General features: G+C 71.9%; 50 protein-coding genes, 1 tRNA gene and 1 pseudogene (1 of these 52 only partly in view). 31 read left to right on the top strand and 21 right to left on the bottom strand.

All coding sequences use genetic code 11. The annotated features are described in order from the left end of the window. Positions 1–109 precede the first annotated feature (109 nt). On the top strand, positions 110–2677 hold the full coding sequence (gene pepN / locus EIY87_RS38705; protein WP_125315049.1) for an aminopeptidase N: 2568 nt from the start codon (positions 110–112) through the stop codon (positions 2675–2677). 63 nt (positions 2678–2740) lie between these two features. On the opposite strand, the gene EIY87_RS38710 is transcribed toward pepN, so the two are convergent. Both EIY87_RS38710 and ctaJ read right to left on the bottom strand, forming a co-directional pair. After that, positions 2741–3229, bottom strand: a complete 489-nt coding sequence (locus tag EIY87_RS38710; RefSeq protein ID WP_125314876.1) for a DUF5130 family protein — start codon at positions 3227–3229, stop codon at positions 2741–2743. Then, positions 3216–3470 carry an aa3-type cytochrome oxidase subunit CtaJ gene (gene ctaJ, locus EIY87_RS38715; RefSeq protein WP_125314877.1) on the bottom strand — a complete coding sequence of 85 codons (255 nt, stop codon included), beginning with the start codon at positions 3468–3470 and terminating at the stop codon, positions 3216–3218. The genes EIY87_RS38710 and ctaJ overlap by 14 nt, the downstream gene beginning before the upstream one ends. 278 nt (positions 3471–3748) lie before the next feature. On the opposite strand from ctaJ, the gene EIY87_RS38720 reads away from it, so the two are divergent. Next, positions 3749–4120 (top strand): hypothetical protein, encoded by a 372-nt coding sequence (locus EIY87_RS38720; protein ID WP_125314878.1) that lies wholly within the window; start codon positions 3749–3751, stop codon positions 4118–4120. 93 nt (positions 4121–4213) lie between these two features. On the opposite strand, the gene EIY87_RS38725 is transcribed toward EIY87_RS38720, so the two are convergent. After that, entirely contained in the window at positions 4214–4711 is a 498-nt protein-coding gene (locus EIY87_RS38725; protein ID WP_125314879.1) for an HNH endonuclease, read from the bottom strand. 358 nt (positions 4712–5069) lie between these two features. On the opposite strand from EIY87_RS38725, the gene EIY87_RS38730 reads away from it, so the two are divergent. From EIY87_RS38730 to EIY87_RS38745, 4 genes and pseudogenes are all read left to right on the top strand, one after another. Next, on the top strand, positions 5070–6056 hold the full coding sequence (locus EIY87_RS38730) for a mechanosensitive ion channel family protein (RefSeq protein ID WP_191984420.1): 987 nt from the start codon (positions 5070–5072) through the stop codon (positions 6054–6056). A gap of 100 nt (positions 6057–6156) precedes the next feature. Next, on the top strand, positions 6157–6540 hold the full coding sequence (locus EIY87_RS38735) for a globin (protein ID WP_086862933.1): 384 nt from the start codon (positions 6157–6159) through the stop codon (positions 6538–6540). Further along, entirely contained in the window at positions 6537–8087 is a 1551-nt protein-coding gene (locus EIY87_RS38740; RefSeq protein WP_125314880.1) for a glycoside hydrolase family 13 protein, read from the top strand. Before EIY87_RS38735 ends, EIY87_RS38740 begins: the two co-directional genes overlap by 4 nt. Before the next feature lie 10 nt (positions 8088–8097). Beyond that, positions 8098–8660 (top strand): annotated as a pseudogene (locus EIY87_RS38745) (dihydrofolate reductase family protein). A 128-nt stretch (positions 8661–8788) separates the two neighbouring features. Here the strand turns inward: EIY87_RS38745 and EIY87_RS38750 are convergent. From EIY87_RS38750 to EIY87_RS38780, 7 genes are all read right to left on the bottom strand, one after another. Then, positions 8789–9034 carry a hypothetical protein gene (locus EIY87_RS38750; protein WP_125314881.1) on the bottom strand — a complete coding sequence of 82 codons (246 nt, stop codon included), beginning with the start codon at positions 9032–9034 and terminating at the stop codon, positions 8789–8791. A 52-nt stretch (positions 9035–9086) separates the two neighbouring features. After that, entirely contained in the window at positions 9087–9722 is a 636-nt protein-coding gene (locus EIY87_RS38755; RefSeq protein ID WP_125314882.1) for a hypothetical protein, read from the bottom strand. Continuing rightward, entirely contained in the window at positions 9715–10134 is a 420-nt protein-coding gene (locus EIY87_RS38760; RefSeq protein WP_125314883.1) for an acyl-CoA thioesterase, read from the bottom strand. The genes EIY87_RS38755 and EIY87_RS38760 overlap by 8 nt, the downstream gene beginning before the upstream one ends. After that, positions 10131–15116 carry an NAD-glutamate dehydrogenase gene (locus EIY87_RS38765; RefSeq protein WP_125314884.1) on the bottom strand — a complete coding sequence of 1662 codons (4986 nt, stop codon included), beginning with the start codon at positions 15114–15116 and terminating at the stop codon, positions 10131–10133. The genes EIY87_RS38760 and EIY87_RS38765 overlap by 4 nt, the downstream gene beginning before the upstream one ends. 588 nt (positions 15117–15704) lie before the next feature. Then, positions 15705–18392, bottom strand: a complete 2688-nt coding sequence (locus tag EIY87_RS38770; RefSeq protein WP_125314885.1) for a hypothetical protein — start codon at positions 18390–18392, stop codon at positions 15705–15707. A gap of 16 nt (positions 18393–18408) precedes the next feature. After that, a complete protein-coding gene (gene ettA, locus EIY87_RS38775) occupies positions 18409–20085 on the bottom strand; it encodes an energy-dependent translational throttle protein EttA (protein WP_125314886.1) in 1677 nt (558 codons plus the stop codon). Positions 20086–20203: 118 nt separating this feature from the next. Next, positions 20204–22231 (bottom strand): cytochrome c oxidase assembly protein, encoded by a 2028-nt coding sequence (locus EIY87_RS38780; protein ID WP_225440314.1) that lies wholly within the window; start codon positions 22229–22231, stop codon positions 20204–20206. Positions 22232–22286: 55 nt separating this feature from the next. Here EIY87_RS38780 and EIY87_RS38785 point away from each other — a divergent pair, with 55 nt between their 5' ends. Beyond that, complete coding sequence (locus EIY87_RS38785; RefSeq protein WP_125314887.1) at positions 22287–22925, top strand: phosphoglycerate mutase family protein; 639 nt, start codon at positions 22287–22289, stop codon at positions 22923–22925. Here the strand turns inward: EIY87_RS38785 and EIY87_RS38790 are convergent. Continuing rightward, positions 22899–24062, bottom strand: a complete 1164-nt coding sequence (locus EIY87_RS38790; RefSeq protein WP_191984435.1) for a sensor histidine kinase — start codon at positions 24060–24062, stop codon at positions 22899–22901. The genes EIY87_RS38785 and EIY87_RS38790 overlap by 27 nt on opposite strands. A gap of 451 nt (positions 24063–24513) precedes the next feature. Here EIY87_RS38790 and EIY87_RS38795 point away from each other — a divergent pair, with 451 nt between their 5' ends. Genes EIY87_RS38795 through EIY87_RS38800 form a run of 3 tightly spaced genes read left to right on the top strand, consistent with a single transcriptional unit; the run spans position 24514 to position 27256 of the window. Then, positions 24514–25782 (top strand): MDR family MFS transporter, encoded by a 1269-nt coding sequence (locus EIY87_RS38795; RefSeq protein ID WP_125314888.1) that lies wholly within the window; start codon positions 24514–24516, stop codon positions 25780–25782. Further along, the gene (locus EIY87_RS47890; RefSeq protein ID WP_158641441.1) at positions 25779–25925 is read left to right on the top strand and encodes a hypothetical protein; all 147 of its coding nucleotides are present in this window, start codon (positions 25779–25781) and stop codon (positions 25923–25925) included. The genes EIY87_RS38795 and EIY87_RS47890 overlap by 4 nt, the downstream gene beginning before the upstream one ends. Continuing rightward, complete coding sequence (locus EIY87_RS38800; protein WP_125314889.1) at positions 25925–27256, top strand: YcaO-like family protein; 1332 nt, start codon at positions 25925–25927, stop codon at positions 27254–27256. Before EIY87_RS47890 ends, EIY87_RS38800 begins: the two co-directional genes overlap by 1 nt. Here EIY87_RS38800 and EIY87_RS38805 read toward each other — a convergent pair. Next, on the bottom strand, positions 27228–28424 hold the full coding sequence (locus EIY87_RS38805; RefSeq protein WP_125314890.1) for an MFS transporter: 1197 nt from the start codon (positions 28422–28424) through the stop codon (positions 27228–27230). The genes EIY87_RS38800 and EIY87_RS38805 overlap by 29 nt on opposite strands. A 217-nt stretch (positions 28425–28641) precedes the next feature. On the opposite strand from EIY87_RS38805, the gene EIY87_RS38810 reads away from it, so the two are divergent. The 7 genes from EIY87_RS38810 (at position 28642) to EIY87_RS38840 (ending at position 33510) form a co-directional block, all read left to right on the top strand. Then, positions 28642–29025, top strand: coding sequence for a peptidase inhibitor family I36 protein (locus tag EIY87_RS38810; RefSeq protein ID WP_125314891.1), 384 nt, complete (start codon positions 28642–28644; stop codon positions 29023–29025). A gap of 354 nt (positions 29026–29379) precedes the next feature. Then, positions 29380–29456, top strand: a tRNA-Arg gene (locus EIY87_RS38815). Positions 29457–29762: 306 nt separating this feature from the next. Beyond that, on the top strand, positions 29763–29999 hold the full coding sequence (locus EIY87_RS38820; protein ID WP_125314892.1) for a hypothetical protein: 237 nt from the start codon (positions 29763–29765) through the stop codon (positions 29997–29999). A gap of 97 nt (positions 30000–30096) precedes the next feature. Next, the gene (locus tag EIY87_RS38825; RefSeq protein WP_125314893.1) at positions 30097–30714 is read left to right on the top strand and encodes a TIGR03086 family metal-binding protein; all 618 of its coding nucleotides are present in this window, start codon (positions 30097–30099) and stop codon (positions 30712–30714) included. After that, positions 30714–31157, top strand: a complete 444-nt coding sequence (locus EIY87_RS38830; protein WP_125314894.1) for a VOC family protein — start codon at positions 30714–30716, stop codon at positions 31155–31157. Before EIY87_RS38825 ends, EIY87_RS38830 begins: the two co-directional genes overlap by 1 nt. 87 nt (positions 31158–31244) lie before the next feature. Then, complete coding sequence (locus tag EIY87_RS38835; RefSeq protein ID WP_125314895.1) at positions 31245–31838, top strand: dihydrofolate reductase family protein; 594 nt, start codon at positions 31245–31247, stop codon at positions 31836–31838. A 142-nt stretch (positions 31839–31980) separates the two neighbouring features. After that, on the top strand, positions 31981–33510 hold the full coding sequence (locus EIY87_RS38840; RefSeq protein ID WP_125314896.1) for an alpha-amylase family glycosyl hydrolase: 1530 nt from the start codon (positions 31981–31983) through the stop codon (positions 33508–33510). Positions 33511–33611: 101 nt separating this feature from the next. Here EIY87_RS38840 and EIY87_RS38845 read toward each other — a convergent pair whose 3' ends face one another. After that, positions 33612–34565, bottom strand: a complete 954-nt coding sequence (locus EIY87_RS38845) for an NAD-dependent epimerase/dehydratase family protein (protein WP_125314897.1) — start codon at positions 34563–34565, stop codon at positions 33612–33614. 177 nt (positions 34566–34742) lie between these two features. On the opposite strand from EIY87_RS38845, the gene EIY87_RS38850 reads away from it, so the two are divergent. Beyond that, positions 34743–35345, top strand: coding sequence for a sugar O-acetyltransferase (locus tag EIY87_RS38850; RefSeq protein WP_125314898.1), 603 nt, complete (start codon positions 34743–34745; stop codon positions 35343–35345). 60 nt (positions 35346–35405) lie between these two features. Here the strand turns inward: EIY87_RS38850 and EIY87_RS38855 are convergent, their stop codons facing one another. Then, positions 35406–36971, bottom strand: a complete 1566-nt coding sequence (locus EIY87_RS38855) for an FAD-binding oxidoreductase (RefSeq protein ID WP_225440316.1) — start codon at positions 36969–36971, stop codon at positions 35406–35408. 266 nt (positions 36972–37237) lie between these two features. Next, positions 37238–38170: an LLM class F420-dependent oxidoreductase gene (locus EIY87_RS38860; RefSeq protein WP_125314900.1), complete on the bottom strand. Its 933-nt coding sequence runs from the start codon at positions 38168–38170 to the stop codon at positions 37238–37240. Between the two features lie 238 nt (positions 38171–38408). On the opposite strand from EIY87_RS38860, the gene aroB reads away from it, so the two are divergent. The 9 genes from aroB to EIY87_RS38905 are packed head-to-tail and all read left to right on the top strand — an operon-like array spanning position 38409 to position 46531. Further along, positions 38409–39599, top strand: coding sequence for a 3-dehydroquinate synthase (aroB, locus tag EIY87_RS38865; protein ID WP_125314901.1), 1191 nt, complete (start codon positions 38409–38411; stop codon positions 39597–39599). Next, a complete protein-coding gene (locus EIY87_RS38870; RefSeq protein ID WP_125314902.1) occupies positions 39596–40267 on the top strand; it encodes an HAD-IA family hydrolase in 672 nt (223 codons plus the stop codon). The genes aroB and EIY87_RS38870 overlap by 4 nt, the downstream gene beginning before the upstream one ends. After that, on the top strand, positions 40260–41159 hold the full coding sequence (locus EIY87_RS38875) for an SDR family oxidoreductase (protein WP_125314903.1): 900 nt from the start codon (positions 40260–40262) through the stop codon (positions 41157–41159). Before EIY87_RS38870 ends, EIY87_RS38875 begins: the two co-directional genes overlap by 8 nt. Next, positions 41159–42169, top strand: coding sequence for a BadF/BadG/BcrA/BcrD ATPase family protein (locus EIY87_RS38880; RefSeq protein WP_125314904.1), 1011 nt, complete (start codon positions 41159–41161; stop codon positions 42167–42169). Before EIY87_RS38875 ends, EIY87_RS38880 begins: the two co-directional genes overlap by 1 nt. Then, the gene (locus tag EIY87_RS38885; protein WP_125314905.1) at positions 42135–43091 is read left to right on the top strand and encodes a sugar phosphate isomerase/epimerase family protein; all 957 of its coding nucleotides are present in this window, start codon (positions 42135–42137) and stop codon (positions 43089–43091) included. The genes EIY87_RS38880 and EIY87_RS38885 overlap by 35 nt, the downstream gene beginning before the upstream one ends. Further along, entirely contained in the window at positions 43085–44356 is a 1272-nt protein-coding gene (locus tag EIY87_RS38890) for a glycosyltransferase (protein ID WP_148106222.1), read from the top strand. The genes EIY87_RS38885 and EIY87_RS38890 overlap by 7 nt, the downstream gene beginning before the upstream one ends. Continuing rightward, complete coding sequence (locus tag EIY87_RS38895) at positions 44353–45078, top strand: SDR family NAD(P)-dependent oxidoreductase (RefSeq protein WP_125314907.1); 726 nt, start codon at positions 44353–44355, stop codon at positions 45076–45078. The genes EIY87_RS38890 and EIY87_RS38895 overlap by 4 nt, the downstream gene beginning before the upstream one ends. Next, the gene (mca, locus tag EIY87_RS38900; protein ID WP_225440317.1) at positions 45075–45908 is read left to right on the top strand and encodes a mycothiol conjugate amidase Mca; all 834 of its coding nucleotides are present in this window, start codon (positions 45075–45077) and stop codon (positions 45906–45908) included. Before EIY87_RS38895 ends, mca begins: the two co-directional genes overlap by 4 nt. Positions 45909–45910: 2 nt before the next feature. After that, positions 45911–46531, top strand: a complete 621-nt coding sequence (locus EIY87_RS38905) for a mycothiol-dependent nitroreductase Rv2466c family protein (RefSeq protein WP_125314908.1) — start codon at positions 45911–45913, stop codon at positions 46529–46531. A 99-nt stretch (positions 46532–46630) separates the two neighbouring features. Here the strand turns inward: EIY87_RS38905 and EIY87_RS38910 are convergent, their stop codons facing one another. From EIY87_RS38910 to EIY87_RS38930, 5 genes are all read right to left on the bottom strand, one after another. After that, positions 46631–47824 carry an amidohydrolase family protein gene (locus EIY87_RS38910; RefSeq protein ID WP_125314909.1) on the bottom strand — a complete coding sequence of 398 codons (1194 nt, stop codon included), beginning with the start codon at positions 47822–47824 and terminating at the stop codon, positions 46631–46633. Further along, positions 47821–49041 carry a MalY/PatB family protein gene (locus EIY87_RS38915; protein ID WP_125314910.1) on the bottom strand — a complete coding sequence of 407 codons (1221 nt, stop codon included), beginning with the start codon at positions 49039–49041 and terminating at the stop codon, positions 47821–47823. The genes EIY87_RS38910 and EIY87_RS38915 overlap by 4 nt, the downstream gene beginning before the upstream one ends. A 176-nt stretch (positions 49042–49217) precedes the next feature. Continuing rightward, positions 49218–49667, bottom strand: a complete 450-nt coding sequence (locus EIY87_RS38920; RefSeq protein WP_125314911.1) for an NUDIX domain-containing protein — start codon at positions 49665–49667, stop codon at positions 49218–49220. A 26-nt stretch (positions 49668–49693) separates the two neighbouring features. After that, positions 49694–51046 (bottom strand): FAD-binding oxidoreductase, encoded by a 1353-nt coding sequence (locus EIY87_RS38925; protein ID WP_125314912.1) that lies wholly within the window; start codon positions 51044–51046, stop codon positions 49694–49696. 21 nt (positions 51047–51067) lie between these two features. After that, entirely contained in the window at positions 51068–52357 is a 1290-nt protein-coding gene (locus EIY87_RS38930; protein ID WP_158641442.1) for an MFS transporter, read from the bottom strand. Positions 52358–52518: 161 nt separating this feature from the next. Here EIY87_RS38930 and EIY87_RS38935 point away from each other — a divergent pair, with 161 nt between their 5' ends. The 3 genes from EIY87_RS38935 (at position 52519) to EIY87_RS38945 (ending at position 55509) form a co-directional block, all read left to right on the top strand. After that, a complete protein-coding gene (locus EIY87_RS38935; RefSeq protein ID WP_125314914.1) occupies positions 52519–53154 on the top strand; it encodes a sigma-70 family RNA polymerase sigma factor in 636 nt (211 codons plus the stop codon). Positions 53155–53205: 51 nt separating this feature from the next. Further along, entirely contained in the window at positions 53206–54201 is a 996-nt protein-coding gene (gene rfbB / locus EIY87_RS38940) for a dTDP-glucose 4,6-dehydratase (protein ID WP_125314915.1), read from the top strand. Positions 54202–54288: 87 nt separating this feature from the next. Beyond that, positions 54289–55509: a class I SAM-dependent methyltransferase gene (locus EIY87_RS38945; protein ID WP_125314916.1), complete on the top strand. Its 1221-nt coding sequence runs from the start codon at positions 54289–54291 to the stop codon at positions 55507–55509. A gap of 145 nt (positions 55510–55654) precedes the next feature. On the opposite strand, the gene EIY87_RS38950 is transcribed toward EIY87_RS38945, so the two are convergent. Continuing rightward, complete coding sequence (locus tag EIY87_RS38950) at positions 55655–56764, bottom strand: acyltransferase family protein (protein WP_263855654.1); 1110 nt, start codon at positions 56762–56764, stop codon at positions 55655–55657. A 243-nt stretch (positions 56765–57007) separates the two neighbouring features. Here EIY87_RS38950 and EIY87_RS38955 point away from each other — a divergent pair, with 243 nt between their 5' ends. Beyond that, positions 57008–57671, top strand: partial view of a cytochrome P450 gene (locus tag EIY87_RS38955; RefSeq protein ID WP_125314918.1) — the 5' portion only. It continues 590 nt past the right edge of the window; only the first 664 of its 1254 coding nucleotides appear in the window; its start codon is at positions 57008–57010; its stop codon lies beyond the right edge, outside the window.

Consider the following 57671-nt stretch of genomic DNA (forward strand, 5'->3'; position numbering starts at 1 on the left):
CGACGGGCCAACACCGGCGCACCCGAGCTTGTTCCCTTGTCGCCGGGCACCCCGTCGCCATGATTGGATGCGGGGACTTGAAAACCGATACCAACGACCAGAGGTGCCTGTGCCCGCCCCCAACCTGACCCGCGACCAAGCCAAGCTGCGCGCGGATCTGCTCGACGTCACCGCCTACGACATCGAGCTGGATCTGACCGACGGCCACGGTGGTCCCGGGGAGAAGACCTTCGCGTCGACGACGACCGTCCGGTTCTCCAGCGCCCGGGCCGGCGAGGGCACGTGGATCGACATCGTCGCCGACCGCGTGCACTCGGCCACCCTGAACGGCGCGGACGTCGACGTCAGCGCCTACGTCGAGGACAAGGGCATCGCGCTCGCCGGGCTGGCCGAGGCGAACGAGCTCACGGTGTCCGCCGACTGCCGGTACATGAACACCGGCGAGGGCCTGCACCGGTTCGTCGACCCGGTCGACGACGGCGTCTACCTGTACACGCAGTTCGAGACGGCCGACGCCAAGCGGATGTTCGCCTGCTTCGACCAGCCGGACCTGAAGTCGGTCTACCGGCTCACGGTCATCGCGCCGCGGGACTGGAAGGTCGTCTCGAACACGATGGCCGAGTCCACCGAGGAGACGCCGGAAGGCGCCGTCCGGACGGTGTTCAAGGAGTCCGAGCGGCTCTCGACGTACCTGGTCGCGCTGATCGCCGGCCCGTACGCGGAGTGGCGCGACGAGTACACCGACGCCCACAAGACCATCCCGCTCGGCGTCTACTGCCGCGCGTCGCTGGCCGAGCACATGGACGCCGACCGCCTGTTCACCGAGACCAAGCAGGGTTTCGGCTTCTACCACGAGAAGTTCGGCACGCCCTACCCGTTCTCCAAGTACGACCAGCTGTTCGTGCCGGAGTTCAACGCGGGCGCGATGGAGAACGCCGGCGCGGTGACCTTCCTGGAGGACTACGTCTTCCGCAGCCGCGTCACCCGCTACGCCTACGAGCGGCGCGCCGAGACGCTGCTGCACGAGATGGCGCACATGTGGTTCGGCGACCTGGTCACCATGCGCTGGTGGGACGACCTGTGGCTGAACGAGTCGTTCGCGACCTTCGCCAGCGTCCTGGCCCAGGCCGAAGCGACCGAGTACAAGAACGCGTGGACCAGCTTCGCGAACATCGAGAAGTCGTGGGCCTACCGGCAGGACCAGCTGCCCTCGACGCACCCGATCGCGGCCGACATCGTCGACCTGCACGCGGTCGAGGTCAACTTCGACGGCATCACGTACGCCAAGGGCGCGAGCGTGCTGAAGCAGCTCGTCGCCTACGTCGGGCTGGACCACTTCCTCGACGGCCTGAAGGTGTACTTCGGCAAGCACGCCTGGGGCAACGCGACCCTGGCCGACCTGCTGGGCGCGCTGGAGGAGGCGTCCGGGCGCGACCTGTCGTGGTGGAGCGCGCAGTGGCTGGAGACCACCGGGCTCAACTCGCTGAGCCCGCGCTACGAGGTCGGCGCGGACGGGACGTTCACCTCGTTCGCCGTCGTGCAGTCCGGCGCCAAGCCGGGTGCCGGTGAGCTGCGCACGCACCGCGTCGCCGTGGGCGTGTACGACGAGGACGCCTCGGGCAAGATCGTCCGCACGCACCGCGTGGAGCTGGACGTCGACGGTGAGCGCACCGAGGTGCCGGACCTGGTCGGCCTGCCCGCGGGCAAGCTGGTGCTGGTCAACGACGACGACCTGACGTACTGCACGATGCGCCTCGACCCGACGTCGCTCACGACGCTGATCGACCGCGTCGCCGACATCACCGAGTCGCTCCCGCGCACCCTGTGCTGGTCGGCGGCGTGGGAGATGACCCGCGAGGCCGAGCTGAAGGCCCGCGACTTCGTCACGCTGGTCCAGCGCGGCATCCACACCGAGACCGAGGTCGGCGTCGTCCAGCGGCTGCTGCTGCAGGCCCAGACCGCGCTGAACTCGTACGCGGAGCAGGAGTGGGCGGCCTCGACCGGCTGGCCGGCGTTCACCGGGCGGCTGCTGGAGCTGGTCCGCGCCGCGGAGCCGGGTTCGGACCACCAGCTGGCGTTCGTGAACTCGCTGGCGGGCTCGGTCCTGGACGAGGCGACGCTGTCGGTGGTGGCCGGCTGGCTCCACGGTTCCGCGCCGCTCGACGGCCTGACGGTGGACACCGACCTGCGCTGGCGCCTGCTGCACGCGCTGGTGGCCCACGGCAAGGCCGACGCGGCGGAGATCGACGCGGAACTGTCCCGCGACAACACGGCCACCGGCCGCCGCCAGGCGGAGCGCGCCCGCGCCCTGCGCCCGACGGCCGAGGCCAAGTCGGACGCGTGGCAGCGCGCGGTGTACGACGACGAGCTGCCGAACGCGGTCAGCGACTCGCTCATCTCGGGCTTCTCGCACCCGGGCCAGAAAGCGCTGCTGGGCTCGTACGTGGCCAAGTACTTCGAGGTGATCGACGAGGTCTGGCAGCGGCGGTCCAGCGAGCGCGCGCAGCCGATCGCGATCGGGCTGTACCCGTCGTGGGCTGTGGACCAGGAGACGGTCACGGCGTCGGACGAGTGGCTGGCGGGCGACCACTCGCAGGCCCTGCGCCGGCTGGTTTCGGAGGGCCGGGCGGGCATCGTGCGCGCGCTGGCGGCGCGGGACTTCGACGCGCAGTCCTGAGTTTCGAGCCCCGGACGTAGAAGAGCCCCGCACCTCACCGAGGTGCGGGGCTCTGGCGCGAAATCAGCGGGGCGCGGGCCCAGCCTGGTCGGACAGCATGCGCAGTGCGTTCACCAGGCCGTTGACCAGCCCGCGAACGAGGTCGCCCTCCTTGAAGGACGCCACCATGCTCGCCACCGCCAGCTTGGCGCCGCGGTCCGGGAGGCGGGTGTACGCCGTCTTGCCCGTGACGATCTCGATCTTGCGCTCGCCCGGGGAGACCGCGATCAGGACCGCGTTGGCCGGGTCCGCCGTCGTCGAGTGCAGCTTCTCCGCGGACGCGCGGCTGTCCTCGCCCAGTTCGCCGAGGTACAGGCTGAAGTCGAGGCCGGTCTCCCGGCTCGCGAACGTCAGCGCCTCGTCCAGGCGGGCCAGCTGGCGGGTGTCGAACGGGCCCGTCGGCGCGGCCGGCTCGTACATCTTCGCGGCCGACACGCGGCCGCTCGACGTCAGGGCCTCGCCGTACGCCAGCTCGGACTCGTCGACGCGCTTGGTCAGCTCACCAGTTGCCACGAGCGCCTCCCGCCGCGGTCGCGGCGCCCGAAGGCGCCTTGCTTTCGGCGCCGGCGTGCCGGTGCCCCTCGCCGACCCCTTCGGGGTTGGCGCTCCACCACATGGCCGGGTACTCCCAAGCCTGGCCGGACCGGTACCGCGGGGCGCCGCCGGACCTGCGCCGGAGCGTCAGGAGCCCGGCGAGACCGTAGATGGCCAGCGGGATCACGGCGAAGACCACGATCGTCTCGACAACGTTCACGCCGCTGAGGGTATCGGATGACCTCCGCGCCCACCGCGCGCGCCGCACTCGACCGTTCGTCGTAAGCCGGGTGCCGTCCGCCGCTTGGCTCGCGGCCACTGGAACGTTGGGGCGAAGACCGTCGGGCCGAAAGGTTGCAACTCAACGTACAGGCGGCCGCACCCGCCGCTGTCGTCTTGTCGCAGCCTTGAAATCCTCGTAGCTTTTTCACCTGTACGGGCCTTGCGCCCCGCTCCCCAGCCCCAGCAGGTAACGCACCGGTCCCAGGAGGCCTTGCCATGAACAGCGTCCAGACCCCCGCACAGGCGATCACCGAGACCTTCTCGTCACCGAGCGACATCGAATTCGCGCCCGGAACACGTGTGACGGCGGGCACAAGGGTTACCCGGGGTACACGCGTCACTCGCGGTACACGCGTGACGGCCGGAACCCGCGTCACCATGGGCACCCGGGTGACGGCGGGCACGCGCGTCACGCGGGGTACGCGAGTCACCCGGGGCACGCGCGTCACGATGGGCACCCGTGTGACGGCCGGCACGCGAGTCACCTGCGGCACCCGTGTCACGCGGGGCACGCGAGTCACCCGCGGCACGCGCGTCACCATGGGCACCCGCGTGACCTGCCAGAGCGACTACGCGCTCGCTGCCTGACCCGTACTCCAGGGACGCACGCACTACCTGAACACGCGCAAGCACCCCGGCTCGCCCCGGCCGCCGTCAAGGCAGCCGGGGCGCCGGCATGTTTCAGGCAGCCGAGCCCAGATAGGGCTGCCAGAGCGGGTCGGCCTCTTTGGAATGGGCGAGCAGCCGCCAGTGCGGGCCGTGGGGCGCCCGCGGGACGACGCGCAGCCGCCAGCCGATCTCCGAGAGCAGCCGGTCCGCTTTGCGGTGGTTGCACTTGGCGCAGCAGGCGACGCAGTTCGTCCAGCTGTGCGGGCCGCCGCGGCTGCGCGGCTGGACGTGGTCGATCGTTTCGGCCCGTCCCCCGCAGTACGCGCAGCGGTACCGGTCGCGGTGCATCAGCCCGGCGCGGGTGAGCGGCACCTGCGCCCGGTACGGCACCCGCACGTACGTGCTGAGCCGGATCACCGAGGGCACCGGCAGCGACACCTTCGCCGAATGCAGCTCGATGCCGCCGGGGTCGCCGTGCACCACTTCCGCCTTGCCGCACATCACCAGCACCACGGCCCGCCGCAGCGGGAGCGCGGTCAGCGGCTCGAAAGTGGCGTTGAGCAGGAGCACCCGGCGCCGGCCCCAGGCCGGAACGGACGGATCCCGGCCTCTACTACGCTGTCCGGGCGGGCGGGTAACTCCCCCTGGGCGGCTCCCCGGCCCGGCCGGGACGGCTCCGCCGGATGCGGAACCCCCCGGATAGGCGCGCAGGACCACCTCTGGCGTCTCGTCGGCCGTGGCTTGGCCGGAGGCGCCGCGGGGGCTGGGTTGTCGGTCTGGCACTCGACCACCTCCAGGGGCGTAGGCATAGTCGACCACAGAACAGCCCCCCAGCGCACGTGTGTTACAAGACGTGTCACATCCGCGCGACCCAACATCCACTTGAAGTTGGGCAGACCGACCTGATCGGAAGGATGATCGAACTCCCGTGTCCCCCTTGCTCACCGCCGGACAGACACCGTGCATCCAGGACACCAGCACGTTCTGCTACCAGGTGTGGAAAGCCACGAACAACGAGTGGCTGGCCGGCTCGGCGAACTGGCTGCTCACGAAGCCGCTGAAGATCCTGATGATCCTGGTGATCGCGTTCGTGATCCGCCTGCTGCTCAGACGGCTGATCAACCGGGTCACCACGTTCCCGCGCTCCGGCGGCAAGCTGCCGGCCCTGCTGCGGCCCCTGCGCGAGCGCGCGCCCGAAGTGCTCGGTTCCGCGATCATCGAACGGCGGCGGCAGCGCGCCCAGACCATCGGCTCGGTGCTGAAGTCGATGGCCACGTTCCTGGTCTACGGCCTCGCGTTCATCCTCGTGCTGGGCGAACTGGGCCTGGACCTCGGCCCGATCATCGCCTCGGCGGGCATCATCGGCGTCGCGATCGGGTTCGGCGCGCAGAACCTCGTCAAGGACTTCCTGTCCGGCATCTTCATGATGGTCGAGGACCAGTACGGCGTCGGCGACGTCGTCGACATCGGCGAGGCGACCGGCACCGTCGAGGCGGTCGGCCTCCGGATCACCACGCTGCGCGACCTCAAGGGCACCGTCTGGTACGTCCGCAACGGCGAGGTGCTGCGCGTCGGCAACTCCAGCCAGGGCTTCGCGGTCGCGGTCGTCGACGTCCCCCTCGGCTACACCGCCGACGTCGAACGCGCGACCACCGTGCTGGCCGACGCGGCCGCCACCGCCACCGCGAGCGACGCGCTGAAGGACAACGTCCTCGAGCCGCCGGAGATGCTGGGTGTGGAAAGCGTCACACCGGAGGGCCTCCAGCTGCGCCTGACCGTGAAGGTGCGCCCGGGCAAGCAGTGGGCCGTCCAGCGCGCCCTCCGCGCGCAGCTGCTCGCGGCGCTGGAAGAGGCCGGGTTCGAGCCGCCGCTCGGCCGGCTGTTCCCGAGTGTGGCCCCGGCCGTCGAAAAGTAGCGCCGTTACGCTGGGAAGCGGGTTCGCGACCATCCGGAAGGAGCGGGACCGGGCGTCGGGAACCCGCACCCAGGAGGGCAAAATGGAAGGCGTGTCTGCAGTGAGCGAACCGGCGAACCTCTACGAAGCGGTCGGCGGCGAACCGACGTTCCGCCGCATCGTCGGGCGGTTCTACGAAGAGGTCGCGCGCGACGAGATCCTCCGCCCGCTCTACCCCGAGGAGGACCTCGGCCCGGCCGAGGAGCGCTTCCGGCTGTTCCTCATGCAGTACTGGGGCGGCCCGCACACCTACTCCGACCGGCGCGGGCACCCGCGGCTGCGGATGCGGCACGCGCCGTTCAAGATCGGGCCGATCGAGCGCGACGCCTGGCTGCGCTGCATCCGGATCGCCGTCGACGAGGAGAACCTGGAAGAGCCGTACCGCGGTCAGCTCTGGGCGTACCTGGAGATGGCCGCGCACAGCATGATGAACAGCTTCGTATGAGACAGGAAGCCTGGTGGCAGGACGCCGTCTTCTACCAGGTCTACGTGCGCTCGTTCGCCGACTCGGACGGTGACGGCGTCGGAGACCTGGAAGGCATCCACTCCAGGCTCGGTTACCTTGAGCTGCTGGGCGTGGACGCGCTGTGGCTGACGCCGTTCTACCGCTCCCCGATGGCCGACCACGGCTACGACATCGCCGACCCGCGCGACGTCGACCCGATGTTCGGCACCCTCGGCGACTTCGACGTCCTGCTGACCGAGGCGCACAAGCGTGGCATCAAGGTCACCGTGGACGTGGTCCCCAACCACACCAGCAACCAGCACGCCTGGTTCAAGTCCGCGATGGCGGCCGCGCCGGGCAGCCCCGAGCGCGACCGCTACATCTTCCGCGACGGCGTCGGGCCGACCGGCGAGGACCCGCCGAACAACTGGGTCAGCGCGTTCGGCGGCCCGGCCTGGACCCGGGTGCCCGACGGCCAGTGGTACCTGCACCTGTTCGCGCCGCAGCAGCCGGACCTGAACTGGGCCAACCCGGAGGTCGCCGCCGACCTCGAGCGCACGCTGCGGTTCTGGCTCGAACGCGGCGTCGACGGCTTCCGCATCGACGTCGCGCACGGCATGGCGAAGCCGCCCGGCCTGCCGGACATGGACCCGCGCGCCGACGCGCTCGGGCCCAGCCACTACTACGACCCGCGCTGGGACAACGACGGCGTCCACGAGATCCACCAGATGATCCGCAAGGTGCTCGACGAGTTCCCGGACGCGATGGCGGTCGGCGAGATCTGGGTGACCGACGAGGAACGCCTCTCCCGCTACCTGCGGCCCGACGAGCTGCACCTGGCGTTCAACTTCCGGCTGGTGCTGACCCACTTCGACGCCGACGCCATGCGCACGGCCATCGAGCGCTCCCTGACCGTCCCGGCGAAGGTCGGCGCGCCCGCGACCTGGACGCTGGGCAACCACGACGTCTGGCGCCAGGTCAGCCGCTACGGCGGCGGCGAGACCGGGGTCCGCCGCGCGCGGGCGATGGCGCTGGTGGAGCTGGCGCTGCCCGGCACGGTCTACCTGTACAACGGCGAGGAGCTGGGCCTGGCGAACGTCGAGCTGGCCCCGGCCGACATGGCCGACCCGCGCGCGAAGACGAGCGGCGCCGAGTTCGGCCGCGACGTCTCGCGCGTGCCGCTGCCGTGGGAGGGCGACCTCCCGCCGTTCGGGTTCTCGCGCAACCCGCGCACGTGGCTGCCGATGCCCGCGGAATGGGCCGGGCTGACGGTGGAGAAGCAGATCGAGGACGCGGACTCGACGCTTTCCCTGTACCGCCAGGCGATCGAGCTGCGGAAGACCCATCCGGCGTTCGGCGGCGACGAGCTGGAGTGGTACGGCGCGCCCGCGGGCTGTTTCGCGTTCCGGCGCCGCGGCGGCGGGCTGGTGTGCGCGCTCAACACGTCCGCGAGCCCGATCGCGTTGCCGCCGGGTGAGGTGCTGCTGTCGAGCAGTCCGCTGGTGGACGGGAAGCTGCCGGCGGACTCGGCAGCCTGGCTGATCTGAGGGAGCTGCCGTGCGGAAACTGGTCTACGGCATGAACTTGAGCCTGGACGGCTACACCACCGCGCCCGGGGGCGACATCGGCTGGAGCGAACCGAGCGACGAGCTGTTCGAGTGGTGGCTCGAGCGGGAGCAGGCGATCGACCTCTTCCTGTACGGGCGCAAGCTCTGGGAGACGATGGGCTCCCACTGGCCGACGGCCGACGAGCTGCCCGGCGCGACGCCGGCGGAGATCGCGTTCGCGCGGAACTGGCGGGACACGCCGAAGGTGCTGTTCACCTCGACGAAGGTCGACGAGACCCGCTGGAACACCCGCGTGGTGACCGGCGACGCGATCGCCGAGATCACCCGCCTCAAGGACGGCGACGGCGGGCCGATGCGGGTCGGCGGGCCGACGCTGGCCGTGGCGGCTCTGCGGGCCGGGCTGGTCGACGAGTACGAGATCGTCACCCACCGGTCGTCGTGGGTGGCGGCGCGCCGTTCTTCCCCGCGCTCGACAGCTGGGTGAACCTGAACCTGGTGGAGACGCGGACGTTCCCCGGCGGAGTGACCCTGGCCCGGTACGAACGGCGCTGACCGCTAGCGCCCCAATGTGGCCTTGGTTGCGTCAGACGCACCGAAGGCCGCCTTGGGTGCGTCTGACGCACCGAAGGCCACATTGGGGCGCTTGCCCCGACCCGTCGACGAACCGAACGGCGAGCGGGCTAGCCGCTCTGGTCGCCCGAGCCGTCGTCGAAGGCGCCGCTCGCCAGCCACGCCACCAGCGCGGCGGCCTGGAGGTAGGGCGCCGCTTGGGCGGCCGCCCGGCCCGCCGCACGCGTGCGGCCCCACCTCTCAGGTCTTTCGGCGCGCTCCGGCGCCTGCTCACCGGCCGGACGGTCCCGCCGCCACGGCGTCTCCTCGGCGCGCACGGCGTCGAGGAAGTCCGCGGTCGGGTCGTCCGGCGTCATGACTCCAGACTGCCACCGCCCGGCGAGAACGGTGGCAGTCGTAAGGAATCCGTCAGAACAGCAGCGGCAGCAGCGCGTGGCGGCGCCGGACGATCGCGCCGTAGCGCGCGTCCAGGCGCAGCCACGAGTCCGTCGCCGACACGCGGACGACGTCCTCGGTCCGGTCCGAGTCCACGAAACCCATGCCCGACATCGCGAACAGGCAGCGCATCTGGACCTTGACCTCCACCGCGTCGCCGGACACGGTGAGCACCGCCTGGTCCATCAGCGACGACGGCGGGGTGCCGTGCGGGCCCGCGTTGTCCCTGGCCAGCGTCACGCCCCGGTCGGCCAGCTCCGCGACGACCCGCGCCGGCAGCTCGTCGACCAGCGGCCAGCGGCCGGACGGCGGCAGTTCGCCGTGCCACAGCAGGTCACGGGCCGGGCCCGGGTCCATCCGCGGCCCACCCGCCACGGTCAGCGCGGCGAGCAGCTCGTTGCCGGACACCGTGACGTCGCCGGGGGTGACGTCCCCGGCCACCGCGCGCGTCGCGAAGCACTCGAACGGCGTCGCCGTCCAGGCCTCGACCACGCCGTCGCCGCGCTGGCGCAGCCGGACGGCCGTCTGACCGTCCAGCCGGACCGCGCGGGCGACGAAGGCGCCGAGGGTCTCCCGGTCCGCCGCGTCCGGCACGAACAACTCAGGCATCCGCGAACCCCTGCTTCAGAAACTCCGACTCGGGCGGGCTGAGCCTACGCGGCCGCAACGCGACCGTGTCGTACGGCGCCAGCACCGTCTCCGCGGTGACCGCCACCGGGTCGGTTTCGGCCGGCCCGGTGTGCACCCGGTAGGCCAGCGTGAAGCTGGCCGCCCGGAGTTCCGTGAGGTCGATGTCCACCCGCAGCTGCTGCCCGGAGACCACGATCGGCGCCTTGTAGGCCACTTCCAGCTTGACCACGACGATGCCCTTCGGCAGCTGGTCGAGCCCCGCCTCGACGGCGCCCTCGAACAGCAGCGGGATCCGCGCCTCTTCGAGCAGCGTCACCATCTTCGCGTGGTTGATGTGGCCGTAGACGTCCATGTCCGTCCAGCGCGGGCGGACGTGCGAAACGTAGGTCACCGCACCGTGCTCCGGATCTGCCGGGCCGCCACCGAGAGCGTCGCGAGGTCGAGCCGCCCGGAGTTGTGGATCTCCTCCAGCGCGACCCGCGCGCGCTGCAGGCGCGAGGAGTTCGTCTTCTCCCACTGGGCGATCTTGGCGTCCCCGGACGAGCCGGGATCGCTGTGCCGCAACGCGTCCAGCGTGATCGCCCGCAGCGAGCCGTAGACGTCGTCGCGCAGCGAGAGCCGGGCGAGGGCGTGCCAGCGGTTGCCGCGTTCCAGCGCGCTGATCTCGGTGAGCATCTTGTCGATGTCCAGGTGGTCCGAAAGCGCGTAGTACAGCTCCGCCGTCTCGGCCGGGCTGTGCGTGGCGTCCACGCCGATCTGCTGCTCGGCGAGCTCGGCCACCTCGGTGACGTCGAGCAGGCCGTAGGTGTGCAGCAGCAGCGACACCCGGCGCGCCAGCCCCTCGGGCACCTTCGCGGCGATCAGCTCGTCGACGTGCTTCTGCACCGACTCGGCCTCGCGGCCGCGCAGCAGGTCGCCGATCTTCGGGACCAGGTCGCCCAGCACGCGGCCGAAGCGCTTGATCTCCGACAGCAGCGCCAGCGGCTGCGGCCGGTTGGTGAGGAACCAGCGCGCGGCCCGGTCGAGCAGCCGCCGCGTCTCCAGCACCATCGCGTCGGCGACGTCGGTGTGCACGACGTTGTCCAGCGCGTCGATCTCCGCCCACAGCGACGGCAGGTCGAACACCTGCGTCACCACCGCGTACGCGCGCACCGCGTCGGTCGCGGTCGCGTTCATCTCCTCCATCAGCCGGTAGACGAAAGAGATGCCGCCGCCGTCGACCACCTCGTTGGCGACCAGCGTGGTGATGATCTGGCGCTTCAGCGGGTGCTCGCCGATGGCGTCCGGGAACCGCTCGCGCAGCGGCTTCGGGAAGTACTCGGGCAGCCGGGCCGCGAACACCTTCGAGTCGGGCAGGTCGCTGGCCAGCAGCTCGCCCTTCAGCTCCAGCTTGACGTGGGCCAGCAGTGTCGCCAGCTCCGGCGACGTCAGGCCCTTGCCCGCCTTCTCCAGCTCGCGGAACTCCGAGTTGCTCGGCAGCGCCTCGAGTTTCCGGTCGAACGCGCCCGCCGCCACCAGCGCCTGGACCTGCCGCTGGTGCACCGAAAGCATCGGCGCGGCGTGCGCCCGGCTGACGCCGAGGACGGCGTTCTGCCGGTAGTTGTCCGCCAGCACCAGCGCGCCGACCTCGTCGGTCATCTCCGCGAGCAGCTCGTTGCGCTGCGCCTCCTCGAGCTTCCCGGTCTGCACCAGGTGGTCGAGCAGGATCTTGATGTTGACCTCGTGGTCCGAGCAGTCGACACCGGCCGAGTTGTCCAGCGCGTCGGTGTTGATCTTGCCGCCGTTGCGCGCGAACTCGATCCGGCCGAGCTGGGTGAGGCCCAGGTTGCCGCCTTCGCCGAACACCTTGACGCGCAGCTGCTTGCCGTCGACGCGGATGGCGTCGTTGGCCTTGTCCCCCGCGGCCAGGTGGGTCTCGGTCTCCGCCTTGACGTAGGTGCCGATGCCGCCGTTCCACAGCAGCTCGACCGGCGCCAGCAGGATCGCCTGGATCAGGTCCATCGGCGCCAGCGCGGTGACGCCCTCGTCGAGGCCGAGTGCCGTGCGGACCTGCGGGCTGATCGGGATCGACTTCGCCGTGCGCGGGTAGATCCCGCCGCCCTCGCTGATCAGCGAGCGGTCGTAGTCGTCCCACGAGCTGCGCGGGAGGTCGAACAGCCGGCGCCGCTCGGCGAACGACGCGGCGGCGTCCGGGTCCGGGTCGAGGAAGACGTGCATGTGGTTGAACGCCGCGACCAGCCGGATGTGCTCGGACAGCAGCATGCCGTTGCCGAAGACGTCGCCCATCATGTCGCCGATGCCGACGACGGTGAAGTCCTCGGTCTGGGTGTCCTTGCCCAGCTCGCGGAAGTGCCGCTTGACGCTCTCCCAGGCACCCTTCGCCGTGATGCCCATGGCCTTGTGGTCGTAGCCGACCGAGCCGCCGGAGGCGAACGCGTCACCCAGCCAGAAGCCGTACTGCGCGGAGACCTCGTTCGCGATGTCGGAGAACTTCGCCGTGCCCTTGTCGGCCGCGACGACCAGGTAGGAGTCGTCGGGGTCGTGCCGGACGACGCCCGGCGCGGGCACGGTCTTGCCCTCGATCCGGTTGTCGGTCAGGTCGAGCAGGCCGGAGATGAACATCCGGTAGCAGGCGATGCCCTCGTTGAGCTGGGCGTCGCGGTCGATGCTCGCGTCCCCGGTCGCGGCCGGCGGCGTCTTCACGACGAAGCCGCCCTTCGCGCCGACCGGCACGATCACCGCGTTCTTCACCGCCTGCGCCTTGACCAGGCCGAGGATCTCGGTGCGGAAGTCCTCGCGCCGGTCCGACCAGCGCAGGCCACCGCGCGCGACCTCGCCGAAGCGCAGGTGCACGCCCTCGACGCGCGGCGAGTACACGAAGATCTCGAACTTGGGCCGCGGCTCGGGCAGCTCGGGCACGCCGGCCGGGTCGAGCTTGATCGCCAGGTACGGCCGCGGCTTCCCGGCGGTGTCGGTGACGTGGTAGTTCGTCCGCAGGGTGGCCCGGATGACGGCCATCAGGCGGCGCAGGATCCGGTCCTCGTCGAGGCTGGTGACCTCGTCGATCATCGAGCCGAGCTCGCCGGCCAGCGCTTCGGTGGCCGCTTCGCGGTCGGTCTCGCCCAGCTGCGGGTCGAACCGGGCCTCGAACAGCCGCAGCAGCTTCGTGGCGACCTGGGTGTGGTTCAGCAGCGTGTTCTGGATGTAGTCCTGGGAGAACGCGCTGCCGGCCTGGCGCAGGTACCGCGAGTACGCGCGCAGCACGGCCACCTGGCGCCAGGTGAGCCCGGCCCGCAGGACGAGCCCGTTGAGGCCGTCGACCTCGGCGTCGCCCCGCCACGCGGCCTCGAAGGCGTCCTGGAAGCGGTCGCGCAGCTCGGTGATCGCCGCGGCGTCGGTCTTCGCGATGACCTTCTGGTCGATGCGCAGGCCGAAGTCGTAGATCCAGCACGCGCCGCCGTCCTCGCGGTGCAGCTCGTACGGCCGCTCGTCGACGACCTCGACGCCCATCGCCTGCAGCACCGGCAGCACCTTGGACAGCGTCACGCCCTCGCCGCGCAGGTAGAGCTTGAAGCGCCGCTCGCCGGGCTCGGCGTTCGCCGGCAGGTAGAACGACAGCGCGAGGTCGCCCTCGTCGGTCAGCGAGTCGAGGGCGCGGAGGTCGCCCAGCGCCTCTTCGGCGGTGAAGTCCTCCTTGTAGCCCTCGGGGAACACGCTCGCGTAGCGCTGGCCCTGCTCGGTGGCCGACTCCTCGCCGACGATCCCGACCGCGACCCCGCCGTCCGACCGCTCGCGGCGCTCGTCGAGCACCGCCTCGACCATCCGGTCGTCCCAGCTGCGGACCGCGGCGTTGAGCCGCTCCTGGATCCGCTGCGTGTCCGGCTCCAGGCGGCGCGCGGGATCGGTGTGCACCATGAAGTGCACCTGCGCCAGCACGGTTTCCCCGATCCGGGCGCTGTACTCGAGCTGGGTGCCTTCGAGTTCCTCGAGCAGGACTTCCTGCATGGCCAGCCGCGACCGCGTGGTGTAGCGGTCCTGCGGGAGGTAGACGAGGCAGGAGTAGAAGCGGCCGTAGGGGTCGCGGCGCAGGAACAGCCGCAGCCGCCGCCGGTCGGACAGCGTGATCGCGCCGGTCGTCGTCGCGTAGAGGGAGTCGGTGTCGGCGGAGAACAGGTCGGCCCGCGGCCAGTTCTGCAGGACTTCGAGCATCCGCTGGCCGGAGAAGGACTCCATCGGGAAGCCGGCGCGGTGGATGACCTCGCGGACCCGCTTGCACACCACCGGGATGTCGAGGACGTTCTCGTGCAGCGCCGTGGTGGTGAACATGCCGAGGAAGCGGTGCTCGCCGGTGACGGTGCCCTCGGCGTCGAACGTCTTCACGCCGACGTAGTAGGGGTAGACCGGCCGGTGCACGGTCGAGGGCGCGCTCGCCTGGGTCAGCACCAGCAGCGTCGGCGCGAGCGCGGTGGCGGCGGTGTCCGGGCCGGCGGTGAGGCCGCGGGCGGCGAGGCTGTCCTGGCGCAGCACGCCGAGACCGGAGGCCAGGACCGCGCGCAGGGCGGGGTCGTCGGATTCCGGGTGCGGGTTGTCGACCAGCTCGTAGCGGCGGTAGCCGAGGAAGGTGAAGTGGCCGTCGGCCAGCCAGCGCAGCAGCCGCGCGCCCTCGGCCACCTCGGCCTGGGGCAGCTTCGGCGGGTCGGTCTCCAGCTCACTCGCCAGGTCGCAGGCGGTCTGGGCCATCTTCTCGGCGTCTTCGACGACCTCGCGGACGTCGCCCAGCACGCTCGAGAGCCGGTTGTCGAGCTCGCGCGCGCGGTTGCGGTCGGTGACGAAGTCGATCTCGATGTACATCCACGACTCGGCGGCCGAGTTCGCGGGCGGCTCGGCCGGGTCGGCGTCGGGGTGGACTTCGAGCAGCTCACCGGTCAGGTCGCGGGTGACGACGACGATCGGGTGGACGATCCGCTGCACCTGCACCCCGTCGCGCGCGAACTCGGCGGCGATCGAGTCGACCAGGTACGGCATGTCGTCGGTGACGACCTGCACGACGGTGGCCTCGCGAGCCCACCCGTCCTCGGCGACGGTCGGGTTCAGCAGCCGCACGGCCGGGCGGCCGGGCATCCGGTGCTTCGCCAGCTGCAGGTGCGAGCGCACCGCCCCGACGAGGTTCACGGCCTCGTCGCCGACGATCTCCTCGGCCGGGATGTGCCGGTAGTACAGCCGGATGAGCTCACCGATCTCCGGCGCCAGCCCCGCGGCGGCGTCGATCAGGTCGTCCCTGATCTGCTCCGGGCTGGCCGGGGCGCGCTGGCCGAACTCGGGTTCGGTTTCCGCGCCGGTTCCGGATGGGGACGAGACTCCGGTCGAGCTCATTTGAGACAACTCTCCAGTTTGCGTGAGGTGGCACCGCGCCGGCTCGTCGTTGAGCCGGACCCACCCCACACTAATGCGCCGGGCCGCGGTGCCACACGAAGACCCGGAGGTTGGTCCGAGCGGAAAAACCCTTTCGGGCCAGCGGATTCGCGGTATCGGTAAAGCTACCGGCGGGTTGTGTCCAGCGGGCTCGCGCGGCGCTGACCAGCCACGCTGGAGGGCGGTCCGGGGGTCGTGATCGGTTCAGCTACCGGGGTGCGGCACCGCTCGGCGAACGTTGTCGGCCGGTCGGCGACCTCTGGCGGGGGCGGATCCCGTGGCGGTGGGGGCCGGGACAGGTCGGCGACGAAACGGGACGTCTCGGCGACCGGGGCGGGATCGGCCGGAACGCTCCCGCGGCCTGGCGGGATGTCATGAAAGGGTCGTTCATGGCGTCTGGCGTCATGAACGGGTCGTTCATGGCATCGGTGCCGCCGCGCGGAGGTCTTGAATGAGTCATTCAGGGCGTCTGCGGTCCTGAATGACTCATTCAAGACACCGGCGGAGGCGGCCAGGCGGGATCAGCCGGCCGAGCCCGTGGCGGCGGGGTCAGTCGCCCGAGCCGTGGCGGCGGGAGTCCGGCACCTCGGCGCCGTGGCCGTTGCGGCCGTGGCCGTTGCGACGCCCGGTGTCCTCGGAGCCCAGCTGCTTCACCAGCGCGGCCGCGCTCGCGGTGCCCGCCTGGTGTTCGGCCAGTGCGCGGGCGAGGAGGTCGGCGAGGCCGGCGTCCGGCGGGGGCTCGTCCTCCGCGATGGCGCGGGCGTAGCTCTCCGGGAAGGGCGCCGTCGCCGGGGTCCAGTGGCCGAAGTCCTCCATCGGCTCCAGCGACGGGGGCATCCGCAGCCGCGGCAGCCAGGGCTCGGCCTCGTCCCGGTAGTCCGGCGCGGACGGCGGCTGGTCCTCCGGACGCGGCGGCGGCGCGAGTTGCGGCTCGGGACGTTCGTCGGCGCGGGCGGTGTCGGCGTCCTCCGCACGGCGACGGCCTCCGGCGCCCCCGGACGACGAGATGCCCAGGCGGTCCAGCACCGACCGCGCGGCGACGGACCCGTGTTCGGAGTCGTGCCGGGTCGAGGGCTGCGGTTCCCGCCGCGACCGCGGCTCGGGCTCCCGCTCGGCGGCGGGCTCCGGAGCGAGCGGCAGCGCGGGCGTGACGCGCGTGGGCGCCGACTCCCGCTCGGCCGCGGTCTCCTTCAGCCGGGCTTCGGCCAGCGCGGCCCAGGAGAACTTCGTCTTCCCGCCCGCCGCGGGCTCGGCCGCCTCGACGGGTTCCGGCCGCGCCTCGACCGGCACCGGCTCGGACCTCCGCCGCCCCTCGGACGACTCCGGCCGCGCCTCCGCTTCACGCTCGACCCGTACCGGCTCCGACCGACGCCCACCCTCGAACGACTCGACCGGCTCCGCTCCCCGGGCACGATCCGACCGCGCCTCCACTTCCCGGGCACGCTCCGACCACACCTCAACCGGCTCCGGGGCACGTTCCAGCCGCACCTCAACCGGCTCCGGCCGCAGCTCCACGTCCCGCACAGGCTCCGACCGCACCCCAACCGGATCCGGCCGCAGCTCCACGTCCCGCGCACGCTCCGACCGCACCTCAGTCGGCTCCGGCCGCAACTCCACGTCCCGGGCACGCTCCGACCGCACCCCAACCGGCTCCGGCCGCGACACCACCTCCGGGGCACGCTCCGACCGCACCTCAGTCGGCTCCGGCCGCGACGCCACTTCCGCAGCACGCTCCGGTCGCACCTCAACGCGCTCAACCCGCGCCGGCCGGAACTCAGGCTCGCGCTCCACCGCCGCCGGCACCTCACGCCCACGCTTGGGCACCGCACGCGCCACAGACCGCGACTCCGCCGACCGCACCTCGATCGGCTCCACCCGAGACGCCGCCGGCTCCGCACGCCGCTCCACCACAACCGGCTCCGGCCGGGCGGGCTCGTCACGGATCGCCGGCATCACCATCGTCTCGGCCGCGTCCGCCGTCACCCGCGGCCGTTCGAACGACCACCCGGGCGACGCCTTCTCCTCGCGGCCGAACGACCAAGCAGGCGCCGGGGCCGACGGCTCGACCGCCGGAACCGGCCGCGAAGGCACCGCCTTCAACACCTCGTCGAGGTCCACCGAAGCCGGCTCGCCGGTCCCGAACTCGCCCGCCAGCACGCTGCACGCCTGCCGCCGGGCCCGCGCGTGGAGCTGCTCGGCCGCGCGCGAGCGGTACAGGCACGCGATGGCCTCCTCGGCCCGGCCGAACCGCTCCTCCAGCTGGGCCAGCTCGAGCCACAGCCGCGCGGTGACCGCCGGGAGACCGTGCCGTTCGGTGCTCGCCACGGCTTCGCGGACCAGCTCGATCGCCGCCTCGCCCGAACCGGCGGGCAGGTGGACGCGGGTCGCCACGGCCAGCCGGAGCCAGCCCATCGGGGCGACGCCCGCCGCGCGCACCGGCTCGGCCAGCACCGGCTCGGCGATCTCGTACGCCATTTCCGTGTCGCCGCGGTCGAGCAGTGTGCTGACCAGCAGCAGCACCAGCCGGATGCGGACGAGGCCGCCGTCGTCGGCCGGGTTGTCGAGCTTCTCCAGGAAGCCAAGGCCGGTGCGGGCCGCGTCGGCCGCGGCCGTCAGGTCGCCGTGGCGGCGGCGGTGCGCCGCCGTGCCGACGCGCAGCAGCGCGCGGACCAGCAGCTGGGTGTCGGCGCCCGCCGACCCGTCACCGAGGACGAGCTTGTCCGCCTCGACGAGCACCCGGTCCAGCTCGGCCTTCCGCCCCAGCAGGCCGAGGCAGCCGACCAGGTGGCACAACGCGGCGGCGCGGTGCACCGGAGAGACCACCGGATCGGTCAGCACCGGCCGCAGCGCGGCGAGGCCGGTCAGCGGCACGCCCAGGCTGCGGGCGCACACGGCGAGGTCGATGCGCAGCCGGGCGGCGATGTCGCCGTAGCCGGCGTGCTCGGCCGCGCGCAGGGCCGCGACCGCCCGCCCGACCGTCGCCGGCCGCATCCCGAGCCGGACGCGCGAGGACACGACCAGGCTCTCCGCCCGGATCCACTGCTCGTCGGCGCCGGCGGCCTCCGACAGCGCGGCCGCGCGCTCGCCGAGGACGAGCGCGAGCTCCGGCGCACGCAGGTGCAGCGCGTCCGCGCGTTCGATCAGCCGGCCGACTGCGGAGAGGGTTCCCCCGGCGTGGCCGGAGCGCCCGCCCTCCGGGGAGAGCGGGGCCGTCCGGTGCGCTTTGCTGGCCTCCACGGGGAAACCCGCCCCCTCAGTCGCGGGTCAGCTTGCGGTGGGTGACACGGTGCGGGCGGGCGGCTTCGGCGCCCATCCGCTCCACCTTGTTCTTCTCGTACCCCTCGAAGTTGCCCTCGAACCAGAACCACTTGGCGGGGTCCTCGTCCGTGCCCTCCCAGGCCAGGATGTGCGTCGCGACCCGGTCGAGGAACCACCGGTCGTGCGAGATCACGACGGCGCAGCCGGGGAACTGCTCCAGCGCGTTCTCCAGCGAGCCCAGGGTTTCGACGTCCAGGTCGTTCGTCGGCTCGTCCAGCAGGATCAGGTTCCCGCCCTGCTTGAGCGTCAGCGCCAGGTTGAGCCGGTTGCGCTCACCACCGGAGAGCACGCCCGCCGGCTTCTGCTGGTCCGGGCCCTTGAAGCCGAACGCGCTGACGTACGCGCGCGACGGCATTTCGGTCTGGCCGACGTGGATGTAGTCCAGCTCGTCGGAAACGACCTGCCACACGGTCTTCTTCGGGTCGATGCCGCCGCGGTTCTGGTCCACATAGGACAGCTTGACCGTCTCGCCGATCTTGACGACGCCGTTGTCCGGCTCCTCGAGCCCGACGATCGTCTTGAACAGCGTGGTCTTGCCGACGCCGTTCGGGCCGATCACGCCGACGATGCCGTTGCGCGGCAGGTTGAACGACAGGCCGTCGATGAGGACGCGGCCGTCGAAGCCCTTCTGCAGCTTCTCGACCTCGACCACGACGTTGCCCAGCCGCGGGCCCGGCGGGATCTGGATCTCTTCGAAGTCGAGCTTGCGGTGCTTGTCCGCCTCCGCCGCCATCTCTTCGTACCGGTCGAGGCGCGAGCGCGACTTCGTCTGGCGCGCCTTCGCGTTGGACCGCACCCACTCGAGCTCGGTCTTCAGCCGCTTGGCGAGCTTCGCGTCCTTCTTGCCCTGGACCTCGAGGCGCTCGCGCTTCTTCTCCAGGTACGTCGAGTAGTTGCCCTCGTAGCCGACGACGCGGCCGCGGTCCAGCTCCATGATCCACTGGGCCACGTTGTCGAGGAAGTACCGGTCGTGGGTGACGGCGAGGACAGCGCCGGCGTAGCGGGCCAGGAACTGCTCCAGCCACAGGACGCTCTCGGCGTCCAGGTGGTTGGTGGGCTCGTCGAGCAGCAGCAGGTCGGGCGCCGACAGCAGCAGCTTGCACAGCGCGACGCGGCGGCGCTCACCACCGGAGAGGTGGGAGACGCCTTCGTCCGGCGGCGGGCAGCGCAGCGCGTCCATGGCCTGCTCGACGGTCGAGTCGAGCTCCCAGGCGTCGGCGTGGTCCAGCTCCTCCTGGAGCTGCCCCATCTCTTCCATCAGCTCGTCGGTGTACTCGGTCTCCATGAGCTTGAGGACCTCGTTGTACCGGTCGAGCTTGACCTTGACCTCGCCCAGGCCCTCTTCGACGTTCTCGCGGACCGTCTTGTCCTCGTTGAGCTCCGGCTCCTGCATGAGGATGCCCACGGAAGCTCCGGGCTGGAGGAACGCCTCGCCGTTGCTGGCCTGCTCGATCCCCGCCATGATCTTGAGAACGGTGGACTTACCGGCACCGTTCGGCCCGACCACGCCGATCTTGGCGCCGGGGTAGAACGCGGTGCTGACGTCGTCGAGGATGACCTTGTCCCCGACGGTCTTGCGCACCTTCTTCATGGTGTAGATGAACTCGGCCATACCCACGATCGTAGAGCGCGCCTGATCGCGTCTCGACGCCGGTCACCACCGGACTACCGAAAGTCAGGCCGGGATCACCGGAAGCGCTGTTTTCCGGCACCCGGACCAGCCCTCAACCTCAACTGGACCCCGAGGGTCGCTTGCCCTCCGCCAGGTTCTTGAGCATCGCGTTGTAGGCGTTCAGCTCTTCGTCGCCGGTGGCCGCTTCGCGCCGGTCACGTCGCTTCGCCTCGCGCTCGTCCTGGCGCGACCACTGCACCAGCAGCGCGATCAGCACCAGCAGCACCGGGACCTCGCCGGCGGCCCAGGCGATGCCGCCGCCGAGCCGCTGGTCGGCGAGCAGGTCGGTCACCCACGGCAGGTGCAGCTGGCTGTAGAACGCCTGCCCGATGACGGTCTGCTTGCTCATCAGGATCACGCCGAAGAACGCGTGGAACGGCATCGCGGCGAACATCATGCCGAGCCGCCCGAGGTACGGGATCCGCCGCGGCGCCGGGTCGACGCCGATCACCGGCCAGTAGAAGACGTACCCGGCGAGCAGGAAGTGCCCGTTCATCACCAGGTGCGCCCAGTGGTAGTTCAGCGCGTTGTCGAACAGGCCGGAGAAGTACAGCGCGTAGAACGAGCCGACGAACAGCAGCAGCGCGACCACCGGGTGGGTGAGGAACCGCGACACCGGGGAGTGCACGAAGGCGACGAGCCACTCGCGCGGCCCCGGCGGGTTGTCCTTGCCCGCGGCGGGCAGCGCGCGCAGGGCGAGCGTCACCGGGCCGCCGAGCACGAACAGCACCGGCGCCACCATCGACAGCAGCATGTGGTTGCCCATGTGGACGCTGAACATCGCGGGCGCGTACCGGCCGATGCCGGACGACGTCGCGATGAGCAGCACCACGCAGCCGCTGATCCAGGCGACCGTGCGGCCGACCGGCCAGCTGTCGCCCCGGCGCAGCAGCCGCCGCACCCCCGCCAGGTAGAGCCCGCCCATGACCAGCGCCAGGACGCCGTAGACGAGGTCGAAGCGGGTGTCGAAGAGCAGCCGCCACAGCGCCGGCGGGCCGTCGAGGTCGTAGCCGATCAGCAGCTCGGTGGTGGAGGGCTGGGTGATCGCGTCCGCCGGCGGCGGCGTCCGCGCGAGCCCGGACGCGATCCCGATCGTCACGAACATGATCACGATCTCGACCGACGCGAGGCGCAGCAGCTGCGCGCCGCCCTTGCCGTCCACGAGGTTCGCGACGCCCTTTTCGCGCTGCTGGTGGCCGAACACCCCGAGCAGCAGCAGCGCGACCGTCTTGGCCACGACCAGCAGGCCGTAGTCGGTGGTGAAGAGGTCGTTCAGGCCGATCCGGACCAGCGCGTTGACCACGCCGGAAAGCAGCATGACGATCCAGCAGATCAGCGCCAGCCGCGAGAACCGCCGCGCGGCCAGGCTCAGGTGGTTCCCGCGCCGGTAGCCCAGCGCCAGCAGCGCGATCAGCCCGCCGACCCACAGCGCCGCGGCGACCAGGTGGAACAGCAGGCTGTTGGTGGCGACGTCGTGCGAGCCGCCGCTGGCGGAGTGCCCGGTGACCGCGACCGGGACCAGGCCGGCGACGGCGAGCGCGAACAGCACCGCCGTCCAGCCCCAGGTGAGCGCGAGCCGGCAGCCGAGCGCGACGAGGACGGCGATCAGCGCCGTCCACAGCCAGGCCTTCGGCTGCTCGATGGCGCCGACGAGGTCGAGCAGCGTCTGCGGGTCCAGGATGTCGCCGAACGGCTTCCCGGCGGTGTCGGCGGCGGTGAAGGCGACCGACAGCAGCGCGGCGGCGAACCAGACCCACGCGGCGATCCCCGCCGCGCGCAGGGCGCCGTAGCCCTCCGGACCGAGCGTGCCGGACTGCTGCGGCGGCACCAGGAACGCGGCGAGCAGCAGCGACCCGACGCAGATCACCGACGCGGACTCCGACAGCACGCGCACGACCGTGACGCCGTACTGCGTGACCAGGCCCGGGTCGGGCAGGCCGGCGATGACGTACCCGGCTCCGCCGGTGAGGGCGATCAGCCCGACCGCGACCACCGCGGCGAGCAGCACGCCGACCGAGAGCAGGGGCAGCACACTCGCCCGGCGCTGCGTGGGGACGTCGGGTTCCTTCACGGACTGCTCGGACACGCCCCTGAGGGTATGCCCGCCCCGGTCAGGCCGGTGTGACGGGCAGGATGGGCGCGTGAAGATGATCCTGCTGCGGCACGCCGAGTCGCTCGGCAACGTCGACGAACTCGCCTACACGCGGATCCCCGACCACGCCCTGCCGCTGACCGCGAAGGGCGAGCGGGAAGCGCGCGCGGCGGGTCCGGAGATCGCCCGGCTGCTCGACGGTGAGCGGCCCGCCGTCTACGTCAGCCCGTACCTGCGCACGCGGGAAACGTTGCGGCTGCTGGACATCCGGGCGTCGTGCGAGCGGCTGCTGCAGGAGCCGCGGCTGCGCGAGCAGGACTGGGGCAACCTCCAGGACCCGGCCGACCAGGAGGTCCAGAAGGCGCGGCGCAACGAGTTCGGGCACTTCTTCTACCGGCTGCCCTTCGGCGAGTCGGGCGCGGACGTCGACGACCGCGTCGCGGCGTTCCTCTCGGACCTGCGCCTGCGCGACGAAAGTCACCCCGAGACGGTGCTGATCGTGTCGCACGGGCTCACGCTGCGGCTGCTGTGCCGCCGCCTCTTCGGCTGGAGCATCGAGCTGTTCGAGTCGCTGTCCAACCCCGGGACCTGCGAATACCGCGTGCTCGAGGAACAAGACGGCAAGTGGTCGCTGGACCGCCCGTTCGCCCAGTGGCGCGACTCACCCGACGGGGAAACGCAGCTCTAGCGGCGCGGTCAGCACGACGCGGGTGCCCTGCCCGGGCGCCGAATCGATGCGCGCGGCGCCGCCGATCTCGGCCAGGCGCGCGTGGATCGAGTTGTCGATGCCGAACCCGGCGCGGCGGGCACCGGGGTCGAAGCCCGTCCCGTGGTCGCGCACGGACACCGTGACAACGCCTTCGCGCTCTTCGAGGCAGACGACGGCTCTCGCGGTTTTCGCGTGCTTCAGGGTGTTTCGCAGTGCTTCGCGGGTGGCGTCGTGCAGCGCGTTGACGACGGCTTCGGGCACGTCGGCGGGCTTCGCGAGCACGACGAGGTCGATGCGCAGGCCGTCCGCCGTCATCTCGACGGCCAGCGCGCCGAGGCGGTGTTCGAGCCCGCCCGGCTCGGCGGGCGCGTCACCGTCGAGGCTCAGCCGCAGGCGCAGCGCGTGCGCGCGGGCGGTGCGCCGGACCTGGTCGAGGCTGCCGACGGGGTCGAGGGCGTCACCGGGCGCCGGCAGGGCGAGGGACTCCATCACCTGCAGCACGGTGTCGTGGACGTCGCGGCGGTGCCGCTCGCGCTCGGCGGCCCGGCCGCGCTGCTCCCCCAGCCGGTGCGCGAACCGCATCGACCCGGCGACCAGCAGCACGATCGCCAGCGCCGTGACGACGGCCGCGAGCAGCGCGAGCAGGATCCACGTCGCCGGCGCGGACGTGCCGGAGACGGCGGCCGTGCCGTAGCGCAGCAGCACGGCACCGGCGATCGCCGCGGCGCCGGCGGGCGCGCCGCGCAGCAGGGTCCAGACCATGACCGTGCCGATGATGTTCGGCCAGGTCAGCGCCAGCAGACCGGGCGCGAACGCCGCCGCGGCCAGGCTGGTGACGAGCGTGTACGCGGTATCGGCGAGGAGCACCGGCCGGATGCCGGTGGCGCGGCGGAAGACCCAGGCCACCTCGAGGAGGTTCGGCACCAGGAAGAACGCCACGGCGAGCCAGAGCACCGACGCGGTGCGCCCGCCGTCGGCCCACAGGGCCTGGAGGAACAAGGCCAGCCGGAACACGACCGGCACCAGCACGAGCCGCGGAACGACGCCCTGCACCAGCGAAAGCGCACCCCACCGACCGCTCCCGCCGGCGAGCGCCCCCGCTCCGCCGAGCAGCACAACCCTCACGACGTCCTCCCCGGACCGGGGCCCCTACCCCGATCAGCCGACCTGAAATGGAAGCGTCGCCGCATTCATCTCAGTTTACCGACGGGGTCAGCTTGCCCCCACCGGTTCGGCACTGTCAACGGGTGCCGCCAGGGCCCGCCTGCGTCCTGAATGAGTCATTCAGGTCCCCGGAGGTCCTGAATGACTCATTCAAGACCTTTGCCGTCTCGACGGCGGGCAATCGAGGAGAGGAGCGATCCCCATGCCGCGAGCCATGATTTATCCATGAGTCCGGGGGTGCGCCTCCCAGCTGAGACCCAGCGGAAGGCACCCGGCTCGATGGGAGAACCGCACAACAGGTCCTCCTGCGAGGAGCCCCGGGTACGCCTCCACCGCTGCGATCCAGCGGCCGCGGCACCCGGCTCGGGACGAGAACCAGTGGAACGGGGAAGGGGGCCGGCGGGTGACGCACACGATGACGTCCCGCCGGAGCCCCCGGAACCTGCCGCCGGTGTTCTGGTGGATCTGGATCAGCCTCCTGGTCAACTGGGCCGGCGCCTTCACCCGGCCCGTGCTCGCGCTGTCGCTGACGGCCGGGCACGGGTACCCGGTGTCCTACGCCGGGTACGTCATCGCCCTGATCGGGCTGGGTGGCGTGCTCGGCACCGTGGCCGGCGGCGTGCTCGCCGACCGGCTGGGCCGGCGGCCGACCCTGCTGCTGGCGCACGCCGTCACCGCGGTGGCGATGGTCGCGCTCGGCACGGCGAGCGGACGCTGGCAGCTCGAAGTGGCGGCCTTCGCCGTCGGCGCCGGGTCCGTGGCGGCCCGGCCGGCGATGAACGCCGCGCTCGCCGACGTCGTCCCGCCCGCCGACCGGCCGGCCGCCTTCGCGCTGAACTACTGGGCGGTCAACGTCGGCGTCGCGGTGTCCGCCGCGCTGACCGGCGTGGTGGTCGGCTTCGGCTACCCGGCCGCGTTCGTCGCCGACGCCGCCGCGACCGCGTTGTGCGCGCTCGTCGTGCTGCTGAAGGTGCCCGAAACGCGGCCGCCGGGCCCGCCGCGGGCCCGTGCCACCCGGCCGCCGCTGCGGTTCGACCGGCGCTTCGCCGTCTTCCTGCTCGCCACCTTCGCGATCGGCTGCGTCTACGAGCAGAGCGCGACGACGCTGCCGGTCGTCATGGTCGGCGCCGGGCTCACCGCCGGGGCGTTCGGCCTCGTGCAGGCCCTGAACGGGCTGCTCATCGCGGTCCTGCAGATCCCGCTGACCCGCTGGGCGCGGCGGCACCCGCGACGCCCCGTCCTGGTGGTCAGCGCCCTGCTGATCGGGTGGGGCTTCGGGCTCAACCTGTTCGCCGAAGGGCTGTTCGGGTACGCCGTCGTCGCCCTGGTCTGGACCGTCGGGGAGATCCTGCAGATGCCCGTCGGCAGCGCCGTGGCCGCGGACCGCGCGCCCGGCACGCAGCGCGGCCGGTACGCGGCCCGCTACACCGGCGCGTGGTCGGCCGCGGCCCTGCTCGGGCCCGCCGGCGGCGGCTGGCTGCTCGACCGCGCGGGCCCCGCGGCGGTCTGGCTGGCCTGCGCCGGGCTCGGCGCGCTGGCCGCCGCGGGGTTCGCGTTCGGTACCAAGCTTCCGCGCGAGGTGGGCGCCTCGGACGCGCGGAACGGGGAGCGATCCCCGGCACCCGCCACCGGAACCGGTGGTGGGCCGTCAAGGGAAAGGGTAACGCCATGAAGCAGGAGCAGTTCTCCACCGAGACCGCCCCGGAAGCCCTGGTCGTCAACACCTGCGTCGCGGCGAGCCTCGTCGTGAACACGTGCGTGGCCGCGAGCCTGACCGTCAACACGTGCGTCGCGGCGTACCTGCCGGAGCGCTGATGACCGCTGTGCGCGAAGGGCTGCCCGGCCGGAGCGGTGAGCGCCGCTCCGCGCCGGGCCCCGGCCCGATCGTCACGCGGCTGCGGTCCTTCGCCGGCCTCGAAGGCACCCCGGACGCCCTGCACCTCGCGGTGGCCGACATCCGCCAGATGGGCCTCCCCTGGCAGGCCGACCCGCAGGGCTTCGGCACGTCGTGGGACGACCCGGCGCACGCGCGCGTGTCCGCCTGGGGCGAAGCGGTGGAGCGGTACTGCGCGACCTGGCCACCCCAGGACCTCGTCCACGGCAGCCACGACGACCTCGTCGCACGCGGGCTGACGGCGCTGTCCCCCGCGCGCCTCGCCCTCTACTCACCCGGCCAGTACGCCACCCCCGGGTTCCCGTTCACGCCGTTCACCGGCTCGTCGCCGGTCCACTGGGTCCGCGCGACGTCCCTCGGCGGCGGCGTCGTCCACGTCCCGGCGTTCCTGGTCCACACCGGCTGGCCCCACGTGCCGAAGGCGGTCGAGGAGCCGCTCCACGCGTTCCCGGCGATCGGCGGCACAGCCGCGGGTGAAACCCTCGAAGCCGCGATCCGCTCCGGGTTGCAGGAAATCGTCGAACACGACGCCTCGGCGGTCTGGTGGCTCAACGGCGCGCCCCAGCCCACCCTGGCCCCGACCCCGCGCCTGGCTTCCCTCGGTGGCGACGCCCGCTTCTGGTCGATCGGAAACGCGTTCGGCGTCCCGGTGATCGCGGCGGCGGTGCGGTCGCCCGAGGGCTGGCTGACGGTCGGCACGGCGATGCGCCCCGACCCGGAGGAGGCGGCGCTGAAGGCGCTGGCGGAGGCGTACACGCTGCAGATCACCTGCCGGACGCTCGACAACCCGGAGGCGATGACCGGCGACCGCCCTGGCCCCCTGCGGCCGTGGCGGGCGGAGCGCGACTACACCGACCTCTACGGTCCGGCCGACCTGGTGGAGCTGCTGTGCCACCAGCAGTACCACCTGGATCCGCGAGCCGGCGACGCCGCGCTGGCCTGGGCTTCGGGCGGTTCTGCCCTCGATTGGGGGGCGATCCCACGGCCGGTGGACGACTCGCTCGACGCCCTCCACGCCCGCGTCGCGGCGGCCGGGCACGAGGTGCTGTACGTCGACCTGACCACGCCGGAAGCCGCGGCGGAGGGAGCCCGGGTGGTGCGGGTCCTGGTGCCGGGCACGGTCGGCACGGCGCCGGCGGCGTACCCGCCGCTGGGGCTGCGGCGGGTCCAGGACCTCGGGGTGCGGCTGGGCTGGCACGCGGAGCCGTTGGCCGAGGAAGACCTCAACCGCGCCCCGATGCCGCACGGCTGACGCCGGCCCGCGCCTCCTCCCGCCGCCGCGACCGCCGCGCCGCCACCGCCGACGGCAGGATCAGCGCCGCGACCAGCCCGACGAACAGGAACGCCGCCCCGTACCCGACCGCCTGCGCGATGCCCCCGATGATCGGCGGCCCGGCCAGGAACCCGGTGTACGCGAGCGCCGACACGAACCCGATCTCGCGCTCCCCGCCCGTACCGTCACCACGCTTCCCGGCATCCCCGGCGAGGCTCAACGCGAGCGGGAACGACGCCGCGAGACCCGCTCCGGCCAGCGCGAAGCCGACGTACGCGACCGCCGCGACCGGGATCGTGGCCGTCGCGAGGAAGCCGGCCGTGGCCAGTGCCGCGCCCGCGACCAGGGTGCGGGTCGGCCCGAACCGCCGGTGCACCCAGGGGCCCACCAGCCGGGTCAGCGCCATGACCAGCTGGAACCCGGCGAACGCCAGCGCCGCCGCGCCCGGTCCGGCGCCGCGCTCGGCGGTCATCAGCAGCGCGGACCAGTCCGCCGCCGCGCCCTCGGCGACGGCCGAGCACAGCGCGACCGCCGCGAGCAGCCACAGCACCGGACGGCGGATCGGCGCCCGGTGACCGGTGACCACCGCGGCGGCGTGCTCGGGGCGGCTTCCCGGGACCGCTCGGAGCACGGGCAGCAGCACCACGACGGCGAAGACGGCCGCCGTGGTGAGGTGGCGCGCGGGCGACCAGCCGTGTCCCGCGGCGAGCCCAGCGGCCAGCGAACCCGCGAGCGCACCGACGCTGAACCCCGCGTGGAACACCGGCATGAGCGCCCGCCCCGTGCGACGTTCGACGGCCACCGCGGCGACGTTCATCGCGACGTCGAGCATCCCGACGCTCGCGCCGACCACGAACAGCGCCCCGGCCAGGAGCGGGACGCCCGGGGCGAACCCGATCAGCACCAGCGCGACGGCGGCCAGGCCGGTGCTCCCCGCCACGACCGCCCTGGCCCCGAAGCGTTCGACGACCCGCCCGGCCGCCGAGGCGGCCACGAGCATGCCGACGCTGGCGCCGAGCAGCGCGAGCCCGAAGACGCCGGGTGAAGCGTGCACCTGGGCGGCCAGCGCGGGCGTGCGCGTCGCCCACGAGCCGATCGCCAGTCCGTTGAGGGCGAACACGGTGAACACCGCGATCCGATCCCGCATGGTTCCCCCTTCCGCCGCCCCAGCTTGACACGGCGCGCGTAGCACCGGACCGCCCCGTCCGCAAGCCCCGCCGGCGGCCGTGTGGACAACTGCGCGCGCTTCCCCGAGTTGTCCACAGAATCGAAAACACGGGCTGACAACCGTTTCCCGGCGAGCCAATCTGGAATCACACGTTCACCGCGGCCCCGGTGCCGCGACTTCCAGAGGGGAATCCACCATGTCTTCCAGCCGTCTCCGTTCCCGGCTCCCGCAGTTGCTCGTCCTGGCCGTGCTCGGACTGCTGACCAGTGCCGGAGCGGCGCAGGCCGCTTCGGCGCCGCCGGATCCCGCCTGCCAGAAGGGCGAGTTCTGCCTGTGGTCGGGCGACGCCTACGGCGGCGAATCCGAGCGGTTCGACCTGCGCACCGCGAATCCCGGGGAATGCATTCCGCTGCCCGAAGGATTCGCGGGGTCGTCGTTCGCGAATCTGATGAGCCGTGACGTCACGGTGTACCAGGACGGGGAATGCTCGACCGAAGGCGATTTCATCACCTACCCGGGTGGTGGCACGTTCGTGCCGAACGCGCCCTTCCTCGTCCGCGCGGTCCAGATCTGGGAGTGACCCCCGACCCGGGTCCGAGCCCGCCGCCCGCTCCAAGGGGGAGCCGGCTCGCGGCGGCGGCCGGGCCCGACCGGGGCCGCTCCCCCGACAGCGGCCCCACCCCGTGGGCGCGCCGCCGCGGCACGGCGCGCCCACGGGGCCTACCGGAGGCAGCTCGGCCGTCACACGGGAGTGGTCCGGACACCTCCCCCGAACGGGTCGGATCGCGGGCAGTGACGGTGTCGCCACCGGACTCCGGAATTACGTCGAACGAGACCTGAAACGATTCGCCGGTGTCGAACGATCGAGAGAATGGCGACGACTAAGCTGCCGGTGCCGGGCGACCGGCACGATCGGCAGCAGCCGTCGGCGCGGGCCCTCGTAGCTCAGCTGGATAGAGCAAGAGCCTTCTAATCTCTAGGTCGCAGGTTCGAGTCCTGCCGGGGGCGCCACCAGGGAAGACGTCGTGCGCGGCTGCGCACGACGTGCCCTGGCCACGTGATCGGCCCCACATCGTGCTCCCACAATGGACGGTGGCCGCCCGCATTCCCCCGCAGCGCGCGAAGGTCCGGACGTCGCACCGTGCGAGCGGCCAGGTGGCCCAACGGGGCCGGGCCGAGTTCCAGTCGAGACAACCTTGTTACCCAGGCGGCGAACCGGGCGTCGTGCTCCCGCGCGACCGAACGGTCACACCGAGCGATGAACCGCGTCAAACCGACACGCCGGCCCGATCCGGCACACCTGTGGAGGACACCATCGTGGCGGACCACGCATCCACCCCGCGACACCGCCGACGGCGCGAGAACGGCGTCGCGCGCGGCATCTTCGACGAAGCGCGCCGGGCCGACCTGGTGCAGCGGCACCTGAGGAAGCTGCACCACTTGGCCTTCCGCGCGGCCGCGGAGCATTCCGGCACCGGACCACCGGCGGGCGCACTGTCCAGTTCGGATCCGACACCCGGGGAAGCCGCGCCACCCACGGCGGAGGCCGCTTGACCCGGACCACGGCGAACCGGAACTTCGCACGCAACAAGATGATCGCCGACGTGATCTTGTCCCAGATTGGAGGAAAGCCGGCGACGAGAGGACGGACATGGACCTGCCCACACTGCTCGAGCGCGCTTTCCGGACGACGGCGGGTGTGGCGGCCGCCATCGAACCGGCGGCCTGGGACGGGCCGAGCCCGTGCCCGCGGTGGTCGGTGCGCCAGGTCGGCAACCACATGCTGGGAATGGTCGGCTTGACCACGCACGTCGCGAGCGGGCTGACGCTGGACCCCGCCGAAGCGCAGCCGGAGCGGCTGGCGCAGCTGGCGTACACCGACCGGCTCGGCGCGGACCCCGCGGCCGCCATCCAAGCGGTCGGAGACCGGTCCGTCGCCGTCTTCGCCGAGCCCGGCACCCTCGAACGGCTCACCGTGGGCAAGGGCGGCGCGGACACGCCCGGTTCCGTGCACGCCTTGATGTGCATCAACGAGGTCGTCACCCACGGCTGGGACCTGGCCAGCGGCGGCGGGGTCGCCTACGAGCCCGACGCCGAGGTCGTCGCCACGGCGCGCGAGTTCGCCCTCGAGCTGGTGGGGCCCGAAGCGCGGGCGCTCGGGATGTTCGGGCCGCCCGTGGCGGTCGGGGCGGACGCCGACGTGCTGACCGCGCACCTGGGGCACACCGGCCGCCGGTCGCCGTGGCCGGGAATCCGAGCGGTGGCCTGATGCCGGGCGGGGTGCGGCGGTTCGAGCACGTCGGCGTGATCGTCGACGACCTCGAAGCGGTGACGGCTTTCTTCGCCGACCTCGGTTTCGAAGTCGCTCCGCCGATGCGGATCGAAGACGAATGGGTCGACCGGATTCTCGGGCTCGAGGGCGTGCACGCGGAAATGGTGATGGTGAACGCGCCGGACGGCAGCGGAAAGCTCGAGCTGACGAAGTTCCACCACCCGGTCGACCCGGCGGGCGCGGCTCCGCCGGCCGTGAACCGGTTGGGGTTCCGGCACATCGCGTACATCGTCGAAGACCTCGACCGCACGATCGAGCGAATTCGGGCGAAAGGTCTGGACACCATCGGCGAAATCGTCAACTACGAAAACATCTTCCGGATGTGCTACGTCCACGGACCGGAAGGGCTCATCGTCGAACTGGCGGAGGAGAGCACTTAGGGAGATGCGGGACGGGGCCGCGTCGATAGCATCGCCAACGGGCGCAGGAATGTCCTGCGCCGCCGATGGGATCAAGGAGCGGATGCAATGGCCCGAGTTGTCGTACACGCAGTGGTTTCGCTGGACGGCTACATCGCCTATCCCGATGACACCGTCGGGCCGCTGTTCGACTGGTACGGGAACGGCGACACCACGATCCGCGCCAACGACGAGTGGTCGTTCAACGTCAGCCAGGCGTCCGCGGACTACGTGCAGCCCTTCTGGGACGCCATCAAGGTCACGGTGATCGGACGGCACCTCTTCGACACCTTCGACGGCTGGGCGGGCAAGCCGGCCTCGGCGGACGAGCTCGTCGTCATCACCCACCGGCCGCTGCCGGAGGAGTGGCTGGCCCGGTTCCCCGACGCGCCGTTCCACACGGCCGACTCGATCGAGAACGGCATCAACCTGGCCAAGAAGCTGGCCGGCGACGGGCTGGTCTGCGTGGCCGCGGGGGACGTGGCCGGGCAGGCGTTCTCGGCCGGGCTCGTGGACGAGGTCGCGCTGGACGTCGCGCCGGTCGTCTTCGGCGAGGGCAAGCGGTACTTCGGCAGCCACTCCGGGACCGTCCTGCTCGAGGACCCGGACGTCGTCATCCAGGGCGACCGCGTGCTGCACCTGCACTACAACGTCAAGCGCTGACCCGCGCCGCGGAAAACGTTTACCAGGTCGCCGGGAGCACGGCCGCTCTCGGCGATCTGCGTGCCTCGGCACCCGGCGCGCGCGTGCCTTCCCGCACGTTCGGATACGCGTCTCCACCGGCGGTTCTTGTAGCTTGGCAAGCATGGCTGACTGGTTGGCGGATGCGGTCCTATACCAGATCTATCCGCAGAGCTTCGCGGACTCGAACGGGGACGGGATCGGCGACCTCGGGGGCGTCGAGTCCAAATTGGACTACCTGGCGTGGCTGGGTGTCAACACGGTCTGGCTGAACCCGTGCTTCGCCTCCCCCATGTTCGACGCGGGGTACGACATCGCGGACTACTTCCGCGTCGACCCGCGGTACGGGAGCAACGACGACCTGCTCAAGCTGGTCGACTCGGCGGGCAGGCACGGGATCCGGGTGCTGCTGGACTTCGTTCCCGGGCACACCTCCAACGAGCACCCGTGGTTCGTCGCCTCGGCGAACGACCCGGACGACCACCGCTACATCTGGGCCGCCGAGCAGGGGCCGAACTTCCAGCCGTCGCCGGGCAGCCGGGAGGGTTTCTACCTGCCGAACTACTTCCCCGTGCAGCCCGCGCTGAACTTCGGGTACGGGCGGCCGAACGAGGCCGAGCCGTGGCGCCAGCCGGTGGACGCCGAGGGGCCGCGGGCGAACCGCCAGGCCCTCCGGGACATCATGGACTTCTGGATGGGTTACGGCATCGCCGGGTTCCGGGTCGACATGGCGCCGTTCCTGATCAAGGACGACCCCGGCCTGGTGGAGACGTCGAAGCTGTGGCGTGACCTGCGCGCGTGGATCGACCGCGCGCACCCCGGGACCGTGCTGCTGTCGGAGTGGAACGACCCGAAGCTGGCCGTCCCGGCCGGGTTCGACGCCGACTTCTTCATGCACTACGGGGAAAGCCGCGCGTTCCGGTCACTGTTCCACAACCGCGCGGTCTACGACATGACCTGGGAAGACCCGCGGCCGGCCTACTTCGACGCGGCGGGCCAGGGCTCGATCGACGTGTTCCTCGCCGAATGGGCGACGACCGCGGCGTCGATCGGCGACCGCGGGCACATCATCCTGCCGACCGCGAACCACGACTGGCCGCGGCTCGTCGCGGGTTCGCGCACGGCGCGGCACGCGCGCAGCGCGCTGGTGTTCCTGCTGACCTGGCCGACGCTGCCGGCGATCTACTACGGCGACGAGATCGGCACGCAGTACCAGCCCGGCCTGCCCGACCACGAGGGCAGCCTGCTGCAGGTCTTCGAGGACGGCTTCAACCGCGCGGGCTCGCGCACGCCGATGCAGTGGGACGCGGCCGATCCGGAGGTCACCTACCTGCCCGCGAACCCGTCGCCGACGCGGCCGGACGTGGCCTCGCAGCGCGAGGACCCCGGGTCGAACCTGAACCTCGTCCGCGAACTCATCGCCCTGCGCAAGGCGAATCCCGCGCTGGGCACCCGCGGGGGCGTCTCGATCGTCCGGGCCGGGTACCCGTTCGTCTACCGCCGCGGTGAGTTCACCGTGGTGGTCAACCCCGCGCTGCGATCGGAGACCGTGAACGTCACGGCGCCCGGCGAGCTGGTTCTCGGCGAGGGCACCGGCTACGACGCCGCCGGGCTGCACGTCTCGGGCTACGGCTACGGGATCTACCGGGCCTGACGGAACCGATGAATCCCGGCCGGAGCCCGGCCGGGATTTTTCGTGCGTGGGCACGGAAAAAGCCCCGGGCCAAGGCGGCCCGGGGCTCCTCCGAAACTGGCTCAGCGCTCGTGCGTCTTCAGCCAGGCGACGTAGTCCTGGACCGTGCGCGCGGAGTCGTACTCCGGCTCGAAGCCGGTGTCCTCGCGCAGGCGGGTGATGTCGAGGTAGTTCGGCGAGGGGCGCTCCGGGCTGCGGCCCGGCGGCAGCGTGATGTTCGCGCCCGGGACGGCCTTGTTGATCTCGTCGACGACCTCGGCGTAGGGCACCAGGCGGCCGCTCGAGACGTTGTAGGTGTTGTGGTTCAGGTGCTTCGCCGTCATGAGCAGGGCGATCGCGCGGCCGCAGTCCTTGACGTAGCAGAGGTCCGTGGCGTCCTCGGCGTAGGCGTCCGGGCGCGGCGGGGTCAGGTCCGCGTCCTCGCCCAGTACCGCCGAGCTGAGCAGGCGGGGCAGCGCGAAGAACGGCGAGTCCGGCAGGCTCAGCGGCCCCCAGATCGTGCCGATGCGCAGGTTGACGAGCTCGAAGCCGCCGGCGGCCGCGGCCGCGATCGAGAACAGCTCCGCCGTCTTCTTGAACTGGAGGATCTGGGGCAGCGGCAGCACCGGGAGGGCCGCGTCCTCGCGCCACGGGGCCGAGTCGTCCACGCCGACGTACACGCCGATCGAGCTGGCGACCGAGAACCGGCGCACGCCCCAGACCGACGCCGCCTTGAGGGCGTTCAGCAGGCCGAGGCTCTCGACGCGGAGGTACTCGACCGGGTCGGGGGTGGCGAAGTAGCTCGCCGCGAGGTGCACGATGCCGGTGATCTCGTGGCGCTTGCCGATGTCGAGGAACGCCTCTTCGTCCGTGGTGTCCAGCGGCTCGACCACGACCCGGCCCTCGGCCTCGTTCGCCAGGTACTCCGGCAGCTCGGTGGACCGGTGCGACGTGAGCACGACGGATTCGCCCAGGTCGAGCAGCGCCCGTGCGGTGTGCGACCCGATGGAACCCAGGCCGCCGGTAACGAGTATCATTGTCATCCTTTCGCGCTTTTCCGACGATGATCGCGCTCGTCTTTGCCGACAGTCATCCTGCCCTACCTCACCGCATTTCCGGCCGGAACGAAAGGGAATCGGCACGCTGGGAGATGTCGTGATCACCGCCCCACGGGCACCGTGGAACGGTGAACCGGAACTCCGAGGAGCGTCGCCATGCAGCTTGATGACCACGCGATGAAGGAATTGATGCTGGCCGGCGAGTACCACCTCGCCAACGGGGAACTCCTGAGCGAGGAGGTCCGGCGCGCCCAGGTGCTGCTGGAGGAGTACAACCGCAGCTCCGTGCTGGAAGGCGAACGGCGCCGCCAGATCTGCGAAGAGCTCTTCGGCGAGTTCGGCGAAGGCGCCTACCTGCGCCCGCCGTTCTACTGCAACTACGGGTACCAGACCAAGATCGGGGCCCGCAGCTTCGCCAACTTCGGTGTCATCTTCCTCGACGTCGGCCAGATCACCATCGGCGAGGACGTCCTGCTCGGGTCGTACTCGCAGCTCCTGGCCGCCGGGCACACGATCGAGCCCGAGTCGCGCCGCGCGAAGTGGGGCTACGGCAAGCCCATCACCATCGGGGACAACGTCTGGCTCGGGGCGGGCAGCATCGTCGGCCCGGGCGTCACCATCGGCGAGAACGCCGTCATCGGCGCGAACTCCGTGGTGATGAAGGACATCCCGGCGAACGTCGTCGCCGTGGGCGCGCCGGCCCGGGTCATCCGGACCATCGAGCCGGGCGAAGACCGCCCCTTCGACATCGCGAGCTGAACCCCGCCCCACGGGAAAGGCCCCGGACCGCCCGGTCCGGGGCCTTTCCCGTGGGGAGCGTCAGGACGGAAGCTCGACCGACTGGCGGTGCCGGAACACGTTGCGGGGGTCGTACTTCTTCTTCACGGCCTGCAGGCGCGGGTACGCGCCCTTGTAGTACAGCTCGTGCCACGGCGAGGCCGACTTGTTGAACGCCGGGTCGCTCAGGTCGGCGTCGCAGTGGTTGACGTACGAGCCGTCCGAGACGTCGTTGGGCACCGGGACGCCGCCGGTGGCCGCGTAGACCTCGGCGTAGACCTCGCGCGCCCACGCGATGTTGGCGGCGTCGCCGGCGGCGCCGTTCCACACCGAGGACCACTGGACCTGGTAGGCCGCGTCGCGGTGCTGGATGGCCGAGTTCGCCTGGGGCACCGCGGAAACCTGGCCGCCGTAGGGCTGGAAGATGATGTTGATGTTCGGGTTGCTGATGTCGGAGCGGGTCAGGTGCTTGTACATCGCCGCGGTCTGGGCCGGGGTGAACAGGCCCTTCATGAAGGCGGCCTTGTACTTGGCCCGCGCCGTCGGGTCGTTGGCCACCGAGTTGCCGGTGCCGGTCAGCTCGACGAACTGCAGCCAGGGCAACGTCTGCGGCGCGACGAAGTCCGGCGCCGCCACGCCGTCGGCGAGGTAGGCGATGTAACCGTCCATGATGGCCTGCGCGTTCGGCACCGACGGGTCCAGCTGCGTCAGCGCGGTGACCGAGCCGCTCGACTTGTGGTTCACCGACAGGGCGCCGGTCAGGTCACGGGCCGGGTCGTTCGCCGACCGGTGGTCGATGTGCCACTGCGCGTAGTTCCGCACCAGGCGCGAGAACTGCGCCTCCGACAGGTTGTTCAGGTTCCAGCCGGCCACGGTGAAGTTCGTCCGCGCGGGCGGCTTGGGCAGCAGATTGCGCGGGTCGGTGCCGGTCGCGCCCGGCGAGCGGAAGAAGTACCGCGTCACGACGCCGAAGTTGCCGCCGCCGCCCCCGGTGTGCGCCCACCAGAGCTCGCGGTTCGGGTCGCCGGGCTCGCGGGTGGCCACGACCGTCTGGGCCCGGCCCGCGGCGTTCACGGTGACGACCTCGACGGCGTACAGGTGGTCCACGACCAGGCCGTTGCGGCGGACCAGCCAGCCCCAGCCGCCGCCGGCGACGTGCCCGCCGACGCCGACGGAGTAGCAGACGCCGCCGGGGATGACGACGCCCCAGGTCTTGTACAGCTTCTCGTAGACGTCCAGCAGGGTCGCCCCGGACTCGATCGCGATCGCGTTGCGCTGCTGGTCGTAGTAGACGCGGTTCATGTGGCTCAGGTCGAGGATGACCTGGGTTTCGTCGCTGTAGACGAAGTCTTCGTAGCAGTGGCCGCCGCCGCGGACGCTGATCCGCTTGCCCGCGCTGACGGCCGCGGTCACCAGAGGCGCGACCTGCGACGGCGAGTCGATGACGGCGACGCGCTCCGGGTGCGCCACGAACCGGGCGTTGAGCGCGCGCACCAGGTCCGGGTACTGCTGGTCCGCCGGGTTGACGATCGAGGCGGGGCAGTCGGCGCCCGCCGCGGTGGCTTCGGCGGCTCCCGCCACCCCGGTGAGGAGCCCGGTGTCGAGCAACGCCGTCCCGCCGACTCCGAGAACTGCGCCAGTGAGGAATTTTCTCCGACCAGTGACCTGCCGCTCATTGAGCATTTCTGCCGTTCCTCTGCGATCGCGACTGAGTGCCGAGTCAAGAATTGAAAGCAGAAAATTAACCGATCAGGTGATTGACGAGCATCTTGCGTCGTGCCTTTAGCGAAAAAGATTCGCTTCGACACCCAGGGTGACCACACGAAAGAAGGGGACTTCCCTCGGCTGAGGAAAGCCCCCTTTCGACGAACCGGCTAGACCTGCGGCACGACCTCCGCGGCGATCAGGTCCAGGTGGTCCAGGTCGGCCAGGTCGAGGACCTGGAGGTACACCCGGGAGATCCCGGTGCGCTCGCGCCACCGGCCGATCTTGTCGACGACTTCGGCCGGCGAACCGGTCAGCGTCTTCTCGCGCAGGTCTTCGACCGTGCGGCCGATCTTCTCCGCGCGTGCGGCCACGGTGGCCTCGTCGGCGCCGACGCAGATGGTCTGGGCCACCGAGAACGTGATCTCCGCGGGGTCGCGGCCGATCTCGGCGCAGGCCGCGCGGACGCGGTCGAACTGCGCCGCCGTGTTCTCCTCGTCCCACAGCGAGTTGTTGAATTCGTTGGCGTAGCGGGCAACCAGGCGGGGCAGGCGCTTCGGGCCCTTGCCGCCCATGATGATCGGCGGGTGCGGACCCTGCACCGGCTTCGGCAGCGCCGGCGAGTCGACGATCCGGTAGTGCTTGCCCTCGAACGAATACGTGTCGCCGACCGGGGTTCCCCACAGCCCGGTGAGGATCTCCAGCTGCTCCCCCAGCCGGTCCACGCGCTCGCCCTTGGTCGGGAACGGCGCGCCGATGGCGTGGTGCTCGCCCTCGAACCAGCCCGAGCCGATGCCGAATTCCACGCGGCCACCGGACATTTCGTCCACCTGCGCGATGGTGACGGCCAGCGCGCCGGGGTACCGGAACGTCACCGGGCTCAGCAGCACACCGAGCCGGATGCGGCTGGTTTCCCGTGCCAGCGCGCCCAGCGTGACCCACGCGTCCGACGGACCGGGGTGCGCCGCCGCGGTTCCGGTGCGCATGTAGTGGTCGGACCGGAAGAACGCGGGGAACCCGGTCGCTTCGGCGTGCCGGGCCACGCGCAGCAAATCGCCGTGGCCGGCCCCTTCCTGCGGTTCGGTGAAGATCCTCAGCTCCATGGGAAAAAGCCTATCCCGGCGAAGAGGGCACGCTAAGCGAGGCGGCACGCTCGGAGATGAGCACGACAAGGACCGGTGCGAGAGTTCGATGTGCGACGGCGCAGCCCGCGGTGCCCGTGACCCGGCCGATCCCGGTGACTACAAAGTACCAGCCGGAGCACGGTGTTCCACGATTTGGACACCGCGCGGGTCCGCAAGGTGCGGTTGCGCGAACAAGGACTTCAAGGGGAGTCAAAACATGCTCGAGCACGTGCGTTGTCCGCATCTGGTACCGATTCCCGCCGCGGACGATACCGAGCCGTTCACCGCCTCCGCCAGCCGCGACGACGTCTACTCGGTCTTCGTCTGCAAGGCCGAGCCCTGCGCGGAAAAGTTCCTCCTCAAGCAGATCGACGGACGGCGGGTCGCCCTCGTCACCGACGACACGGTCGCCGCGCTGCACGCCGAGCGCCTCGCGAACTCGTTGCGGGCACAGGGAATCGACGTCGCCATGACGTCCTTCCCGCCCGGTGAAGCCAACAAGTCGATCGACACCGCGGTCCGCATGCTCGACTGGCTGGCCGGCACGTCCATCGCCCGCCGCGACATCATCCTGTCGGTCGGCGGCGGCGTGGTCATCGACACCATCGGCTGGGTCGCCAGCGCCTACATGCGCGGCGTCCCCTACATCAACGTCCCGACCACGCTGCTCGGCCAGGTCGACGCGGCGCTCGGCGGCAAGGTCGCCGTCGACCACCCGAGCGCGAAGAACCTCATCGGCGCGTTCTACCAGCCGAAGGCGGTCGTCTCGAACGTGGCCTACCTGTCCACTCTGGACCGCAGGCAGATCGCGGCCGGGCTGGCGGAGGCCATCAAGAAGGGCGTGATCGGCTCGCCGCCGCTGTTCGACCTCATCGAGGAGAACGCCGACCTGGCGCTGAACCGCGACCTGCCCGCGCTGGAGCAGATCGTGCGCGCGGCGAGCGTCGTGAAGTCCGAGCTGATCCAGCTGGACCCGTACGAAGTGGACCTGCGGCGCCCGCTCAACTTCGGGCACACCGTCGGCCACGCGGTGGAGACGGTGACCGGCTACGGCCCGGTGCTGCACGGCGAGGCCGTCGCCTACGGCATGACGATCGCCGCCGAAATCGCGGTGCGGCGCGGGATGCTCGCCGAGGACGACCGCTCGCGGCTGGTCGGCCTGCTGAACCGCTGCGGGCTGCCGACGTCCACTTTGGACCTCCCGGGCTCGGTGCAGCCGGGTGCCGTCACCGCGGCGCTGGGCCAGATCCGGAAGATCCGCGACTCGAAGATCCGGTTCGTGCTGCCCGTCGAGTACGGCTGCACGGTCATCGCCGACGACGTCACCGACGACGAGGTCGCCATGGCGATGGCCGCGACCCGCGCCGCCGCGCTGGCCGAATCCCGCGAGGGGGCGAGGGCGGCATGAGCACCCCGGCCGATGCGCTGTCGTGCGCGGCGGTGCTGTTCGACCTCGACGGCGTGCTGGTGGAATCCGGCAGCACCGTGGAGCGGTCGTGGCGCGCCTGGGCGGTGGACCACGGGCTCGACGCGGACGCCGTGGTCGCCGCCTGCCACGGACGCCCGTCGGCCGAGACGATCGCGGCCGTCGCGCCGCACCTCGACGCCGCCGGTGAAGCCGCCGCGCTGGAACTCCTGCAGGCGGCGGACACCAGCGAGCTCGTGGCGTGCCCCGGCGCGGCGGAAATCCTCGCCGCGCTGCCGGGGACGCGGCACGCGGTGGTGACGTCGGGGACCCGGCCGCTCGCGACCGCGCGGCTGACCAGCGTCGGGCTGCCGGTCCCGGCCGTGCTGATCGCCGCGGGCGAGGTCCCGCGCGGCAAGCCGGCGCCCGACGGCTACCTCACCGCGGCCGCCCGGCTCGGCTTCGCGCCGCAGACGTGCGTCGTCGTCGAGGACGCGCGGCCCGGCGTGCTCGCCGCGCGGGCCGCCGGCTGCCGCGTCATCGGCATCGACGGGCCCGCGCTCGGCGATCCGTCCGATGTGGACATCCTGGTGCCGGACCTCGCCGCGGTCGCGGCCACGGTGGGCGCCGGCTCGATCGCGCTGACGAGGAGGAGCGAAACCCATGTCTGACAACACGGTTCTGGTCGTCGGCCGCGGGCTGATCGGCGCTTCGGTGGCCGACCGGCTGCGGGACGGCGGCCACGACGTGGCGACCGTGTCGACCACGCCACTGCCCCACGCCGGGCACCTGTCGGTCGACCTCGACGACCCGGCGGGCCGCGAACGCCTGCGGTCCCACGTGGACGAGCTGCGCCCGGCGCGGGTCATCCTGACGCACGGGCCCAGCGACGTCACGTGGATCGAGGCGAACGAGCAGCGGGCGGAGGCCGTCCACCACGGCGTGGCCAAGCTGCTCGCCGGGTCCGGGGTGCCGACCGTGCTGGTCTCCACCGACAACGTCTTCGACGGCTCGCGCGGCGGCCACCGCCCCGCGGACCCGATCAGCCCGCACAACGTCTACGGGCGGGTCAAGGCGCTGGCGGAGCAGGAGCTGCTGACGGGGCCGAACCTCGCGCTGCGCGTCAGCCTCGTCTACGGCTGGACCGGCCCGGCGCACCGCGCCACCTACGGCCAGCGCTGCCTGCAGGCGGCCGCCGCCGCCGAAGAGCTGGAAGCGCCGACCGACCAGTCGTTCACGCCGGTGCACATCGACGACGTCTCGGAGGTGCTGGCCGCGCTGTGCCGCGTGCCCGAGCTCCCGACCGGCATCGCCCACCTGGCCGGGCCGGAGGAACTGAGCCGGTTCGACTTCGCGACGGTGGCCTACCGGCTCACCGGCACCGACCCCGCGCTGGTGCGGCCGGTCCTGCGCCGCGACACCCTCTGGGCCTCGCGCCCGCGGCACTCCTCGCTGGCCTGCGACGACTTCGGGCACCTGCCCGGGCTGGCCGGCTGGACGCCGATGACGCCGGCGGACGGGCTGCGGCGGATGCTGCGGACCGGCCCCGTGGTCGCGGTCTGATGGTCGGCCGGTTCGCGATCGACGCCGGCGGCAGCCGCACCCGGGTTCTGGTGGTGCCCGGGGACGGCCGCGCGCGGCGGACGTTCGAATTCCCGTCGATCAACCCGCACGCGACCGGCGACGAGGCCGGCCGCACCCTGCGGGCGGCGTTCGCCGAGATCGGCGCCGCGCTCGGGGCCGGGCCCTCGGTCGGCTGGCTGGCCAGCGCGGCGGCCGGGCCCGGCGGGATCGGCCCGGAGCTCGAGCGGGCCGGGGCCGCCGCCGACGCCGCCGGCCTGGACACCGCCGGGCTGGTCGTCTCCAACGACGTGCTGCCGCTGCTGTGGGGCGTGCCGGCGCTCTCCGGCGTCGGCGTGGTCGCCGTGTGCGGCACCGGCTCCGGGTTCTTCGGGACCGACGGGAAGCGCGTGGCCAACGCGGGCGGCTGCGAGTACCTCGGCAGCGACGAGGGCGGGGCCGTCGACATCGGCCTGCGCGGGCTGCGGGCGGCCGTGCGGGCCACCGACGGCCGCGGCCCCGAGACCGCGCTCGTCGACGCGCTGGGCGAGTACGCCGGCACGACCGTCGCCGGCCTCGCGCGCCGGCTGGCCGCGCAGCCGTTCCCCAAGCAGGGCCTGGCCGCGCTCGCGCCGGTGGTCTGCGCGACCTGGCTGGCCGGCGACGAGGTCGCGCTCGGCGTGGTCGACCAGGCGGTCGGCGATCTGGCGGAAGGCGTGTACGCGGTCCGCGACGCGCTCGGCCTGCCGGACGGGTTCGCCGTCGCCGCGGCGGGTGGCGTGTTCACCGGCTGCCCCGAGCTGTACGAGCAGTTCGCCCACCACCTGACCGGGCCGGTCGGCGCCGGCAGCGCCGACCTCGTGACCGACACGGCCTCGGTCGTGCTGACCGCGCTCGACCGGTTCGCCGTCGACGGCGAACCCGTGCTGCCCGGCGGGCTCGACGCCTACGCCGCGGCGCTGCCCCCGAGGAGGCGACATGAAGCTGGGACTGTGCTTGGCGGCGTTCGGTGACCTCGACCTGGCCACCGCGCTGCGGCACGCGGAGAAGTTCGGCCCGCTGTGGCTGGACGTGCCGACCGACACGACGTTCGGGCTGATCGACGCCGGGCGGTGCGCCGACGACGCGGCCTACCGCGACGAGGTGGCGGCGGTGCTGCGCGGCCAGCAGGTCGGGTGCGTCAGCAACAGCCGCGACGCGCAGCTGCTGCTCGGCCCGCACGACCGGCACACCGACCCGGTGCACCAGGGCGGCCCGGCCGCCAAGCGCGCCCACGCGCTCACCTGCGCCCTCGGCGCGATCCGGCTGGCCGAGCGGCTCGGCGCGCCGGACGTCCGGCTGCTGCCCGGCTGCCCCGACTTCGGGCGCTGGCTCTCCTGGTGGCACAGCGACGTGAGCTGGGCCGACAACATCGCGGAGTTCCGCGCCGTGGCAGAGCCGCTGGTCCGGGCCGCGCGCGAGGCGGGCGTCCGGCTGCTGGTGGAGCCGCACCCGAAGCAGGTCGTCTACGACCGGGCGAGCGCGGACCTGCTGTTCGCCGCGACCGAGGACTGGGCGGACGTGCTCGGGCTGTGCGTCGACCCGGCGAACCTCGCCGCGACCGGGCACGACCCGGTCGACGCCGTGCGCGGCTGGGAAACCCGCATGGGCGCGGTGCACGCGAAGGACCTGCAGCGCTGGAGCGGGCGCGGCCTGCCGTCCGGCGCCGGCTGGGGCCGCTACGGCCCGCAGCCGCCGATCCGCTTCCGCGCGCTCGGCCTCGGCGAGCTGCCGTGGGCGGAGATCGTGGCGACGCTGCAGGACGAAGGCTTCGACGGCGTGCTCTACCTCGAGCACGAGGACACGCTGCTCCCCCGCGAGCGCAGCATCGAGCGCGGGCTCGGGGTGCTGCGGTCGATGGTGCCGGACGCGGTGGCCGAAGGGCGGACGTGGTGACCCCGGTGTGGGTGCGCGAGCCGGGGCCGGGCCCGCGGCTGGTGCACGTCAACGCGACCGCGACCGGCGGCGGCGTCGCCGAGCTGCTGCACGGGCTGGTGCCGGCGCAGCTGGCCGACGGGCTCGACGCCGGCTGGGCGGTGATCGCCGGGGACGACGGGTTCTTCGCGTTCACCAAGTCCCTGCACCACCTGCTGCACGACCGGGGCGCGCCGCGGATCGCCCCCGCCGACCTGGAGCACTACCGGGCGGTGCTGGCGCCGCAGGCCGAGTGGCTGGCCGCGCGGGTGGGTCCGGGCGACACCGTGGTGCTGCACGACCCGCAGGTGCTCGGCCTGGCCCCGGCGCTGGCGGCGGCCGGTGCCCGGGTGGTCTGGCACTGCCACATCGGCACCGACACCCCGGGCCCGGGCCCGGCGGCGGTCTGGCGCGCGTTCGCCGCCGAACTGTCCACAGTGGACGTCGTGGTGACGGCGCTGGCGGCGTACGCGCCACCGGGGCGGCCGGTCGCGGTGTGCGCGCCGGCGTTCGACCCGAAGGCGGCGAAGAACCGGCCGATGGACGCGGTGGAGGCGAACGAGCTGCTGGCCGAAGCCGGGCTGACCGCGGAAACGACGTGCGAACTCGCCACCGTCGAGCAGGACGCGCCGATGCCGGCCGGGGCGCGGCTGGTGCTGCAGGTCTCGCGGTGGGACCCGCTCAAGGACATGCCCGGCGTGCTGCGGCTGCTGCCCGACCTGCCCGGCGACGTCCACCTCGTGCTGGCGGGCAACGATCCCGAAGAGATCCCGGACGACCCCGAAGGCCTCGCCGTGCTCGCCGAAGTGCGGCGGCTGCGGGCCGGGCTGCCCGCGCCGGTGCGGCGCCGGGTGCACCTGCTGCGCACGTCGCAGCGGGACCCCGAACGCGCCGCGCTGCTGATCAACGCCCTGCAGCGGCGGGCGGACGTCGTCGTGCAGAAGAGCCTCGCCGAAGGGTTCGGGCTCACCGTCACCGAGGCGATGGCGAAGGGGCGGCCGGTGGTCGCCGGGCGCGTCGGCGGGCTGTGCGCGCAGATCGAGCACGGCCGGACCGGGCTGCTGGTCGACCCGTCGGACACGGCAGCCGTCGTGGCCGCCGTGAACCAGCTGCTTTCGTGCCTGCGGGACCGCGAGCGCATGGGCGCGGCCGCAGCGGCCGCGGCCACCACCACGTACCTGATGGACCGCCTGGTCGCGGACTACCGCGCGGTGGCGGCCCGGCTTCCGGAAGGGGCGGCACGATGAGGACCGGAGTGGTCACCGCGGCGGGCGGGCGGATCGGGTCGGCAGTGGCCGGGCGGCTGCTCGCGGCCGGCGTCGTCGACGAGGTCGTGGCGGTCGACGTCGTCGAGCCGACGGTTCCCGCCGGTGCCAAGGGTTTGGTCTGCGACCTGCGCGAAGCGTCCGAAGTGGACAAGCTGGCGGCCGCGCTGCCGGGCGAGCTTTCGGTGCTCGTCAACGTGCTGGGCGGCGAACGGCGCCCGCACCTCGAACCCGTCGAGGACGCGACCTGGCCGCCGGAAGCGGTGTGGGACGACATCTTCGCGCTCAACGTCACCACGGCCTACCGCGTGACGAAGGCCCTGCGCGAACGCTTCGGCCGCGGCTCGGCGATCTGCAACGTCAGCTCGATCGCGGCGAACATGCCGTGGGTGGTCTCCCCCGCGTACGGCGCCGCGAAGGCCGCGCTCGAACACTGGAGCACCTCGCTCGCCGTCGCGCTGGCGCCGGCCGGGGTGCGGGTGAACACCGTCCGGCCCGGGTTCGTCTGGAGCAAGCAGTGGCAGGACGTCAGCCGCGCCGAGTTCGACGAGGTCGTCGCCGACCGCGTCCCGCTCGGCCGGGAGCAGACCGCCGACGACGTCGCCGACGTCGTCGCGTTCCTCTGCTCCCCCGCGGCGAAGCACATCACCGGGCAGGGCCTGGACGTGGACGGCGGCGCGACCCTGGTGCGGAGGGCACGATGAGGCTGATGGCGGTGCACGCGCACCCGGACGACGAATCGAGCAAGGCCGCGGCGACGCTCGCGCGGTACGTGGACGAGGGCCACGAAGTCCTGGTCGTCACCTGCACGGGCGGCGAGGAGGGCAGCATCCTCAACCCGGCCATGGACACGCCGGAGGTGCGCGCCGACCTCACCGCGGTCCGCCGGGGCGAGATCGCGCGCGCGATCGAGGTGCTGGGCGTCGAGCAGCGGTGGCTCGGGTTCGCCGACTCCGGCTGGCCGGACGGCACCCCGGTGCCCCCGGGCCGGTTCGCGAGCCTGCCGCTCTCGACGTGCACCGAGCGGCTGCTCGTGGAGATGCGCGAGTTCCGGCCGCACGTGGTGATCACCTACGACGAGAACGGCGGCTACCCGCACCCGGACCACATCCGGGCGCACGAGGTCGCGGTCGCGGCGTTCGAGGCGGCCGGCGCCGACCCGGACTGGCAGCCGCTGAAGCTGTACTACGTCCACGAGTGGTGCGGCAAGAAGATGGCGATCTTCCACGAAGCGCTGCTGGCGGCGGGGCTGGATTCGCCGTACCACGAGTGGCTGAAGGAGTGGGACACGAAGCCGGACATCTACGCGCGGATCACCACGCGGGTGCCGTGCGCGGACCACTTCCCGCGGCGCGACGCGGCGCTGCTGGCCCACGCCACCCAGATCGACCCGGACAGCCACTGGTTCGCCGTCCCGCTGGAGCTCCAGCGCGAGCTGTGGCCGACCGAAGATTTCGAGCTCGCCCGTTCCCGGGTGGGCGGCTCTGGGCCGGAGGACGACCTGTTCGCCGGCATCGAAGTGCGGAAGGGGTAAGGATGAAGACCGTGGAACAGTGGTTCGACCCGATGGACCCGTGGTCCTGGGTCGTGTCGCGGTGGCTGCTGGAGGTCGAGCAGGTCCGGGAGATCGACCTGCGGTTCCGGGTGATGAGCGTTTCGGTGGTCAACGCCGACCGCGAGATCCCCGAGCAGTACCTCGACGACCCGGAGGCCTACCTGAAGCGGATGCAGGCGGCCTGGGGCCCGGTCCGCGTGGCGACGGCGGCCGCCGAGCAGCTCGGCCCGAAGGTGCTGCGCGACCTGTACACCGCGCTGGGCACGCGCATCCACGAACAGGGCAACAAGGACTTCCCCGCCGTGATCTCGGCGGCGCTGGACGAGCTGGGCCTGCCCGCCGAGCTGAACGAGGTCGCCACGACGGACGCGGCCGACGACCAGGTCCGCGCCAGTACCCGCGAGGCGATGGACGCGGTGGGCATCGAGATCGGCACCCCGATCATCCGGATCGACGGCGCCGCGTTCTTCGGGCCGGTGGTGTCGAAGATCGCGCGGGGTGAGGACGCCGGGCGGTTGTTCGACGCGTTGGCGACGTTGGCGGGGTTCGAGCACGTTTCGGAGATCAAGCGGGCGCGGATTTCGGAGCCCGACTTCTCCTGAGCCCCGGTCCGCCACGTCAGTGCTGGGCCCGCAATGCCATGAAAGGGTCGTTCATGTCGTCAGACGACATGAACGACCCTTTCATGGCATCTCCGGAACTCAGGCCACTACACGGCCGCGGGCGACCACGAGCCGCACGTCGGCCAGCACCGACGTCGAGGTGCGCGGGTCCCCGTCCACCACGAGCAGGTCCGCGTCCAACCCCGGCAGCACCCGGCCCGTCACCGAAGACAACCCGAGGATGTCCGCCGCGCTCGACGTCGCCAGCTCCAGGACGCGCTCCGGGCTGAACCCCAGCCATTCGTACATCCCCAGCAGCCCCGCGTACTCGCCGAACACCGCGTTCCGCACCCCGCCGTCCGAGCCCGGCAGGATCGGGACGCCCAGCTCGTCCAGCCACGCGATCCGGTCGAACAGCGGACGCGCCGCCGCCTCGCCGAGCGTTTCCCGCTGCACCAGCCAATCCCGCGGCCCGGCCGTGCAGCACGCCGCGATCCCGGCCACCGCCATCCGGCGGGCGATGTCCGCGCGGCGGTGCCACTGCGCGTCGCCGGCCAGCCAGTAGCAGTGCTCGATCGTGTCCACGCCCGCGTCGACCGCGAACTCGATCGACTCCGTGCCGTGCGCGTGCGCGGCGACCGGGAGGCCGAGCGCGTGCGCCTCCGCGACGACCGCCTTCACCTCGGCCTGGGTGAACTGGGACTCCCACATCGCCGCGCCGCCCGGGGTCAGGCTGCCGCCGCTGGCCATCACCTTGATCACGTCCGCGCCGGCCTCCGCGTTGGCGCGGACCAGTTCCCGCATCGCCGCTTCACCGGTGACCTCGCCGCCGAAGAACCAGCAGTGGCCGCCCGGTGGGGTCAGCGGGGCCAGCGCCGCGAGGATGCGGGGGCCCGGCCGGGTGCCCGCGTCGATCTCCCGCCGCAGCCCGGTGATGCGCGGGGGCCGGTCGCCGAGGTCGCGGACCGTCGTCACGCCGGACGCCACGAGCCGCGCGGCCCGCTCGGCCATGCCCGCGGCGACCGCGTCGGGATCCGCGGCGAGCAACGCCCCCACCGGGTCGCTGCCGCCGTCCATGGACAGGTGCAGGTGCCCGTCGATGAGGCCGGGCACCAGCGTCGCGCCCGGGAAAGCCAGGCGCCGCGCGGATTCCGGCGCCACGACCGACTCGCGCGGGCCCGCCGCGGCGATCTTCCCGGCCACCACCAGGACGGCGGCGTCCGGGACGCATTCGCCGAGCGGGCCGCGCAGGAGCCTGCCCACCTCGATCAGCAGCGGCCCCGGAGCACTCATGCCACGGACGATAGCAACGGAACGCTGCGCGCCACCCGGCCTTTCAGCTCGCAGAGCAACGGCCAAGAAGTCGCGAAGTTCAGCCGCGCGAACCCCTGCCCGCCGCGCCCGAACGACTCGCCGGGGCTCAGCTCGATCCCGGCGTTCTCGCGCACCACCGACGTCGGGTCGGCCCAGCCGAACGCCCGGAAGTCCAGCCACGCCAGGTAAGTCGCCTCCGGCAGGTGGTAGCGCACCATCGGCAGCTCGGTCCGCATCGTCTCGGCGACCATGTACCGGCTGCGGTCGAGGTAGGAGACCGTCGCGTCCAGCCACTCGTCGCCCTGCGTCCACGCGGCCACCGTCGCGGCCGCGCCGAAGATGTTGACCGAACCCAGCAGGCCCGCCTGGACGTCGATCACCGCGTGCATCCACTTGGGGCCCAGGTGCGCCACCGCGCAGCGCAGGCCGGCCAGGTTGAACGCCTTGCTCGCGCCGTACACGGTCACCGTCCGGGCACCCATTTCCGTGCTCAGGGAAGCGAACGGGATGTGCCGGTGCGGGGCGAACGTCAGGTCGGCGTGCAGCTCGTCGGACACGACCAGCATGTCGTTGCGCTCGACGGCGGTGGCGAGCGCGGTCAGCTCCGCGCGGGTGAACACGCGCCCGGTCGGGTTGTGCGGGCTCACCAGCAGGAGCAGCTTGGCGCCGGCCAGCACGGCGTCCAGCTGCCCGGCGTCGAACCGCCAGCCGGCTTCGGTGTCCTCCATCGGGATCGGCACCACCCGGCGGCCCATGCTGGTGATCATCTTGGTGAGCGGGCCGAACGCCGGGGTGTGGATGGCGATCCCGTCGCCCGGCCGCGTCGACGCCTCCAGCACCACGCGCACGGCCTGCGCGACGTTCGTGAACTCGCGCACGTCACCCGGGTTCACGAACCAGCCGTAGCGGTCGGCCATCCGGTCGACGAAGGCCTCGCGCACGGTCCGCGCGCCGGTCGGCCAGTCCGGGTAGCCGAAGTCGCCGCTCGAGATCAGGTCGTGGAGCGACTCCCGGATCGGCTCGGCGACCGGGAAGTCCATGTCCGCCACCCAGGCCGGCACCACGTCCGGGCGGACGACCTGCCACTTGGCCCCGGGCCGGGACCGCAGTTCCGGTTCCGAGAGCGCCGAAAACTGCTGATGCAGCCGCGATCGCGCCGCCGGCAACAGCGTCGCGCTCGCCTGCTCGATCGTCATGGCCGTACCTCGTTTTCGTTTCCACCCAGTGTGTGTGTTCCCCTGCCCATATGACGGCTCGGGCGTGCAGAACTCATCGGTACCGGGCGAAAAATCCCCTGACCGTCGCGAATTTCCTGGTCAGGGCGCGGGAAGAGCCCGGGCTCCGCCGGGCTCTTCCTTTCGGGAGCGGACTTTCAGCCGTTGCCGGCGGGCTTCCCGCGTTCCAGCGAGAGGGTGCGGTCCGTGCCGTGCGCGACGGTGAACCGCGCCGCCAGCTCCGGCGGCAGGTACTCGGCGAGCCGGTCCACCGGGACCCACTCCGAGCGGTCCAGGCCGTTGCGGCCGAGGGTGAGCCGGATGTCGTCGTCGGCGAGTTCGCCGCCGTCGAAGACGTAGAGGAACTCGTCGCCGTCGTCGCCCGGCACCCAGTCGACGACGACCAGGCCCCGCGGCTCCCGGTCGAGACCGAGGTCCTCGCCCAGCTGGCGCCGCGCGGCCGCGGCCGGCGATTCGCCGTGCCCGACCAGCGCGCCCGGGATGTCCCAGCCGTTCTCGTAGATCGAGCGGTGCAGCAGCAGCACGGTGTCGCCGCGGGTGAACAGCGTCCCCGCGCAGACCCGCGGGGCGGGCGTGGCCTCGGTCATGGATCCTCTCCTTCCTGGCCGCGCCGCTACGCGAGCGGCACGGACTGGGCGAACCGGAACAGCCCGCCCGGGTCGTAGTGCGCCTTGACCGCCCGCAGCCGGGCGAGGTTGGCGCCGTAGTACGCCGAAGGGGCGTCCTCGAGGTCGGGGTCGGGGAATCCCGGGTAGGCGCCGCCGGTGCCCCACGGGCGCGTCAGGTCCCACGAGCGGTTCAGCCACTTGCGCGACTCGGCGGGCTCGAGGTCGGCGTCGAGGTCGGCGGCGTGCTTGAGCAGGTACCGCGCGGTCCGGTGCGGGAACGCCGTCGCGGCGGGGTCGGCGTCGTTGTACGCGCCGCCCGAGGGCAGCAGCTCCAGGGAGCGGCCCTCGCCCTGCTTGCGCCCGTCGTCGAACTCCGCGAGCAGCGCCTCGACGACGTCGGCGGGCAGCGGCCTGCCGATGAACTCCGACCGGCTGTACAGGTGCGCGCCCGGGTGGTCGTCACCCGGCCCGTTCTCCGCGAGGTACGCCTTGGTTTCGCGGTAGGGCAGCGTGACGCGGGTGTCGGTGACCGGCGCGGGCAGCGAGCGCACGAACCCCGCCACCGACTCCGCACCACCGGTCAGCGTGCCGAACAGGTGCGTGACGGGCTCGTCGGCGGGGTTCGCCGACGCCGTCACCATCAGGCTCGGGGCGACTTCGCGCGGCGCGCCGTCGAGCCACTCCTGCCAGGCCAGCACCAGCGCGGCGGCGTGCTCGCGGCCCCAGGTGAGGTGGAAGCTGGTGGCTTCCGGCGCGGGCACGGGGTCGAACACCAGCCGCGTCACCACGCCGAAGTTGCCGGTGCCCGCGCCGCGCAGCGCCCAGAACAGGTCCGGCTCGCGGCGCTCGTCGCAGTCGACGACCCGGCCGTCGGCGAGGACCACGGTGGCCGCGCGCAGCCGGTCGAGCGCGAGGCCGTGCCGGCGGCCGAGGATGCCCATGCCGCCGCCGAGGGCGTGCCCGGCGAGGCCGACGGTCGGGCCGCAGCCGGCCGGGATCGTCCGGCCGTGCGGGGCGAGCGCGTCGTAGGCGTCGGCGAGCCGGGCGCCCGCGCCGACGACGAGCCGGCCGTCCTCGACCGACGCCGTCGCCATCGGCCGGGTGTCCAGCAGGATCCCCGTGGTGGACGAATGCCCGGCGAAGTCGTGGCCGCCGCCGCGGACCGCCAGCGGCAGCCCGGTTTCGCGGGCCGCGGCCAGCGTCACCGCGACGTCGGCGTCGGTGGCGCAGCGGACCACCACGGCCGGGCGGACCGCGTCGTACCGGGCCATTTCGGGGCGGCGGGTCTCGTCGTAGCCGGCCGAACCCGGGGTGAGGAGCTCACCCTTCAGCCGCCGCTCCAGCGCGTTCCAGCGCACCAGGGTCGTCCTTCCTCGCGCTCAGGCAGCTTCGTCGGTGCGTTCGGGAGCACCCGCCGCGGCCGCGGGGGCCGCGGCCGGCGAGACCGCCGCGACCGGCCGGCTGCGGAGCAGCAGCAGGAAGGTGACGATCGGCAGGATCCCCATGATCTCCGACATGATCGAGTACCCGCCGGCGCCGAGCAAGGCGGTGCCGCCGATGGTGCCGGTCGCCGACACGCACCAGACGACGGCGTCGACCGCGCCGACGACCTGGCCCTGGCCGTTCGAGGACAGCGTCGTGGCGAGGGTGCGGCTGCCCGCCATGAACCCGAGGTTCCAGCCGTACCCCAGCAGGAACAGGGAGATCGAGCCGACCACCGTGTGGGACATGGTCGAGCCGGCGCCGATCGCGGCGGCGAGCACGAGCACCGCCAGGCCGGCGAACATCACCTTGCGCGCGCCGATCCGGTCGATCATCCAGCCGGTGAGCGGGGCGAAGATGAACATGCCGCCGGCGTGCGCGGCGAGTGCGGCGCCGACGACGACCAGGGTGCCGTCCTTCAGGATGATGTCCATCGGGGCCGCGGTCATGATCGCGACCATGATGAGCTGGCTGACGATCATGACCAGCAGCAGCATCCGCGCCGAGCCGGAGCGGAACACCGAGCCCAGCACCGCCAGCTGCGAGCCCTCCGGGCGCGGCGCCTTGTGCCGGGGCAGCGTGATCCCGCCGAGCCCGGCGACCGCGCTGACCACCGCGGCGAGCAGGAACGGCCCGGACAGCTCGGGCAGGCCGAAGCTGCCCATCAGCGAGCTCATGGGGTACAGCAGCAGCGGCCCGCCGACCGAGCCCACCGCACCGGCGGCGACGACCAGGCCGAGCGCGTACCCGCTGCGATGAGCGGGGTAGAGCTCCGCGGCCGCGTACCGCGAGACGATCGAACCGCCGACGCCGAGGCCGAGCACGAACATCCCGCCGTCCAGCAGGGGGATGCTCTCGATCAGCGTCGCGGTGAAGCAGATCAGGCCGCCGAGCGTCCCGACGGCGAAGGCGACCATCAGGCTCGCCCGCCAGCCCAGCCACGAGGTCGCGCGCACCAGCAGCAGCGCGCCGAGACCGGTGCCGAGGATGGTCAGCGTCTGCGGGAACGCGCTCCACATGACGCCGACGTAGGGCTCGGCCCAGATGGTGCTGGTCGGCGCGACGGCCGCCATCGCGGCGTTCATCAGGGTGGCGGTGGTGAACAGCGCCATCATCCCGCGGCGCCGCGCCGAAATCTCGGCACGGCTCGCCGTGTCGGCCGGCGCTGCTCCGAATCCTGGTGACACGACTTCCTCCCGGCCATCGGCGTCAACCACTTCGCCCATCGTGCTGGAGCTGATCGACCGGCACATCTCCCGCGTTGCCGAGCGCCGGACCGCAACCCAGGAGTAGGGCGCCGTCGAGCGCGCTGCGAGCCTGGACCGGGGATGCGAGGGGAGTCAGACGAGTGGACGACGAAGCGGACCGGGCGAGCGCCGCCGGTGACGAGCGGGCGTTCGGGAGGCTGCTCGAACGGCACCGCCACGAGCTGCGCGTCCACTGCCACCGGCTGCTCGGGTCCTACGACGAGGCCGAGGACATGGTCCAGGAGACCTTCCTCCGCGCGTGGCACAAGCGGGACCAGTACGCGGGCCGCTCGACCTTCCGGGCCTGGCTGTACCGGATCGCCACCAACCGCTGCCTCGACCACCTCGCCCGGCAGCCCGACGCCGGCGAGCTCGAAGCCGACGGCACCGAGCCGAGCACGCCCGGGGCGGACGCCGCCGTGCTCGCGCGGGAAGTGCTCGAACAGGCCTTCCTCACCGCCCTGCAGCACCTGCCGCCCAAGCAGCGCGCGGTGCTCGTCCTGCGCGACGTGCTCGGGTGGCCGGCCAAGGAGTGCGCGGAGGTGCTCGCAATCAGCGTCGCGTCGGCCAACAGCGCGCTGCAGCGGGCGCGGGCGACGATGAAACGCGTGCACGACGAACGGGCTCGGCCCTCCGACGCGGAACGGGTGCTGCTGCGCCGGTACATGAGCGCGCTCGACCGGTCCGAAGTGGACGTCGTCGTCGAACTGCTGGACCAGGAGCGGCGGGCGGCGTGATGCGCACGGGATGAGACGCGGCCGCCCGCGGTGCCGTGGCACCGTGCCCGCATGCGGATGCTGGTCACGGGCGGGGCGGGGTTCATCGGCGCGAACTTCGTGCTGGACACGATCGAACGGCGGCCGGACGCGGAGGTGACCGTGCTGGACGCGCTCACCTACGCGGGAAACCGCGACAGCCTGAGCCCGGTCGCCGGCCGGATCCGGTTCGTGCACGGCGACATCTGCGACGCGGCGCTCGTCGACCGGCTCGTCGCCGAGTCCGACGTCGTCGTCCACTTCGCCGCCGAGTCCCATGTGGACAATTCGCTGCACGACCCCTCGCCGTTCATCCGCACCAACATCCTCGGCACGTTCACCATCCTGGAAGCGGTTCGCAAGCACGGGCGGCGGCTGCACCACATCTCCACCGACGAGGTGTTCGGCGACCTGCCGCTCGACGCCGTCGAGCAGTTCACCGAGGAAACCGCCTACGACCCGTCGAGCCCGTACTCGGCGAGCAAGGCGAGTTCGGACATGCTGGTCCGCGCGTGGGTCCGCTCGTACGGCGTCGAAGCCACGCTTTCCAACTGCGCCAACAACTACGGCCCGTACCAGCACGTCGAAAAGCTCATCCCGCGCCAGATCACCAACCTGCTCACCGGCACCCGGCCGAAGCTGTACGGCGCCGGCGCGAACGTCCGGGAATGGACCCACGTCGCCGACCACAACGACGCCGTGCACCGGATCATCGACGGCGGCCGGATCGGGCACACCTACCTCATCGGTTCCGGGGACGAGCGCAGCAACAAGGAAATCGTGGAACTGATCCTCGAGCTTTCCGGCGAACCGGCCGGCGCCTACGACCACGTCGCCGATCGCCCCGGCCACGACCTGCGTTATTCCAACGATTCCACCAAGGTGCGCACCGAACTCGGCTGGCAGCCGCGGTACGCGGATTTCCGCGCCGGACTGGCCGCCACCCTCGATTGGTACCGCCAGAATGAATGGTGGTGGAAACCGCAGAAAACGGACACCGAGGCCAGGTACGGCATTCTCGGGCGCTAGCTCGCAATCGCGGAGACGCCCCCGCGGAACCGGGCGCCGTACGTTTGTCCACCGGAGCACCGTACGGCTAGCCCGAAGGAGTAGGTCGTGAGTAAAACGCTCTGCCAGACGTGTGGGGACGTGGAGGTCCGCAAGTTCCTCTCACTCGGCCAGCAGCCTTCGTTCCATTTCCCGGCGAATCGGGAAGAAGCGGAGAACGAACGCCTCTGGCCGCTCGAGCTGGGTTTCTGCGAGCAGTGCAGCCTGGTGCAGGTCTTGGAGTCGGTCAGCGAGCGCATCCTGTTCTCGGGTGACTACCACCACCTGGCCGGCCTGACCGCGGGCTACCACGAGCACCTGCAAGGACTCGCCGACACGCTCGCGGGTCTGTTCGACTCGACCGACGGCCGGTCCGTCGTCGAGTTCGGCAGCAACGACGGCAGCCTGCTGGACAAGCTGGCCGCGCGGTCGTTCGACGTCCTCGGCGTCGACCCGGTCGGTCAGGTGACCGCGGCCGGGTCGCAGGTCGTCAAGGACTACTTCAGCTCGACCGTCGGGGCCGAGCTCGCCGCCACCCGCGGCAAGACCGACCTCGTCGTCGCGCTCAACGTGTTCGCGCACGTCACCAACCTGCACGACGTGCTGGACGGCGTGACCTCGCTCCTCAAGGACGACGGCCTGTTCGTCACCGAGTCGCACTACCTGGTGGACCTGCTGGAGACCCTCCAGTACGACTTCGCCTACCACGAGCACTCGCGGTACTACTCGGTCACGGCGCTGGACGAGGCGTTCCGGCGGCACGGCCTGGAGACGGTCAAGATCGAGCGGATCCCGACCCACGGCGGCTCGATCCGGGTGTACGCCGGCTTCGCGGGCGCGCACGAGGTCGACCAGTCGGTCATCGAACTGCGCGAGCTCGAGGACTCCCTCAAGCTGCGCGACTCGATGATCTACACGCGGTTCGCCGAGCGCGTCGAGCAGCACCGCGAGAAGCTCAACGAGCTGGTCCGGTTCCTGAAGAACAGCGGCGCGCGCGTCGCGGCGGCGTCCGCGCCCGGCCGCGCGGTGACGATGCTGAACTACTGCGGCCTCGGCCCGGACGACATCGACGTCGTCTCCGAGATCAGCCCGCGCAAGATCGGCAAGCTGTTCCCCGGCACGCACATCCCCATCATCAGCCAGCAGGAGCTGGCCGGGGACAACCAGCCGGAGTACGCGCTGCTGATGTCGTGGCACATCGCCGACGAGGTCATCACCAACCTGCGCAACGAGGGCTTCCGGGGCACGCTCATCGAGCCGCTGCCGGAGCCGCGGATCCTCGAGCGCTGAGGCCGCACCGCCGTACGGGCGCCCACTGGCCCCGTCCCTCTCCGGAGGGGCGGGGCCAGTGGCTTTCCGGCGCGCGGCGGAAAGGTCCTGGCGGCACTGAGCGACCCCGCCACCACGAGGGTGACGGGGTCGCTGGGGGTACGCGCTAGCTCGCCCGCGGTGCCGGGAGCCGCGGGGGCCGGGCCCGGCTGAACCGGCGCATCATCGGCGTCTCGACGAACCGGTACAGCAGCCACCCGACGAACAGGGTCACCACGAACAGGCCGATCAGCACCAGGATCGCGAGCGGGGTGCTGAACACCGCGTTGCCCATCAGCGACCGCAGGTAGAAGATCGTCACGCCTTGGGACAGGTAGAACCCGAAGGACACGTTTCCGAGCCAGACGGCGACGCGGCCGCGCAGCCGCGTGCGCGTGCCCCGCAGGTCCGCGTTGGCGAACGACGCCACCATCACCGCGATCGGGATCAGCGTGGCGAAGTTCAGCGAGAACTGGAACGGCACGAACATCGAAGCGACGTAGCCGACGACCATGAACACGACCGAGGCGGCCGGCTTGATCCCGATCCACTTGCCCGCCAGCACGATCCGGGCCAGTACGGCGCCCAGCACGAACTCGAACAGCCTGCCGACCGGCAGGAAGTAGCCGAACCAGTACTGCAGCGGCGAAATCGGGATGTTGGGGTTGGCGCCGTCGCTCGGCACGACGAACGTGGCGACGAGCTGGTAGGCGAACAACCCGGCGACCATGATCCCGGCCCACAGCCACAGGCGGCGGACGTCCATCCGCAGGATCGGGCGGATGATCAGCGGGAACAGCACGTAGAACAGCAGCTCGCCGCCGAGCGACCACGACGGGGTGTCGACGCTCATCGCGATGCTGAAGTCCGGGAACCACGGGTGCACCAGGAACAGGTTGGGCAGCCACGCCTTCCAGCTGGTGTAGGCGGCGGCGAACAGCACCATCGCCGCGACCCACATCGCCAGGTGGTTGGGGAACACCTTCACGATGCGGCGGCGGATGAACGCCCGCGCGCGCTCGCCGGGCTTCACCGACCAGGACAGCACGAACCCGCTGAGCACGAAGAAGAACGAGACACCGACGAAGCCGCCGGTCCCGAAGATCGCGCCGTACCACTTCGCGACGTCCACATCGGCGAACGGGTTGATCGGCCCGGTCGGCAGCGCCGGGTTCATCATGATCCCCGTGTGGAAGAGGAACACGACGAACGCGGCGTAGAACCGCAGCCCGGTCAACGAATCCAGTTTTCTCGGGGCCCCGAGGTGGTGGGGCTCGAGGGGGACTTCCACAGTTTGCGCCATGCCGGCTCCAAGTCGTGACGACAGCCGAAGCTGATATTCCGTTTCACTCTTCCCGTGCCTTACGACGGCGGCGTCTCCCCGCGTGCCGCCCTCGCGCGCAACCTCGAAGGCGCGCGCGAGGGCGGGCGTCTGCGATAGTCGGCGGTACCCCGTACTTTTGGCGTGGAGGCCGGAAACATGACCACGATCGACCTTTCCGATTTCGAAGGCTTCTGGGCCAAGCCCCTGGACTACCGGCACGCCGCCTTCGACGAGCTGCGCGCCCGCCCGGGGTTGCCGTTCTTCGAGGAGCCGGAGTTCGGCTCGCTTCCGCGCGGCCGCGGCTACTACGCGGTGACCAAGATGGACGACATCCTCTTCGCCAGCCGCAACCCGGGCACGTTCATCTCCGGCAAGGGCAACGCCACCCCGGTCGACATGCCGGAGGAGTTCCTCGGCCAGTCGATGATCTCGATGGACGACCCGCGCCACGCCCGGCTGCGCCGCATCGTTTCGCGCGGCTTCACCAACAAGAAGATCAAGTCGCTGCACGGCAACGTGGCCCAGGTGGCCAAGGAGATCGTCGACGAGGTGATCGACCGCGGCGAGGTCGACGCGGTCGAGGACATCGCCGCGAAGCTGCCGCTGCGCATCATCTGCGACATGATGGGCGTCCCGGAAGCCAGCCGGCAGTTCGTCTTCGACCAGACGAACAAGATGATGGGCGTCCAGGACCCGGAGTACGTCCCCGAGGGCGAAGACGCGTTCGAGGCGCTGTTCAAGGCCGTGCAGGAGCTGACCAACCTGCTGAACGGGCTGGCCGCCGAGCGCGCCGAGCACCCCACCGACGACATGATCTCCC

Source organism: Amycolatopsis eburnea, assembly GCF_003937945.1.
GTDB lineage: Bacteria > Actinomycetota > Actinomycetes > Mycobacteriales > Pseudonocardiaceae > Amycolatopsis > Amycolatopsis eburnea.

Excerpts from the sequence above, each read along its gene's own strand:
- EIY87_RS38755 (WP_125314882.1), bottom strand. The coding sequence starts at position 9,722 with ATGCCTGAGTTGTTCGTGCCGGACGCGGCGGACCGGGAGACCCTCGGC.
- EIY87_RS38825 (WP_125314893.1), top strand. The coding sequence starts at position 30,097 with ATGGACCTGCCCACACTGCTCGAGCGCGCTTTCCGGACGACGGCGGGT.
- EIY87_RS47890 (WP_158641441.1), top strand. The coding sequence starts at position 25,779 with ATGAAGCAGGAGCAGTTCTCCACCGAGACCGCCCCGGAAGCCCTGGTC.
- EIY87_RS38915 (WP_125314910.1), bottom strand. The coding sequence starts at position 49,041 with ATGACGATCGAGCAGGCGAGCGCGACGCTGTTGCCGGCGGCGCGATCG.
- EIY87_RS38860 (WP_125314900.1), bottom strand. The coding sequence starts at position 38,170 with ATGGAGCTGAGGATCTTCACCGAACCGCAGGAAGGGGCCGGCCACGGC.
- EIY87_RS38920 (WP_125314911.1), bottom strand. The coding sequence starts at position 49,667 with ATGACCGAGGCCACGCCCGCCCCGCGGGTCTGCGCGGGGACGCTGTTC.
- EIY87_RS38750 (WP_125314881.1), bottom strand. The coding sequence starts at position 9,034 with ATGACGCCGGACGACCCGACCGCGGACTTCCTCGACGCCGTGCGCGCC.
- aroB (WP_125314901.1), top strand. The coding sequence starts at position 38,409 with ATGCTCGAGCACGTGCGTTGTCCGCATCTGGTACCGATTCCCGCCGCG.
- EIY87_RS38845 (WP_125314897.1), bottom strand. The coding sequence starts at position 34,565 with ATGATACTCGTTACCGGCGGCCTGGGTTCCATCGGGTCGCACACCGCA.
- EIY87_RS38835 (WP_125314895.1), top strand. The coding sequence starts at position 31,245 with ATGGCCCGAGTTGTCGTACACGCAGTGGTTTCGCTGGACGGCTACATC.
- EIY87_RS38740 (WP_125314880.1), top strand. The coding sequence starts at position 6,537 with ATGAGACAGGAAGCCTGGTGGCAGGACGCCGTCTTCTACCAGGTCTAC.
- EIY87_RS38875 (WP_125314903.1), top strand. The coding sequence starts at position 40,260 with ATGTCTGACAACACGGTTCTGGTCGTCGGCCGCGGGCTGATCGGCGCT.
- EIY87_RS38830 (WP_125314894.1), top strand. The coding sequence starts at position 30,714 with ATGCCGGGCGGGGTGCGGCGGTTCGAGCACGTCGGCGTGATCGTCGAC.
- EIY87_RS38880 (WP_125314904.1), top strand. The coding sequence starts at position 41,159 with ATGGTCGGCCGGTTCGCGATCGACGCCGGCGGCAGCCGCACCCGGGTT.
- EIY87_RS38840 (WP_125314896.1), top strand. The coding sequence starts at position 31,981 with ATGGCTGACTGGTTGGCGGATGCGGTCCTATACCAGATCTATCCGCAG.
- EIY87_RS38910 (WP_125314909.1), bottom strand. The coding sequence starts at position 47,824 with ATGAGTGCTCCGGGGCCGCTGCTGATCGAGGTGGGCAGGCTCCTGCGC.
- mca (WP_225440317.1), top strand. The coding sequence starts at position 45,075 with ATGAGGCTGATGGCGGTGCACGCGCACCCGGACGACGAATCGAGCAAG.
- EIY87_RS38870 (WP_125314902.1), top strand. The coding sequence starts at position 39,596 with ATGAGCACCCCGGCCGATGCGCTGTCGTGCGCGGCGGTGCTGTTCGAC.
- EIY87_RS38765 (WP_125314884.1), bottom strand. The coding sequence starts at position 15,116 with ATGAGCTCGACCGGAGTCTCGTCCCCATCCGGAACCGGCGCGGAAACC.
- rfbB (WP_125314915.1), top strand. The coding sequence starts at position 53,206 with ATGCGGATGCTGGTCACGGGCGGGGCGGGGTTCATCGGCGCGAACTTC.
- EIY87_RS38885 (WP_125314905.1), top strand. The coding sequence starts at position 42,135 with ATGAAGCTGGGACTGTGCTTGGCGGCGTTCGGTGACCTCGACCTGGCC.
- EIY87_RS38800 (WP_125314889.1), top strand. The coding sequence starts at position 25,925 with ATGACCGCTGTGCGCGAAGGGCTGCCCGGCCGGAGCGGTGAGCGCCGC.
- ettA (WP_125314886.1), bottom strand. The coding sequence starts at position 20,085 with ATGGCCGAGTTCATCTACACCATGAAGAAGGTGCGCAAGACCGTCGGG.
- EIY87_RS38895 (WP_125314907.1), top strand. The coding sequence starts at position 44,353 with ATGAGGACCGGAGTGGTCACCGCGGCGGGCGGGCGGATCGGGTCGGCA.
- EIY87_RS38810 (WP_125314891.1), top strand. The coding sequence starts at position 28,642 with ATGTCTTCCAGCCGTCTCCGTTCCCGGCTCCCGCAGTTGCTCGTCCTG.
- EIY87_RS38720 (WP_125314878.1), top strand. The coding sequence starts at position 3,749 with ATGAACAGCGTCCAGACCCCCGCACAGGCGATCACCGAGACCTTCTCG.
- EIY87_RS38850 (WP_125314898.1), top strand. The coding sequence starts at position 34,743 with ATGCAGCTTGATGACCACGCGATGAAGGAATTGATGCTGGCCGGCGAG.
- EIY87_RS38905 (WP_125314908.1), top strand. The coding sequence starts at position 45,911 with ATGAAGACCGTGGAACAGTGGTTCGACCCGATGGACCCGTGGTCCTGG.
- EIY87_RS38805 (WP_125314890.1), bottom strand. The coding sequence starts at position 28,424 with ATGCGGGATCGGATCGCGGTGTTCACCGTGTTCGCCCTCAACGGACTG.